Raw genomic sequence first — 49586 nt, forward strand, 5'->3', positions numbered from 1 at the left:
GGGACTGAGGAAACATGGACCGCAAGGTTGCGTGCGCCTCAGTCCTACTCGACCCCGAAATTATTTCTGCAAAAGTTCTTTCGGATTTCCGTTTTCGCGCTTCGGACGTATTCCATCCTGTCCATCCCGTTCATCCTGTCTTTCGATTTCGCGGTTTTAGCAAAGGGGTTGACACTCAGAAATACATAAAATTTGTACCACCTTGGCAAATCCAGTAGAAGACCCGCCAGGAGTGGAAAACCTGCTCGCTTGGAATTTGTGCGTGGATCGGCCAGCCGGTATTCCTGCCTCAACAAAAGCGACCGAGGCAGGCTACCGACGCAGGACAGGTTCCAGCCACAAGCCCCAGGTACCGTTGAGATTGGTGGTCGCGGCTTGCGATTTCAGTTCCAATTGGTTCACGTCTGCCACGGCGATGGAAAACGATTTACTGGTCATCGGCTTGAGGGGGCCGGAGCGCCAGAGTTCGCGACCGTCGCCAACGATGGTAAATTCCATTTGTCCAGTTTTTTCCGCGCCCGCACCGGTGGTTTTCCAAGCGTGTGGAAAGAGAATAGTCAAACTCCCAAAAAGGAGAAAAAGACGTTGTTTCATATCCAGTTTCGTTGTTGTGTGAGTTGCTCAGGGCGTTTGCAGTCTTAGGGCGCGAAGTTGGCAGGGGTAGAGGGAGAGTTTCAAAATTCCATTTGGCGCGGACACGGTATCGCCAGTCACGGCGTCGGTGAGGCGGCCGTTCGGTGGAAGCCTGATAGTGAGGTTGGATTTTTCCGCGAAGCCGGTGTTCACGATGGCGAGGTAGGTGCCGTGTTGGGGTGTGGGGATGGAGCGGACGGTAATTTCAGCGTCCGCACAGGCATCCTTCAGGCGCGAGGAGGGCAGCGCGGGCAGGGAGAGAAAGGCGGTATTGAAGGCGCGCACGTATTCCGGGAAGCCGCGGTTAAAAGTGCGCCCCACCAGGTAGCCGAGGAAGCGCGGGTCGCCATTGGCCATGGCGCGGGCCTCGGCCAGGAGGCAATAGGGGCCAGCACGTTCGATGTCGGCGGCAAAGTAACCCAGTTTTTCGTGATCTTCGCGGTCGAAGGCCATGTTTTCGTTGAGGGTGTAGTGGCGCACGAGGGCCAGGCCGCTGAGCGTGCGGAAGGCGTCAAAGGTCCTGGCGTCGCCCACAGTGTAGCTGCGGTTGAATGCGTGAGTCAGCAGCACGCCCTCAGTGTTTTGATAGCGTTTGGGATCGGCGGGCGGGTTGCCGTGATCGGGTTCCCAACCACCCCAGCGCAATGGGCCGGTCTGCATGGCTTGCAGGTAGAGGTTCTGGGCGTACACGTCTTCCGGGGTGATGGCTTTGCCGGGTTTTTCCTTACCGGGCGGTTGCTTTAACCATTCCAGCCAGCCAGCAGGGTTGTCGGTGACAAGATGGCGATCCCAAGAGGGCAGGGAGACTCCGGGCTCGGAGGCGTCGGTGGTGTAGAGCATGAAAGCGTTGGAATTCACACCGGATTGGCGCAGGTGATCGCGCATGGCCAGGAGGAACTCGCGGCGTTTGCCGTACCACCAGTCGTAATAGGCGTCGAGCAACGGCTTGCTGGCTTGGAGTTCTTCCCGCGTGACGGCTTTCCCGTGATTGGCTTCGGTGGCAAAGCGTTGGCGGGTGGCATCGCCAAAGCCAATTGGCAGTTGCGAGCGTGGACGCATCCAGGCACCGAGGAATTGCGCGGAGTCTTTGAACCGCACCATGGTCACATCGAGCATTTTCTGAAAGTCAGCGCGGGTATCCGGATCGGTGAGATCGGCGTTGGCGGATTCAATCCACTTGATGTGGGTGTAGGCATCGTTGCGGGTCAGGGGCTTGGCGCGGCGTTGCGGCCCCAGACCTTTGGAGCCTTTGCTGCCCGAGTATTCATAGTAGGGTAGCACAGAAAACCCGCGTTCGCCCATGAGTTTGACGATGTCGCTCCAGAGATTTTTGTGCGCGTTATTGAAGTACACCCATTCATTGCCGCCGCCGGGGGTGGAATCCCAGTGTTGGCACGCGCCGAATTCAAGCAGGTCCTTGGTATAGGTGTTAATAGCAAGGAACTGCATCACCTCAGCCTTGTAACGGTACCAATCCAGTGGGTTCTTCAGGCCGCGCTCCTCTTCCTTGGTGGCGTCAATCACGCCATCCGCCATTTCCTCACGCCAGAAGATGTGGCGGCGCGGCAACCCGGCGGGGGGCGCGGTGTAGCGGGCTTGCAGGCGGGCGGGGTCCGGCACTTCAAACAGGCGGATGCGCCGTACGGCGGCTCCGTGCGATGGCGGATCATTTTCGGCGGAGAATTGAACGATGGTTACATCAAAGCCATCTTCAGGCATCAGGGATCGCACCCCTTTGCCGCGTGGAAACGAACGGTCCGGAAAGCGGTCGTGCAAATTGAAGAGCATTTTCCAGGTCTCATAGCGCCCGGATAGGGGAACGCGCAGGGACTCGGAGTTGTTATTGACGTATTTGGGGTACAACGCATCGCCCACGGTTGGCCCGGTATGAAAGCCGCGGCAGGTTTCGTTACCGCTGTTCAACACCATCATGGAGCGGGGGGCGTCCTCGGGATACTCCACGGTGAGCAAATACGCTTTGCCCGGGGTGAGCAGTTTGTAACGGCCGAGCCGGTACGAAAAATAGGCGGCTTCGCCAGGCACTGGTGGCAGGACCCGGCACGGAGTGCCGAGGAGACGTTCAACCTTGCTGGCATTGGCCGGGCTTTCCACGAGTGTCCGGGTGGGGGCAGTTTGTGCGCAATCCACTTCATCCACCAGCGGCAGCGAACCAAAGAGAGGCCCGCAATCCACGAGCGGACGGTTGGCGACTTCCTTTTGAGCTGCCGCCAACGCGGTCTCCCGCTCCGCTTTGGCTTTGGCGGCAGCAACTTTGCTTGCTTGTAAAGCCTGGAAGGTTTCTGGCGAGTACTCGTAGAGGACCGCTTCCCCCACTTGCGCACCACCCGTCTGCCGAGTGAACCGCACGTAACGCGTGGTGACCTCTAGCGGCACTTGCGCCCATTTCTTGAACGCCACCGTTTCGTAGGTCGCCACTTTCTGCCACTTACCCGGTTCGCCGATGGAAATATCAATGAAGCCCACGTTGAAAAGATCGTATAACCAGAGTGTGGATAGATGGCGCGCGTGCCCCAGATCCAAGTATGCGCTGACCGGGTATTCGTTTTTGAATTGGGCACCCACCTGCCAGATGGTTTGCGGTGCCCCAGTGGGAGGATCATTCGCAATTTCCTGCTCGTCCACCAGCGCCTCGGGGTTGCCATGCGTGGCCTCGTTTACCACCATTTTGGGGTTGAGGGGGACGCGGGTTTCACCGGGACTGCGGGCTGGGGCTGGAGCGGCATTGGCGCAAGGCAGGCAATGGCCCAATGATAGGAGCAGCAGAGGAAGGAGGAGGGGAACCTTAACTCCGAAATCCGAAATTCGAATACCGAAAGAAGTCCGAAATCCGAATGCTGAAACGGTGGTTTGGTGATCTGTATGGCAGTGTTCTGTTACATGTAATTTCTTATCGCTCATGTCACGGTGTCCCTGTTTCGGGTTTCGATTTTTGGATTTCTTTCGGTATTCGGTATTCGGGTTTTCCAGTTTCCACTAGAAACGCGAGGTCTGAAAAAAGCAAGACGCGCCCGAGGGCGCGTCTTGACGTTTTACATGGAGGATGACATCAGTGGGGGATTGCCATTGCGAGCAAAAACTCGATGTTGCTGCGCGTTTTCTTTAGTTTTCCCAGCAACAGTTCCATGGCTTCCACAGGCGGCACACCGGTGAGGGCGCGGCGCAGAATGACCACCCGGGAATATTCGTCGGGATGATAGAGCAGCTCTTCCTTGCGGGTTCCAGAGAGTTCAACGTTGATCGAGGGGAAGATGCGGCGATCCACCAAGTGGCGGTCCAAGTGTACTTCCATGTTGCCGGTGCCTTTAAACTCTTCAAAGATGACTTCATCCATGCGGGAGCCGGTATCCACCAACGCCGTGGCCATGATGGTCAGTGACCCACCTTCCTCAATGTTACGCGCGGCACCGAAGAAACGCTTCGGTTTGTGCAGCGCATTGGCGTCCACACCGCCGGAGAGAATCTTGCCCGAGTGAGGCTGCACGGTGTTGTACGCACGAGCCAGGCGGGTGATGGAATCCAACAGGATGACCACGTCCTTTTTGTGTTCGACCATGCGCTTGGCTTTTTCGATCACCATCTCGGCGACGGCGACGTGCCGTTCCGGCGGTTCATCGAAGGTGGAACTGATGACTTCCGCGCCTTTGCAAGTGCGCTCCATATCCGTGACTTCCTCGGGGCGCTCGTCAATCAGGAGAATGAAGAGATAGGACTCGGGGTTGTTCTTTAGAATGGCGTTGGCCAACTTCTGCATTAATACGGTTTTGCCGGTACGCGGCGGCGCGACAATGATGCCACGAGTGCCTTTACCGATGGGGCAGACCAAGTCCAGCACGCGCGTGGACAATTCATCTGCGGCGTTTTCCAGAATGAAACGCTTTTCCGGGAACAACGGCGTGAGGTTGTCAAAGTGCGTTTTATCCTTGGCCTTGTCCGGCTCTTCGCCGTCCACCGCCTCGACTTTCAGCAGCGCAAAAAACTTTTCCTTTTCCTTGGGCGGGCGAATCTGGCCGGCGACCAAGTTGCCGGTTTGCAGATTGAACCGGCGGATTTGCGACGGGGAAACGTAGATATCCTCAGGGCAAGGCAGGTAGTTGAAGCTCTTTGAGCGCAAGAAACCGAAGCCTTCCGGCAGGATTTCCAGCACGCCCTCGGAGAACATCACGCCGCTGCGTTCCGCGTTCTTTTGCAAGACGTGAAAGATGACCTCATGCTTGCGCATGGTGCCGAAATTTTCGATGCCTATCTCCTTGGCCATGCGGTTCAGCGCGACCATGCTCATGGCTTGAAGATCGGCAATGTTCAAGGAGGTGGCAATCTTGTCGCGGCTTATCGGGGCGACGTCATCCATGCCTTCTTTGGTTTCAATGGCATGCTTGGGCGGTTGCAGTTCCGCCGCTTCGTGAATCCGCACCGCTTCGCGCATCACGGCTTCCAGGATGGGATTTTTGCCGGTGTCACGCGGTGGACGAGCCCCCTTCGGTTGACGGGGTCGGCGCAGACCGGTTTCCGGCGTAGCCGGCTCGGGAACCGGGGCCGGCGCGGCAGGTTCCGGAGTCGGGACTTCAGCCACCGGAGTCGGCTCAGGTTCAGGCGATGGTGGGGCGGGCGGGGGCGGCGGCACGGACACAACCGGTTCAGGCTCTGGCGCCGAGACGGAGGCTGGCGTTTCGATGGACAACGTCGCCTGAGCCTCAACGGCAACTTTGGCCGCCTTCTTTTTTGCGACCTTGGGTTTCGCTATTCTTGGCATAAATTTTTTCGTTAAAATTAATTATTTTCGCGGTGGGAACATAGCCAACCAGGAAGCCAATCCGAAGATCGCTCCCGTGAAGCGCCAGTCTAACACGCGGGTTATCAAATGCACCAGTCGCCCATAGGACGCTGGGAACACCTAATGCATAGCCTAAGTTGGTCAGTACGGCAAGGGAAATTTTGCCGTTAATTCGCGGACACGTTCGCGGACCTTGTGGGCCGCCTCGATATTCTTCAGATCGAGCAGGACTTCCGAGATCATATCCGCGATGGCCGCCATTTCGGTCTCCTTCATTCCGCGGGTGGTGACGGCAGGGGTGCCGACGCGGACGCCACTGGCTTGGAAGGGGGATCGGGTTTCAAATGGAATGGTGTTTTTGTTGACCGTGATACCCGCTTCATCAAGGGCGATCTGGCAATCTTTACCGGTCAGGTTGCGTGCGCCCACATCCATCAACATCAGGTGGTTGTCCGTGCCACCGCTGACCAGCCGGAAGCCGTTCCGCTTAAGTCCCTCCGCCATCGCTTTGGCGTTCTTGACGATTTGTTCCTGATACGTTTTGAAACCAGGTTGCAAGGCCTCTTGGAAGCAAACCGCTTTGGCGGCGATCACGTGCATTAATGGCCCGCCCTGAATGCCGGGGAACACCATGGAATCAATTTCCTTGGCGTACTTTTCTTTGCACAGAATTAAACCGCCACGCGGGCCGCGTAACGTTTTATGGGTGGTAGTGGTGACAAAATCCGCGTGAGGCACCGGGCTGGGATGCTGACCCGTCGCAACCAAACCGGCAATATGCGCAATGTCGGCCAGCAGCAGCGCGCCGACTTCCCGTGCGATTTCGCCTAAACGTGCAAAATCAATAATGCGCGGATACGCGCTGGCGCCCACAGTAATCATTTTGGGTTTGTGCAGACGGGCGAGGTCGGCCAGTTGATTATAATCAATCCGTTCGTCGTCCTTGCGCACACCGTAATGGATGATCTCAAAGAATTTACCCGAGAAATTGGCCTTGTTGCCGTGGGTCAGATGCCCGCCGTGCGAGAGATCCATGGTAAGCATGCGGTCCCCCGGTTTGAGCACCGCAAAATAGACGCCCATGTTGGCACCACTGCCGGAGTGGGGTTGCACATTGGCGTGATCCGCTCCGAACAATTTCTTGGCGCGGTCAATCGCCAGTTGTTCCGCCACGTCCACGTTTTCGCAGCCGCCATACCACCGTTTCTTCGGATACCCTTCGGCGTACTTGTTCGTTAGCACCGAGCCTTGGGCCTCCATGACCGCTGGACTGGTGAAGTTTTCACTGGCGATCAGTTCGATGTTCTGCTGCTGGCGTTGGCGCTCATGCGCGATCACCTCGGCAATTTCCGGGTCCACCGCGCTCACGCGCAATTCCGGCGCGGAGACGCACCATTCCATTTTATGAACGCGGCGCTCATGGCGTCCGCCACCGTCAAAGGGGGTGTTGAGAAACGCGTCAACCATCTGGCAAGCAAGGTCTGCCGGGGTGCTCTTGGCGCCGAGGCAGAGAACGTTCGCGTCGTTGTGAGTGCGGGAGATGGCCGCCATGTCGGCGTTGCACGCTAGCGCGGCACGCACGCCGGCCACCTTATTGGCGGCAATGCTCATGCCGATGCCGGAGGTGCAGACCAGGACGCCAAACCGGGCCTGGCCACCGGCGACTGCTTTGGCTACCGCGTGCGCAAAATCGGGATAATCAGTGGACGCATCAGATTGAGTGCCGAAATCGCGGCAGGCAATGCCTTTGCGCTGAAGGTATTCCACTAGGGACTGTTTGAGGATGAAGCCGCCGTGGTCGGCGCCAATTGCAATCGTGGTTGTCGAATTCAAGTTCGTTTCCATGGGTTTGGAGGTTTGTTCAATGAATTTTAAAACACTCAGGATGCCCTGCTCAATCTCGTCGCGGCAATAGGCATACACATTGAAGGGCATGCCGATCGGGTCCCGGATTTCTTTCTCGTAGCCCTGCAAGGCATCGTCAAATTCGCGGAGCAGGAAGGTTTTTTCTGCCGCCTGGGGGTAAATCAGCATGATGGCGTCCACGTGGCTCATCGTCATGCCGAAGATATAGTCGGCCTGGTTGACCAACTCGGCGGTCAGCGCCCGGCTGCGTTGCGCGGAGATATCAATGCCGATTTCTTTCAACGCCCGGACGGAGTGGTCACTGGGCGGTTGACCGTCGTAGGCACCCACGCCGGCGGAAAGCACGCGGAATTCGCCGCGCCCCTTTAATAGGCGGCGGCAAATTCCCTCAGCCATGGGGCTGCGGCAGATATTGCCAGTGCATACAAATAAGATTGTCTTCATACCAGCGTAAGACTGGGAAAGACCTTGTGACGGCCCGGCCAAAACGTCAACGGGAAATCCTGAAAATTTCGCATTTATGGTTTGGTTGGTTGCACGATGGCCAGCCCTTTCAAAAGGTCCAGTGCGCGCGCCAGCACGGGGTCGCGCACCAGCTTGGCGGGGTTGGCGATTTTGGTTGCCGCGCTGTCTTCCTGATCCGGGTCCTTGCCTTCCCGGCGCATCCGCACCAGTTCGGCCTCGTTAATACGGGCGCGAGCGGTCCGGTTGGTGGACGTGTTGCCGACTGCTGCCAGCGGTTGATTGGGCAGGCGAAATTCATCTTGGAAAAAGGCGATTTCCTCTTCCGGGCTGATTCTCACCAAAATGTCGGGCCGGACGCCTCGCGTTTCCAAGGGTTGGCCTTCACCTACCTGGACCAGCGCGCTGGCAATGCGGATCGTTTGTCCGTTGGCCAGTTTGAACTCTTGTAACACGGCAGCCTGTCCGGCGGTGTTGGTGCCCAGGATCAGGCCGGTCCGGTTTTCGCGCAATGCCGCTGCGAGCGCCTCCGGAGCGCCCATGGTTCCCTGGTTTACCAGAATCATCACGGGTCCCTTGATCGCGTTGGTTTTGGCATGGGAACGCGCGTTTTCTCCCGCCCAGGAGAGCAGGGAACGTTCGTCGGAGAAAAATAAATCTGCTACCGCGCCTGCGGCGGCAAAGTCCGTGCCGCGCGCAAACCGGAGATCAAGCACCAGCCCTTTCAGGCGGTTGGTGGTGGCGAGGTTTTCCCAAGCCTTGATAACAGTTTCCGCCGCGCCAGCCTCGACGCGGTTGAGGCGGAGGTAGGCATAACTGCTATCATACACTGTCGCTTTAGGAAGCACTGGTGCATTGGTGTCGGTGGGGGCGGTTGTTCCCAGAATGACCCGGCCTTTGAAGCGTTCCAGCAGTCCGGCCAAGGCGGCTTGATCCAACTGCTGCTCCGTGACGCCTTTAAGTTGGGTGCGCAGCAAGTCATAGACTTCCCGGAAGGAAGGTTCGGCCGCCGCGTGCGCGCTCAGGCTGGCGCTCAGCAGGAACGCAAACATGTTCATCAATTTCATATCATACCCCTTTCATGGCCTTCGACGCGATGTCGCGACGAAATTGTGCCCCTTCAAACTGGATGGTTTCCACCGCTGCATAGGCTGCCGACTGGGCGCTTCGCAGGTCTTTCGCCCAGGCGGTCACGCCAAGGACGCGTCCGCCTTGGGTGACGATTTGATCGCCCGCCCGTCCGGTGCCGGCATGGAATACTTTCGTGTTTGGCAGCCGGGCGGCGGTGTCCAAACCGGCAATTGGTTTGCCTTTGGCGTAGCTGCCGGGGTAACCGCCGGAGGCCATCACCACGCACACGGCCGACATGGGGCTCCATTTAAGCTCGATTTTGCGCAAGGTGCCGTCCAGGCAGGCTTCCATTAGTTCTACCAAGTCATTTTCCAGGCGCGGCAGGTACACTTGGGTTTCTGGATCGCCAAAGCGGGCGTTGTATTCGAGCACTTTGGGGCCGTCAGCAGTCAGCATTAGCCCTGGATACAGGATACCACGATAATCAATGCCTTCCGCCTGGCAACCTTTGAGCCATGGCTCCATGATTTTTTTGGCGACCTTGATTAGATCTCCCGGTCCCAGGAACGGGGTAGGGGAATATGTGCCCATCCCGCCAGTATTCAGCCCTTGGTCGCCATCCAGTGCGCGCTTATGGTCTTGCGCGGTTGGGAACAATTGCGCGCATTGGCCGTCGCAGAGGGCGTGCAGGGAGACCTCGATACCGGTCAAAAACTCTTGAATGACCACTTGGCGTCCGGCGGTGCCGAAGGTTTGTTTGACCAAGATTTCCTCGATGGCTTGATCGGCTTGCGCCATATCTTTACAGATCAACACGCCTTTTCCCAGCGCGAGGCCGTCGGCTTTGACGGCGCACTTGCCGCCCAGTTCAGCGGCGAACCGCGATGCCTCAAGCGGGTCGGTGAATGTGCCGGCGCGGGCGGTGGGAATGCCGTGGCGCTGCATGAACTCCTGGGAAAACACCTTGGATGACTCGAATTGGGCGGCTTTTTGGTTGGGACCCCAGATGCGCAAACCATGTTGCTGGAAGAGGTCCACGATCCCCATGGCCAACGGGTTATCCGGCCCGACGACGGTGAGCGCCACGTGTTTTTCCTGGGCGAACGCCAGCAGCCGTGGCAAATCCTCAGCGCTTAACGGCACGCATTCCACCAGCGACTGGTTGCCGGCCAGGCGTTCCTGCCCAATACCGGCATTTCCGGGCGCACACCACAGTTGCGTGGGGTGCGGCGACCGGGCCAGTTTCCAAACCAACGCGTGTTCGCGTCCGCCAGAGCCGATGACCAATATCTTCATGCGCGGCGCTATTCAACCCAAACCCGGGACATAAGACAATCATTTCGTGAGGTTGAATATTTTTGAACAATTATTGCCGGCGGCGTTCAAATGCGGTGTATCGTTGCCAGATTATGAGGTTGATTAAAAGTAAGTTGATGATTGGGACCTTGGTTACGGGTGGGTTGTTGTCCATCCTGACGCCGGCGGTGTCGGCCAAGGAGAATTCTTCTGCGGCGCTGGATTTGGCGCGGCAGTTAAACCAGGCGTTCATTGAGGTGGCGGATAAAGTTTCGCCCTCGGTGGTCGTGGTCAAGGTGGCGCTTAAATCGCCGCATTCGTGGATGGATGACGAGGAGAATCCGCTCTGGGAGATGGTGCCCAAGGAATGGCGCAAACGCTATGAAGATCGTCGCGCCCGCCCGCGTGCCAATCAGGAACCGATCTTCGACGGCCAGGGTTCCGGTATTATTATTCGCAAGGAAGGGTATATCCTGACGAATCGCCACGTGGTGGATGGCGCGAGCAAGATTCGTGTGCGTCTGAAGGATGGGCGTGAGTTTGACGCGGAGGTCAAGGGGATGGACGCCCAATCGGATATCGCGGTGATTCGTTTGCTCGATAAGAGCCTCAAGGATTTGCCCGAGGCCAAGCTGGCGGATTCCAGTCTGGTGCGGGTGGGTGAGTTTGCCATCGCCATCGGCGCACCGTTTGACCTGGATTATAGCGTGACGTTCGGCCATGTCAGCGCGAAGGGGCGCACGCATGTCATTCCCGATCCGGCGATGGATCAGGATTTCATCCAGACGGACGCGAACATCAACCCCGGCAACAGCGGCGGCCCGTTGGTGAACATTAACAGCGAAGTGATTGGCATTAATACCCTGATCAATGGTCTTCACACCGGGATTGGTTTCGCCATCCCCTCCAGTCTGGCCAAGGAAGTGGCCGACCAATTAATCAGCGACGGCAAATTCACGCGCAGTTGGCTGGGCATCTCCATCGCCGCCCTGCGCGAGGATGTCGAATACCGCAAACTGGTCACCGGCATCACGGATGGCGTCATCGTCAAGGAAATCATGCCGGACGGCCCGGCGGCCAAATCGGAATTAAAGCCTTCCGACATCATCACCTCGGTGGATGGTCATGCGGTGGCCACGCCCCAGCAGTTAAAGAATGAGATTCGCAGTAAAAAAGTGGGGAGCGATGTGGCCCTCAAAGTATATCGCAAGGATAAGTTGATTGATGTGAAGGTGCAGCCCGAGGCATGGCCGGATGACAGCGAAACCAAACTGGCTGCCCGGGGGAACCCGCGTGGCGAGTCGGCATTGAACAAAACCATGGGGCTCACGGTCCAAACCCTGACGAAAGAGTTGAATAAGAAGTATGGGACGGAGGTGACGGAGGGAGTAATCGTCACGGATGTGGTGGTGGGCAGCCCGGCGGAAAGCAAAGGCATCCGAATCGGGGACGTGATTACCGAGGTGGATCGGAAACCAACCGTGAATGTGAAAGATTTCCGCGAGGCCATGAAGGCGGCGGACAGTAAGAAGGGTGTCATTATCAATCTGAACAGTCAGGGCACCGGAAAATTTGTGGTTCTCAAGGATAGCGGCCAATAACCCTCCCTTTGGCCCTTCCAAGAGTCGCGCCAACCCAAAAGGTTGGCGCGCTTCCTTTCCGGGGGGCGTGGTTTGGGCGGCGGGGCGGCTATTTCTGCGGTCCGGCGGGTTCGACGATGGTAAAACCTGGCTCGATGGGGGCCTTGAATATATCGGGCGGGAACACACTGTTTATTTCGGCGTTAAAGAAATCATTGCGCATGGAGGAACCATCCGCGGATTTGATTTCGGTGGCGGTTAACGCGCTGTCGTTCGTGCGGATGGTGGTCTTGATTTCCGGGAGCATCCGGCGCATGGTCGCGCTGGTGGGCTGCATCGTCAGGCACATCAGGTCGTTGGTCGGGACCATGGATAGAATTTTGAAATGCTTGTCCACATCCGCCCGGCTTTTGGGAAAGCCCGCTTCGATGAGCGTCAAGACATCCTTCCACGGGCCCGCTTTCTGTGTGTCGAGCGGATATTTTTCCACGCGCTTCAGCTTGGGATAAATTAACAGCATCTGATCGGGCAGGCGCAGGGCAATGATTTGCGGCGGCTGGCCAAGTTCAAAGCGGAACTGGTTGGGCCGCGCCACCCAAACCCGCCCGGTGGCCATCAGCGGCTGCGTCATGGTTTTGAGGGAGCGGGTCTGGATCAATTCCGCCTTCCAAGTGTTCATGTTGGTCTGCGCGGCAATCCAGTTATCCAGCCGGGCATCGTCGTTGGCGGCGAGAAGTGCCAGTGGCAGGATTAGGGCGAGCAGGCCGAAAGCCAAGCCCAACGAATGCGGATTGCGGAATGCGGATTGCGGAATACGGAACGCCGGGTTCTTGCGTTTAAATGAATTGGAAGGGGGAATCATAGTAATATATTTAGGGGGATTGTCCTGGAGTGGGCGGCGGCTGGATGGGCGGGGCTGCGGGTTTGATGGGCGCGCTGCCGGTTGGTGCTGGTTCTGCCGCCGGCCAGACGGGCACAAAGTGATACCATTGATCCGGATACTGCCGAATCTCCGGCTCGAACGTGTGCATGATGCGCTGCGTCAACGTCCGGCGGGCCTCGCGGTTGCCCAAGGCGCGCCGGTCATATTCCAGTTCCGGATAGACATGCACCCGGTAGCGATCCCCCTCGCGGATGATCACCACCGGCAGCAGCGCGCAACCCGAGGCCCGCGCCAGCTCAGCGGGGGCCAGCGCCGCGCGATACGGCCGCCCAAAAAAGTCCACCGCCTCAATATTCGCGCCCACCGGGCGGTCCACCAACATCGCCACAATCGCCCCCGCTTGCAGCCGCTTGATGATCTCGACAAACGCAAACGCGTCATTCCCCACCACAATCGTCTCCACGCCCCAGCGCGAGCGGGAACCTTTGCGCAGCTCCGTGAGATTGCTGCCCGGCTCCGCCTGCGTGAGCACCGCGAGTTGGAACCCTTCCAGCGAGAGCAACGGCGCGCCCACCTCCCAGTTCCCCAAGTGCGGCGTCAGCAACAACACGCCCCGGCCCTTGGCCACCACGGCGCGCAACGCGTCCCAATCCTTCGGATTCAACTTCCACTCAGAAATCGCCTCCCCGCCTTCGAGCCGCAGCAAGTCCGCCAGCTTCAGCGCAAACTGCCGAAACATGCTCCGCGCCGCCCGCTCAGCCGCGCCGCGTTCCCCATTGAAAATCGGCAGCAAATTATCCGTCACCACCCGCACCCGCTCGGGGCGCAGCCGCGCATAACTTTGAAACACCGCCACACACAAGCCATTAAACACCGGCTTCGGGATCACCCGCGCCAGCCACAAGCCGAACTGCCACACCCGCGCTTGATAAAACGAGGAGGGCGCGGCGGCCGGAGGCGCGGACCCGCCCTGGCTGCGGGCGGACGTGGCCGGCTGACCCCGGCGCCACACGCGCACCCCGATCAGCGCGCTCGCCAGCATCAAACCACCGCCAAGCCAAAGCGTGTTCATGGTAATAAATAGCCCTCGATCAGTTCACCGATGGCCGGATTTTCCAACCGCCACGTGCCATTCGTGCCGGCCGCGAAGCGGAGCGGCGCGGGGAGCGGGCGGCTGGCCAACGCGGCGGGCAAATGCAACCATAACAACCGCACGGGCGGCGTCCCCCGGCCACTCCAGGATTGCCGGTTCGGGGGGAACTCCACATGCCACCCCTCGCCCTCCCGGAACGCCGACATCATCGTCATCATCGGCTTGGAAAACTCCACATACGCCGTCCCCTCCGCATTCGTGGCCAGCAAAACCTCCCCGGCCAGCTCCGGTTTATCCCGTCCGATATGCCAGACCGCCTGCCCCTGCCGGATACCCCAATCGGGGCCAATCGGTCGGCTCAACCGCGACGGGCCGAGCAGACTGCAACCCGCAACTCCCATCAATCCGCCCGCCAAAACCAGCCAAACCAGCCGCGCACCCCAAGCGTTGCAACCGCGCTGAAGCGCCCCCGGCACACCCTCGCGTGCCTGGGCGAAACAACCGAATACGATTCGCGCAAGACCATTCATTTAGGGGCTACTATCCGGCCAGCACCGGGGGGGTTGTCAAACCCGAATAATGAAGCCCTTTAGATCGCCACTCCGACGGTGAAAGGAAAGCTTCGGCGTCCCGCCTTCAGGCGGCCTGACTTCCAAACTGCCGCGAGCACCAGGGCTACCGAGCCCGCCAGCTAAAGTTCATGGGCGTCAACCCAAGGAGCGCGGGCCTCCGGCCCGCGTGGTTTTGGCTGCTTGAGCCGCACGCACCGCGGAGTGAATCACCGGGGCTACTCCCACGCCCCCAGCGGACCGGAGGTCCGCGCTCCATACGTATCGCCTCCCTAGGCTGATTGGCATCTTCATGCATACACGCTGCCGCCGCCCTACAAATCCGTAAGTTTCCTTACAAATATACCCCATTCCTGTCAGTTCCACCCGTTTTCCTGTCATTCCGACGCCAATTCCTTTCAGGCACTCGCCCATTCCTGTCAAGTTTACCCGATTTCCTGTCATTCGGACGCCCATTCTTGATTGGCGGAGGCCAATTCTTGAAAGGAATACCCCTATTCTTTTCAAGAAACCACCCGTTTCTGTCAGGAAAAGGCGATTTCCTGAAAGGAATTCACCCATTCCGGTCAAGAACGCGCGACTTCCGGTCAAGAATTCGCCAATTCCTGATCGTCGGAGGCCCATTCCTGAAAGGAATAGGGGCATTCCTGTCAAGAATACCCCTATTCTTTTCGGGAAAACGGCGGTTTCCGACGAGAATTCAGATTAGCTGTCGTAATTATATCCATTTCAAATCGTGAAATCGTATTAAAATTGTAGAATCTCAGTTGACAGCACCAGACTACATGAGTAAACTCATCATGAACATATAAAAATAGAGCTTATGGCACAAATACTACGATATGATTCTGGAATGAGGTGCGATTCTGGAGCGATCTATGCTGGGAGCTCTTTTATAACAAAAAGGATCCCCATGAAACTGATCACTACCGGTCAATACACCAAAATGGTGCAACTCGAACTGTTCTCGAACTCCAGGGAAATCGCCAACGCCGTGAAGGCGACCCCCAAGTTTGCCAGCCTGGGTACCCAGGCCGATGCCATTCTGGCCAAGGCCACCCTTGCGGAGACCCAGCACGCCGAGCGCAAGAAAATGGAAGACGACCTGAAGAAACTGATCCTGCGCGATATTACCAATCACGAGGAACTTCAAGGCATGATCGAGGAACTCGCGGTGGATGCCGAGGCCATCTCCCTCGATCCCCAGGACCTCATCGGCCTGCACTTCACCCTGCAAAAGACGCCCGAGCCCGTCGGTCAGCTTGGCAAGGTGCTGGACGTGCGTCTGGAGCCCGGCGACGACGCGGGCACGGGCAAAATCCGTTGGAAATCCATGAAGGGCGCGCAACTCTACCAAGTGCAGATGACGGACGGCGACCCGAACGGAAACACCTGGAAGCTGCTCACCGCGGACAAGAAGTGCAAGCTCCTGCTCGAAGGCCTGACCTCCGGGAAGAACAACTGGGTGCGCGTGCGCGCCAAAGGCGCCGCCGGTTGGGGCCCCTGGAGCGACCCCGCCAAAGCCATGATCCCCTAAACCACCCCGCCGCCAGATCAGCGCGGTGCGCCGGCTTACCGGCGCGCCGCAAATCCTTTTTAGGTGGCTTGACTCCTGGCGTGTTAGGTTTAGCATCGCCAAAGAAATTCTTAACAAATGATGAAGTGAGTCTGGATGAATAACTGTTGAACACTATCACCCATCATGAAAACAAACATGGGCACTTTGGCATTACGACTTCTCACGATCATTCCAGCGATTATTGCGCTGATTGCTTTAATGATTGCTGGAGCGTGCGCAGGACTTGCGATGCGTTATTCCTTATGGGCTCTGCTACTTAGCATTTTACTCGTTATCTTTGCAATACTTCCAATCCGTTGCTGTTATTTTGCATGGCGCAAACCATCGCCAGCCACTGTGCGAGAGCTTTGTGGCTGGACCGGGCTTGCAATTGTGGTGCTAGGCCGCGCGATTATAAATCATAATAACCGATTTGAAAACGCATGGGTGGAATGGGGTGGCTTTATCCTGTTATTGTTCGTAGCTAATGCTGCGTATGAGTGGTTGACCCAATATATGTTACGAAAAATGTTTGGCCCGGACAGGTTGAAATGAAAATGAGTTTGGCATAAACAACCATAGGATGAAAATAAGCTCATGACCATGCGCACAAAATTATATCTGATTCTGGGGGTGGCATTTATCACCTATGGCTTGGCGCGCGGGCAGATTCTTTCCAGCGTATTATCGAAGCAGGAGAGTTGTCTCGAAGAGTATTGCAAGGTGCAGGCCAAGGAATTTTATGCGTCTCATGCCAACGACTCTTCGCACCCTACAAATTGGTGCATGCCACCCGAGTTAAATCGGCTGCGCAAAGGAATACTGCTTGCTGGAGGTACGTATCCCGGATGGCCACAAGCTATCTTTCCATGTGCTGCCGGTCTGATGTTACTGGCGACGAGTTATTATTTCGGACAGAAGAAGACTGTGTCAAAGGATGAGTCGAACACCTAACGAGTGCGCTCTCGCGTTTGGTGAGTTGTTGAAATGTTCTCATTTCCCATCCAGTCGTTCTATTTTTCTGCCAATCAATTTTTCTGCAAGATCCCACCTTCCCCATTTCCTCTTCGCTTGACTTTTCGGGCGGTAAAGCCTGAACATGTGTCACCTTAATCTATGATGAATATTGTGCATACAACGAGTCGGATGGTGCGGCAGGCGTGCTGGGTCAGCCTGGGTTGCGCTGTGCTGCAACTGTTGCCCGCCTTCGCCGCCGAGACCGGGCGCGGCAAGGCCGAGCATGTGGTGGTGCTGGTCTGGGACGGCATGCGGCGCGACTTCATCACCCCGCAATATACGCCGAATTTGTGCGCGCTGGCGCGGCAAGGGGTGTTTTTCAACAATCATCACCCGGTGTTCCCCACGTCCACGGAGGTGAACGGCGTGGCGCTGGCCACGGGCGTCTATCCGAACCGCAGCGGCATGATGGCGAACAATGATTATCGCCCGGAGTTGAACTTTCTCGGCAGTATTGCCACCGAGGGCATGGATAACGTGCGCCGGGGCGACTTGCTGACCGGCGGTCGTTATTTGCAGTACGCCACGCTGCCGGAGATTTTGCAGCAGGCGGGCCATTCCACGATTGTTTCCGGCTCGAAGCCGGTGGCGATGTTGTGGGACCGCGCGGCGAAGCGCATTTCCGCCGCCCAATCGAACTCGCCGGTGCTCTTCGCCGGCCAATCCATCCCCAAGTCGTTGATGAAGCAGGTGGAGCGGATGTTGGATGGCAAGAAGTTCCCCAGTACCAACTCGGTGCCGAACTCGGAGAAGGACGCGTGGACCGCGAACGCCGTGATCAAGGGACTCTGGGACGACGGCGTGCCGAAATTCACGCTGATCTGGCTGTATGACCCGGACGCCACGCAACATGCCGAGGGCGTCGGTTCGGATCAGGCGCTCGCCAGCATCGCGCACTCGGATAAATGCCTGGCGGACGTGTTGAAAGCGCTGGATGAACAGGAAATCCGCGATAAAACGGATGTGATCGTGATCTCGGATCACGGGTTCTCGAATGTCAAGCGCGGGCCGGATGTGGTGGAGGCGCTGAAGCGGGCGAAGTTCAAGGCCGTCCGCAAGTTTGACGATCCGGAACCGGAGGAAATCCTGGTGGTCGGTCATGGCGGCGCGGTTTCCTTCTACGTGGTGGATCATAATGAGAAGGTAACGCGCAAGTTGGTGGAGTTCCTGCAAGGGACGGATTTTGCGGGGACGATTTTCTCGCGGGTGGCGGTGGAAGGCGCGTTTTCCCTGGAGACGGTGCGCATCAACACGACGAATGTGACGCCGGATGTGGTGATGTCCATGCGGTGGGTGGATGAAGCCAATGAGAATGGGGTTTCGGGCATGTTTTATGGCGATGGCGGCGCACGGGGGAAAGGGTCGCACGCCTCGTTGAGCAAATATGATCTCAAGAATACGCTGGTGGCCGCCGGGCCGGACTTCAAGAAGGGCATGGTGGACGCGTTGCCGAGCGGGAATGTGGACCTGACGCCCACGATCTTGTGGATTCTGGGGATTGCGCCGCCGCAACCGTTGGATGGGCGCGTGCTGCATGAAGCGCTGGTCAATGGGGATACCAAGGCCCCCAGCAAAGCCACCACGAAAACGCTGGAGGCGGATCATGATTACGGCTGGTTCCGCTGGCATCAATATCTGAAGGTCAGCCAGGTGGGCAATACGGTCTATTTCGATGAAGGAAATGGCGGCATGGAAGCCAAATAGGTTGGTTCCATAACCGATGTCCGATGTATTTCCACGCTGGACGAATCGCTTGCCGCTGTATGCGGTGATTGTTGGTCTGCTTTTGGGTGGCGGGGCGGTCGCGGGGTTGTGGTATTACTTCACTCCGAAATATACCCGCGTGGGTTATCAGCCGATCCAGCCGGTTTCGTTCTCCCATGCCACGCACGCGGGGAAACTGGCGATGGATTGCCGGTATTGCCACACCGGCGTGGAGAAATCGTGGTACGCCGGATTGCCCTCGGCGAAGTCCTGCATGAATTGCCACAATCAGGTGCTGAAAGATGATCCGCGCCTGGAGTTGGTGCGCACGAGTTCGCAAACTGGGGAGGGGATTCGGTGGGTGCAGATTCATAAGTTGCCGGATTACGTCTATTTCAATCATGCGGTGCATGTGACTCGGGGAGTAAGCTGCGTTTCCTGTCACGGCGAGGTGCAGAAGATGGTGGAAACGTATCACGCCCAGCCGATGAGCATGACATTCTGCCTGGATTGCCACCGGAATCCCACGCCCAACCTGCGCCCCTTGGATAAAGTGACCGATCTCGCGTGGGATCCCCAGCGCAATTTGCCGCCCGGCTGGTTCGCCGAGGCGCGCCGCCACGGGAACATCAATCCCTCGGACCAGTGTTCCTCCTGCCACCGATGAAATCACCCGCCGACATGCCATCCCGTGCCGGAAGCGGCCCCGCCTATTGGCGCAGCCTGGATGAGTTGGCGGAGAAGCCGGAGTTTCGCGAGTGGGTGGAGCGGGAATTCCCCGCCGGCGCGAGCGAATGGACCGACCCCGCGACCCGCCGTCACTTCGTCAAAATCATGTCGGCGTCCTTTCTGCTCGCCGGGCTGGGTTTGACCGGGTGCCGACGTCCGGAGGAGAATATCGTGCCGTTTTCCCAGACGCCCGAACGGTATATCCATGGCGTGCCGCTGTATTTTGCGACGGCTTATCCGACCCGCGCCAGTGCGATTCCGCTGGTGGTGAAATCACACGAGGGCCGCCCCACGAAGATCGAAGGGAACGCCCGGCATCCCGATTCCAACGGCGGCACGGATGTTTTTGCGCAGGCGTCGTTGCTGAGCCTGTACGATCCGGATCGCTCGGTGCGTTTCCTGGAGAAAGGTCAGCCGCGCACGGCGGAACAGGCGCAGGTCATGCTCGCGGAGCTGGCCCGCCGGTTTGCCGGGACCGGCGGCGAGGGACTTTGTGTGCTGATGGAGCGCAGTAGCTCGCCTTCCCGCGCAAGAATGCTCGCCCACCTGACGAGAAAGCTGCCGGGCGTGCAATGTTTCATCCATGAACCGGTGGATTTTGACCGGCACCGGGAAGCCGCCAGCCGCGTCTTTCAGCAACCCGTCGCGCCTTATCTGAAGTTGGATCAGGCCAAAGTGATTGTCGCGCTGGATCACGATTTCCTGGCCGGGGAAGAGGACGCGTACTTGCATACCCGCCAGTTTGCCCGGGGCCGTTGGGTGAAAACTGCGGGCGACGGGATGAACCGGCTGTATGTCGTCGAGGCGCTGTACAGTCTCACCGGAGCGAACGCCGATCATCGGCTGAGATGCCCCGCCAGCCAAGTGCCCGCCGCCGCCGCATTCTTGGCGGTGGAGGTGCTGAAACAGACTGGGGCGATGCCCGAACTGGTTGCCGCGTTGCAATCGCTGGCCGCCACGGTATCCGCCGCGCAGGGCCAATGGCTGGCCATTTGCGCGCAGGATTTGATCGCGCAGGGCCGGGCAGGGGTCGTGCTGGCGGGTTATCGTCAACCGCTGGTGGTGCATGCGTGCGCGCACGTCATCAATTCAGCGCTGCACAGTCTGGGCCAGACAATTTATTTCAAATATGCGCCAGTTCCCACCGAACAACCGATCGCCGAGTTGGCGGCGCGGCTGAACCAGGGGAAGGTGGACACGTTATTGGTGCTGGGCGGGAATCCGGCCTACCACGCGCCTGCGTCTTGCGACTGGCGGCACGCGCAATCCCGGGCGCGCAGCGTGATTCGGCTCGGTTATTACGAGGACGAAACCTCTGCCGGATGCGACTGGCACCTGCCGTTGCTGCATTTCCTGGAATCCTGGGGCGATGCGCGCACCGCCGATGGAACATTGGTGCCGGTGCAACCGTTGGTCCGCCCGTTGTTCGGCGGATTGACCGAGAACGAAGTGCTCGCCCGCCTCGGCGGATTGGAACCGGCCTCCGCGCATCAGATTGTGCGGGAAACCTTTCAGGAATTGGCGAAAACCAATCAGGACGACGCTTGGAAACAGTTCTTGCACGACGGTTTTCTGCTGAACAGCGCGGCGGCCGCCGTGCCGGTGAACCTGGCTGTCGAGTCGGTCCTTGAACTCGTTAGAACTTTCAAACTATCGCCCAGTCCGGCGCGGGACCGGTTGGAAATCCTGTTCCACCGGGACAGCAGCCTCGACGACGGACGATTCAATAACAACGGCTGGTTGCAGGAAACCCCAGATCCGATCACCAAACTCACCTGGGACAACGCCGCGCTCATCAGTCCGCTGACCGCGCGCGAATTCGGGGTAGCCGCGAACCAATCCGCGCCAGTCATGGAACTGCAATTGGAAGGGCGGACGCTGCGCGTGCCAGTCTGGATTCAGCCTGGGCTGGCGGATTACGTTGTCGCGCTGGCATTGGGCTATGGCCGCGAGAAATCCGGGCGGGTTGGCAACGGCGTCGGGTTTAACGCGTATGCCATAAAGCCGCAAAGCGAAGCGATCGTCGTGGGCGGCACGCTGCGCGGGTTGCCCGGTCAAACCCATCTGCTCGCCACCACGCAACAGCACGGTTCCATGGAGGGACGGCCTTTGGTGCGTGAGACGACGCTGAAGGAACTTAAACATTTCGCCGGTGCGCCTGCGGCGCTGCCGCCGAAAGCGATGTATCGCCAACCGCCGCTCGATGGACCGCATCAATGGGGCATGGTCATTGACCTTTCCGCCTGTGTGGGCTGCACCGCCTGCATGGTCGCCTGCCAGAGCGAAAACAACATCCCCATCGTCGGCAAAGAACAGGTGGCCACCGGGCGGGAAATGTCCTGGATTCGTCTGGATCGCTACTTTACCGGCAGCGAAAACAACCCGCGCCTGGCGTTCCAGCCCGTCTATTGTTTGCACTGCGAGAACGCGCCATGCGAAACCGTTTGTCCCGCGAATGCCACGGTCCACGACGGCGAAGGCCTGAACGTGATGGTGTACAATCGCTGCATTGGCACGCGCTATTGTGCCAATAACTGTCCGTTCAAGGTGCGCCGGTTCAATTTCTTCGACTATAATCGCCGTCCCGCCAGTGAGTTTTATCGGAGCCCGTTCGGGTTTAACCGGGATGGCTCCTGGGAACTCAGCCGCTGGTTCAAGAATCCCGATCAAGGCACCCTTCCTCCTGAGGAGTGGGACTTGCTTCAACTGGCGCGCAACCCGGACGTTACGGTACGCATGCGCGGCGTCATGGAAAAGTGTACCTACTGCGTGCAACGCATCGAGGGCGCGCGCATTGCCAGGAAAATCAAAGCGGGCGCCTCGGGCGATGTGCGGTTGCGCGAGCAAGATGCCACCATCCCGAAAACCGCCTGTCAGCAAGCCTGCCCGGCGGAGGCGATCACCTTCGGTGATCTGAAGGACGCGACCAGTACCGTCTCCCAACTCAAGAAGGCCTCTCATAACTACGAGTTGCTTGGCTGGCTGGGTGTCCGCCCCCGCACGACCTACCTGGCGCGCATCCGCAATCCCAATCCAGAACTGCTGAAGCTCGAGTCCGCATCTTAAATTCTCATTTTATGATTGCGTCCTTGTATGAATGGCCGTATGGCTAAGGCATACCCTTAAGGGAAGCATGTTTATGATGAATATGACGCGACGCAAGTTTGTCAAAGGCGCATTGATAACCTCCGCCGGGCTGGCCTGTGCACCCGATAACTTTGGCCAAGATCAAAAGGCTCCGGAGCCTTCCGTGCCCGCTCCGCCGCCCCGCGCCAAGATCGGCAACTTGGAAATCAGTCGGGTGGTATTGGGCGGCAATCTGCTCACCCACTACACGCATAGCCGGGACTTGAAATACGTCTATAACCTTGCCGCGCATTATAACACGGACGAGAAAATCATGGAAACGCTGGCGGCGGCAGAGGCCAACGGGATCAATACCGTTTCGATGCATAATCCGCCCCATCCCATGTCGTTGCTCAAGAAGTATCGCAAAGAGCGTGGCGGAAAAATCCAATGGATCATCTGTCCGACGGCTCCGGTGGAGCCGGATATGGCCAAGTATCGCGCGCACGTGGAGGATTTGATCAGCGCCGGGTGCGAAGCGATTTACCTATGGGGAGTACATGCAGATTCGCTGGTGTCGCAAGGCAAAATTGACCTCGTAGCCAAAGCGGTGGAGCTGGCGAAGGAATATAAGGTGCCTTCCGGCGTGGGCGGCCACTCGCTGGAGGTGGTCAAGGCGTGCGAGCAGCATGGCATCAAGGCGGATTTTTACATCAAGACCTTCCATAGTCATAACTATCCCTCCGCTCCCAAGCCGGAGCAGATCAAGGGCGCATATAACGAATATCCCGGCTACTGGTGCGCCAACCCGCAGGAAACCGCGGAGTTCATGCGCAGCGTCGAGACGCCATGGATCGCCTTCAAGATCATGGCGGCTGGCGCCATCCCGCCCAAACAGGCGTTCCGTTATGCCTTTTTAAACGGGGCTGACTGTGTACTGGCCGGCATGTTCGATTACGAAATTGCCGACGACATGAAACTCGCCAAAGAAGCGATGACGAATCTCCGGGAGCGTTCCCGCCCCTGGCGCGCCTGATCCCGAACCAAACCTATCCACCTTATGACTCCCTCTATGATACAAATCCGAAAACTCTGCCTCGCACTCGCGCTGTTGGCTATCAACGTTCAGGCGGCCACGGAACACTGGACGCCCAAGCTATACACCTATTGCATGGACATGGCCGACGCCCGCAAACGCACGGTGCCAGAACAGGCCCAGCTCCTGAAAGAATTGGGCTTTGACGGAGCCGGGTTCGGCCTGTGGCTGGATGCCAAGTGCGAGCAGAACCTGAAGATCTTTGATGACGCCGGCTTGCAGGTGTTCATGTTCCACACGTTTATCAAGTACGGCACCAATGGATTCACTCTGGACCCTCGTATGCCTGATACGATCCGCAAACTCAAAGGCCGTCCGGTGACCCTCTGCACGTTGCTCTCCGGTTTGAAGCCGGGTGACCCGAAAGGCATGGATTCCGCCGTGAAACTCCTGCGCGAGATGGGCGATCTGGCCCAGGCTTCGGGCATTCGTATTTCGGTGTATCATCACCTGAATGACTGGACGGAGACGCTGCCATTTGCCATTGAGGTGATGAAGCAAGTCAATCATCCGGCGGTGGGCTTTAACTTCAATCTCTACCACTGGCTGCGCGTCACCGGCACGGAGGAATATAAGACCCTGCTCAAGGAAAACGCCGCCAAGCTGTTTGGAGTGGTGATTTGCGGCGCCCAGGTCGGCACCAAAACCTGGACCAACGGTTTGATTCAACCGCTGGATCAGGGGGACTTCGATAATCGCAAGCTGGTGGACTACCTTAATGAAATCGGTTACCGAGGTCCAGTGGGGTTGATGTGCTTTGGTATTCCCGGCGACGCCCGTCCACATTTGGAACGATCCATGAAGGTGTGGAAGTCCTGGCAGTAAACCCGGACCACAACCAAAGGCTAACGCTTCCAATCGTATCTGCAGCTCACTGAGCAATGTGACTGTAAGTAATGGAACCATTTGAAGTTGGGCCATCCGACCCCATCTGGCAGGGGGGCGTTGACCAACCCCCTCATCCATTTCATTCGACGTTAGCCGATGTTGGCTGTAAATTTTTCGTTGCCGTCTAATCGCAATAATTACCTCAAACGCTATTAGTTTGGGATTATTTTTTAGTCTTCCACAACCTATTGTGGTTCTAGTGGAAATAACTGAAAATTATGGTTGTTTCGATCTGCCCCAAGGCGTACACTTTTTGGGATGGCTTTTGCCGGTATCTGAATGGCAGTTTTAACCACTATTCGAGGTATCGGAATGCGGTGATTGAATATATATTTTATGTCCACGGCGCCTGAAGTTGTTGAGAGTTATAATGCGTCAAAAATTGACAAGCTGGAAGGCTTGGAAGCGGTACGCAAACGTCCGGGTATGTACATTGGTGACCCGGATGAAAACGGCCTGCACCATTGCGTGTTCGAGGTGCTCGACAATTCCATTGACGAACATCTGGCTGGGTATTGTAACCTGATTGAAGTGGCCATCCACATGGATGGATCGGTGTCCATCCGCGATGATGGCCGCGGCATTCCCGTGGACATGCATCCCAAGTGGAACATGCCTGCCGTGGAACTGGTGCTCACCAACCTCCACGCCGGTGGCAAGTTTGGGCAGGGCGCGTACAAATATTCCGGTGGGCTGCACGGCGTCGGCGCCAAGTGCGTCAATGCGCTTTCAGATTGGTTTAAGGTGGAAGTTTCCCGCGATGGCAAGGTCTATCACATGGCGTTCGAGCGCGGCAAAACCATGCGCAAACTCGAGGTCATCGGCAAGTCCAAGCACACCGGCACGCTGATTACGTTCAAGCCGGACCCGACGATTTTCACCATTACCACCGAATTCAAGTTTGATCGCCTTGCCAACCGTCTGCGCGAGTTGGCGTTTTTGAACCCTGGTGTCGTCATTGTGCTGGTGGACGAGCGCCTGGATAACAAACGCGAAACCTTTATTTACAAGGATGGCATCGAGGAATTCGTGCGGCAATTGTCCAAGAATAAGAACCCGCTGCACGCCAAGCCGATCTCATTCGTCGGCAAACGACCGATCAAGGTGGAGAATCAGGATGAAGATGCGTTCGTGGATTGTGTGATGCAGTACACCGATTCATACACCGATCAAATCCTGTGCTTTGCCAATTCGATCCCGAACCCCGATGGCGGCACGCACCTGACCGGGCTGCGATCCGCGCTGACACGCGGTATTAACCAGTACGCCAAGCAAAATAATATACTAAAGGAAAAGGATCCCGCCATCTCGGGTGACGATGTGCGAGAGGGGCTGGTCTGCGTGCTGAGCGTCAAGCTCCCTAACCCGCGTTTTGAATCGCAAACCAAGGTCAAACTGGTCAATACGGAAATTGACGGCATCGTGTCCTCGATCATCTACGAGGGGATGATGACCTTTTTTGACGCCAATCCTGCGGTGGCTAAGAAAGTCATTGAGAAGAGCCTGCTGGCGGCGCGCGCGCGTGAGGCGGCCCGCAAGGCCCGCGAAACGGTGCGCAAAAGCGCCATGACCGGCGGCGGGCTCCCCGGCAAGCTGGCGGATTGCTCGGATCGTGATCCGACCAATTGCGAACTGTACATCGTCGAAGGTGACTCTGCCGGTGGCTCTGCCAAACAGGGCCGGGACCGCCGTTTTCAAGCGATTCTGCCGATTCGCGGTAAACTGATCAACGTGGAGAAAGCGCGTCTGGATAAGGTGCTGCAAAACGCGGAAATCCGCACCATGATCACCGCCGTGGGTACCGGTATTGGAGATGGCGAGGGAGAAGGTTCGTTTAATCTCGAAAAGCTGCGCTATCACAAGGTCATCATTATGACTGATGCCGATGTGGACGGATCACACATCCGCACGCTGCTGTTGACGTTTTTCTATCGGCAGATGCCGGAGTTGATCAAACGCGGTTTCATCTATATCGCCCAACCGCCCCTTTATCAGATTGCCCGTAAAAAGCGCGTCGAATACGTGGATGACGATGCCCGGTTAAACAAGATTCTCATCCAGCTCGGCACCGAGGAAGTGCGCTTGCGCAACCTCACCAACGGCAGCGAACTCAGCCAAAAACAGGTCGCGGAAATTCTGGACCTGCTCGAAACGCTGGACAAATACGCCCAGGCGTTGCGCCGTCACGGCGGCGACTTTGCCGATTACCTGGAACACCGGCATCCCACGAGTGAAGAGTTGCCCAATCACCTGGTCAAAGTGCGCGAAGGTAATCGTGAAAGTGTGCATTACTTTGTGCGCGAATCGGAGTTCGCCAAGTATGCCGAAGAAAATCCGGATTTAAAACTGTTCGGCGACGAAGAACCAGAGACGGTCAATGGCAACGGGCACACCGAAGAAGCTGGAAACGGCACCAATGTGCATGTCGAAAAAGCCAAACCGACCGGACCCACGCGGCGCGCCACGCATGTCGAGTTGCATGAGAGCAAGTCGGTGGCGGAGTTGCTCGGCAAAATTTCCCGCAAAGGATTAAGCGTGGAACATTACTCCGCGCAAGACAAACCGCTCTTTGAGTTGATCGAGGGCGAAGGCGAGCGCGAGGTGGTCAAGCCGCTGTTTTCCATCGCTGAAATTCTCAGTTCCATCAAGGAAGTCGGACGTCGCGGCCTCCAGATCAAGCGGTTCAAGGGCTTGGGTGAAATGAATCCCAAGGAACTGTTTGAAACGACCATGAACCCGGAAAACCGCAAGCTGTTGCGGATTGATCTGTCCGATGCCATCGAGGCCGAGGACATGTTCACCAAGCTGATGGGCGACGAAGTCGAGCCCCGCCGCCAGTTCATTGAAGATAACGCGCTCAACGTCCGGAATCTGGATATTTAATTTACCATGTCCGACCAACCCATTCCCACCCCGAACGAAGGCCAACCGCCTCAACCAGCCCAACCAGTTGGCGCTAGGCCGCTGTTTGCCGCCAACGAGAAAATCACCAAGATCAACGTCGCCGATGAGATCAAGAACTCGTTTCTTGATTATTCGATGTCGGTGATCATCTCGCGGGCGCTGCCTGATGTGCGCGATGGTCTCAAACCTTCCCAGCGCCGCATTCTGTATGCCATGAATGACCTTGGCGTGCAGCCTAATCGCAAGCATGTCAAGTGCGCCAAAATCGTCGGCGAAACCATGGGTAATTACCATCCGCACGGCGACCAGGCCATTTACCCGACGCTGGTACACATGGCCCAACCGTGGGCGATGCGTGATCGTCTCATTGAAGGACAGGGGAATTTCGGTTCCGTGGACGGCGACCCCCCGGCGTCCATGCGGTACACTGAGGCAAGGCTGGCGCACCTCGGGGCGGTCCTCATGGTGGACATGCAGAAGGATACGGTGGATTTTGTTCCGAATTACGACGAAACCCGCACTGAACCGACGGTTTTTCCGGCAGCATTTCCAAACCTGCTGGTCAATGGCGGTACCGGTATCGCTGTCGGCATGGCCACCAATATCCCGCCGCATAATCTCGGCGAGGTGATTGACGGCGTTTGCGCCCAGATTGATAATCCAGCCATCACGATCCCGCAGTTGATGAAGTTCATCAAAGGGCCGGATTTCCCCACCGGTTGCACAGTGTGTGGGCTGGATGCCATTAAGCAATACTTCACCACTGGACGCGGCAGCATCAAGGCGCGCGGGCGGGTGGTGATCGAGCAACTCAAGGGTAACAAGGAGCAGATTGTCATCACGGAAATCCCGTACAACGTCAACCGCGCCGGGCTGGTGGAGCGCCTAGCGGAAATGGTGAATGAAAAGACCCCGGGATTGACTGATATTTCCGCCATTCGTGACGAATCGGATGAAAACACCCGCGTGGTCATTGAGTTAAAGCGGGACGGGATACCCAAGGTGGTTGTCAACAACCTGTATCAGTTGACGCAGTTGGAAACCAGCTTCTCGGTGAACATGCTGGCCATTGATCATGGCCGGCCCAAGACGCTGAACCTGAAGGAACTCATCAACTGCTACATCGAACACCGTCGCGAGGTCATCCTGCGCCGCACCCGGTTCGAGTTGCGTCAGGCCGAGGAACGCGCCGAACTGCTCGAAGGCTACTTGATCGCGCTCGCCAACCTGGACGAGTTCATCCACATCATTCGCAGCTCCAGCACGCGTGAAGAAGCCAAGATCAAGCTGCTCGCGTTTGAGTGGTCGCGCGCGCAAGTCGAGACTCTGGGTATCTTGATACGCAGTGAGGCGCGACTTATCAGTGGACGCTACTCGCTCAGCGAGCACCAGGTGAATGCCATTCTCGAGTTACGACTGTATCAGTTGACTGGCTTGGAAATTGACAAGGTGGAGGCCGAGTACAAAAAGCTTATCGAACTCATTAAGGACTTGCTCGACATCCTGGCGCGGGAGGAACGCGTCTTTGCCATCATCAAGGACGAGTTGCGCGGCGTGAAAGAAAAATACGCCACTCCGCGCCTCACCGAATTGATGCCGGATGAAGGTGAGATGGCCATTGAAGATTTGATTGCCAACGAGGGCGTCATCATCACCATCACTCACAACAGCCTGATCAAACGCACCAACATTTCTAATTACCGCGCCCAGCGGCGCGGTGGCAAGGGTGTGATTGGCATGGCCACCAAGGAGGGCGTAGTAGTTGAGGGTGAGGAGAAGGATTTTATTGAACACCTATTTACCGCCAACACTCACGATTACCTGATGTTCTTCACGAGTACGGGCCGCATCTATGTGGAACGGGTGTATGAGGTGCCGGATATGGGGCGTGCCGCCAAGGGCCGCAGCATCGCCAACTTGCTCGAGATGCAGGCCAATGAAAAAGTGGCGGCCATGATGTGCATCAATTCCAAGACCGGTCCGACCAAGGATGACCTTACTTGGCAGCAGCCGGGCTGCCTGTTCTTTGCCACTCAAAAAGGTACCGTCAAGAAGACGGCGTTGGAGGAATTCGCCAATGTGCGCAAAGGCGGCATTATCGCCATTAATATCGAGCCAGGCGATACCCTGATTGATGTCAAGATGACCACCGGCCAGAGCGAAGTGGTGCTCATCACTCATGAAGGTATGAGCATCCGGTTCTCGGAAGAGGATGTGCGCTCCATGGGCCGCGCCACAACGGGCGTGCGCGGCATTGATCTGGATGAAAAAGACGTGGTCGTGGCTCTAGCCATCATTGTACCGGATGCCACCCTCTTGGTAGCGGGTGAGAACGGCATTGGCAAACGCACTGCGTTTGATGAATACCGCCTGCAAACTCGCGGCGGCAAAGGCATCATTACCATGAAAACTACCGACAAGACTGGCGGCATTGCCGGAGCCTTGACGGTGCGCGACAGCGAAGAAATCATGCTTATCACCTCCGGTGGTCAAATGGTGCGCACGTTCGTGAAAGATGTTCGCGAAGCAGGCCGCAATACCATGGGAGTCAAGCTTATCAACTTGGAGCAGGGCGATAAACTGCAAGCCATTGCCCCGGTCATCTCCGAGCGGGATGAGGAAGAATCGCCTGCTCCGCCCGCACCAACCGAGCCAATTGCGCCAGCGGCAAGTTAAAACCGAATCGAGTCTAATGAATAGCTAAACGCTCACCGCTCACTCGCGGGAGGCGTCAGTCATTTGCTGCCGTGTGTTGGATCTTGCACGTTCAGCCGGGCGTTTATCAAGACGCAATCGTTCCCAGCCAGCGCCAGACGCGCAGGGTTTCCGTGACGCCCCAGGCTTGGGCGTCGCAACCGCGGGCTTGATGCGGCGCGTCGCCGTCCAGAATTTCCGGGATTTGGCCGAGGCAGTTGCGCGACATGGATTGCGCCATGCCGCCCAGGTAGGCGCGCGCGGCGGCGATGGCTTCCGGCTGGCGCTCGTACGCGCGCACCAGCGCCTCGCAGAACACCGGCAAGGTCCACGTCCAGGCCGTGCCGTTATGATAAGCCGGTTTGCGGCGCGTGTCTTCGTCGCCCTCGTAGCGTCCCCAGTACGGTTCGGCCGGGTTGTTCAGCAGGCGGCCATCGGCGGCGTGAATCGGATACGGCGGTTGGGCGGGCAACGGCGCGAGGGAGCGCACCGCGCCGGGCACCAGCAGGTATTGGCGCGCGGCTTCCACGCAGCGGCGGGCCGGTTCCCCCTTGAGCAGGCCCAGGCTGACGGCCAGCAGCGCGTTGCTGCGCAGCGCGTGATCCACCACGGCGTTCGCGGCGGACACGCCGGGTTTGGCCAGCAGGACATCGGCGAGCCAGCCCGGTTGCTCCAGCCAGAAGCGGGTGGTAAAGGAATGTTCCGCGCGCGCGGCCAATTCGGCGTAGGTGAGGCCGTCGCGGGTCTCGCCCAGTCGGTGGAGCTGGCGCAGGAGGCGAATCCACAGCGCCTGAATTTCCACCGGGTAACCTTCGCGCGGTGTGCCGGCGGGGAAGTTGGTGTCCATCCACGTGAAGTGCGAGGGGCTCCAGACGAGGCCGGACTCAAGGTCCACGCGGATGCCGTTGGGGGTGCCCGCGAGGTAATGCTCCGCAATGGATTTCAGGACCTGCCGCACAGTGCGCCCTTGATCATCCACCGGGAGCGCATAGAACGCCTTGGGATTGAACTTGGGATCGGTCTCGGCGAAGTCTTCGCACAGGACGCCGAACCACAGCGGCGCGTCGGTGGTGTCGCGGTTCGTGGCGTTGTCGCCATGGATGGAGTTGGGCAGCGTGCCGTTTTGCTCGAAGCGGGCAAAGGTGCGCAGAATTTCCAGCACTTCGGTGCGCCACTCGGCCGCGAGCAGCCCGCGCGCGCAAATCAGCGTGTCGCGGCCCCAATCAAGGAACCAGGGGTAACCGGCGATGACGGTCTTGCCCTGGCCGCGCCGGACCAGGAAAGCGCGGGCGGCGACGAGCAGACGGTCGTCGAGCGGATCCGTCCCCGCCGGTTTGCGGGGCGCGACGGCGCTCTGAACCTCCGGCGCGGGCAGCGCGTGGGGTTCGGCGGAAAGAATCAGGGTCGTGGCGTCGCCTTTGCGCAGCGGGAGATCAAACCAGCCCGGGCTGTAGCCATCGCCGCTGCCCGGCATGCCGCGGCTCTGTTCGACGGGATGCGGCAGGTTGTCCGACCATTCCGATTGATGATGATAGAAGCCGTGATCGGCCGAGACCGTCAGTTGCCGGTCTGCCGCCGGGCGAAACGCGAACCCGGCGCATTCCTGCAAGAGGTGGGTGTGGGATTGAAAGTGATATTCCGCGCCGCCGTTGTGATGCGTTTCCCAATGGAAGTTGCGGTCTTCGATATCCACCCGCACGGTCAGGCGCACGTTACACGCGGCAGGCAAATCCCTGCCGAGCGGCGGCGGCGTCGGGGGCCGCAGGATTTTCAGGACGGTGGCGTTGCGCCCTTCCACCATGCCGGCGTGCATCTGGATTTCCACGCTGCGGCCATCCCCGGCGTTGGCGACAAAGCGCCAGACCGCCGGCGGGCCGGGCTCGAACGCGACCAGATTGTCGGCGTTGAGCGGCGTGATGAAACCATCGGCATTCACCCAGATGCGGATACGCTTGGCGAAGACGTGGCGATCCACGGGGAACTCCGGATTCAGATTGGCTCCCAGCACGCAATCGTACTTGGAGGTGGTGCGGCCCAGGTCCACGCAGAGCCGGGCCATGCCGCCCAGGCCGTTGGTGAGCAAAACCAGCGGCAGATTCAGCGGCGAATCGGGCGTGCGCACCGCGGCCATCTCCAGAACGCGCAGATCGGGTGTCGCCGGGAGAAATTCCAGTCGCGCCTGCCAGCCGGGCTCGGTGGCGTGGTTGCGATCCAGTTGCAGTTCTGCCATCCCGAGCGGCTGCCCCGGCGGGATCGCGACGAAATGCCCATCCTGCGCGGGGAACGATTGCAGGTTCAAGGCGCGGCTGCCAGCGCCGGACTTCAGTGTGGCGCGGAACGAAACCGTGTCCCGCACCAGCAGCCAGTGCGCGGGCGGTACCGGCGTGATGCGGAGGACATCGAGTTGAGTGATCAGCAGGACGCTGCCATAGCGCGGCGCGCGCGCGGACTCCGCCAACGCGCCGAGCACGTCCGGCAGGCGTTGGGTGGCATCCAGGCCGGTGAGCGCTTCAAGAAACGCCTTGGGCGAGGTTTCAACGAGGGCAGCTAGCTTCCGCCAGTCAATCGCGCCGATATACTCAAGCGGCAACGCGCACCCCAGCGCGGCGACGGCCCAGGCGGCTTGCGCGCGCGCGCGGCGATACGCCTCGCCCGCCAAACCGTGCGGCTTTTCCGTGGCGGCGAGGCAATACGCGGCGCCGGGTTCCAGTTGAAACTGAATTTTATGGTCCGCATGCCCCCGGTGGGGCATGTGTTGATGCAGCAGGTCCACCTTCAGTTTTTCAAACGGCAGCGCCGTGGGCGCGAACTCCACCGTGTGCGCGTGCTCAACATCGGTGTTGACGAGGATCAGGACCTGGTCCGCGCCTTCCTCGGAGACGCGGCTCAGCGCGAGTACCGGCGACTCCGGCGCGCTGAGGCGGGTGATGGCGGCGCCATCAAAGAAACAGGGATGTTCCGCCAGCAGCAGATTCAGGCGGCTGAGCTGCGGCACCAGGTTCTCCGCCGCTTCCCACGCGAGCCCGGTGCAGCCGTGCACATTGATCTTCTCGGCGGCCAGCCATTCCACCCCGCATGTAAAACCATACCCGCCGGAAACGCTGGCCAGCGCGCAAAGCCGGTTGCGCAGCAGCGACCAGGCTTGACCCTTCGCCGCTAGGCGCGCGTTGTCGTGCGTCTCGCTGTAATGCACATAGAGTCCGGTGCGCCGGCATTGGCCCAAGGCGTAGTCCAGGTACTTTGAAACCTCCGCGCCCGAGTAGTTTTGAAATAATTCGGAGTACGCCCACTGCATGCCGCCCTCGTGTAGCAATGTGTCCGTCGCTTCCCACGCTCCGCCGAGGCCTTCGAGTAAAAAGATCGTCTCCGGATATTCCTGTCGCACTCGGGCAATGATATGCTGCCAGACGACCACGGGAATTTTGTAGCCGGCATCGCAACGGAAGCCATCCACCCCCCGTCGGCACCAGGTGAGGAAAACCTCGGCCAGCTCGGCCCACAACGCCGGGAACCGCTGGTCCAGTTCCACCAGGTCCCGCCAGATGTTCCCCCACGCGCCGGGGCTTTCAAATTCGCCGTTCGGCAGGCGCCGGTACCATTCCGGATGATTCTCCCACAGCGGTGCCCCCCAGCCGGTATGATTGATCACCAGGTCCAGAAACAATTTCCCCTCGTGCCGGTGTACGCCGCGCACTAATTCCTGGAATTGATCAAGCCCGGTGGTTCGGCAGTCAAATTCCACGAGCGCGGGATCAATGGCCGTCAAGTCCTGCACCGCGTACGGGCTGCCATAACGCCCGAAGCGCGCAAAGACCGTGGGTGTGGGATTCACGGGCAACAGATGCAGAATGCGGCAGCCCAGCTTCCCGAAGATGTGGGGCAACTGCCGCGTCAGATCGCGCAGTTTGCCCGACGGCGGGATGACCGTGAAATCCTGTTCGTCCAATTGCTGCATGGCAGGCTCCAAAGCCTTGTCATTGGCGGTTTGCCGCTCGCGGGTATCGCCAAACAAACGGGGAAACGCGCAGTAAATCAAATTCGCGGTGCGCGTGTCATTCGGGTTCACGGATACACCGAAGTCCGGTCCCCACGGCCAGTGCTGAAAACCATCGGGATCGAGCAAATACGCTTTGGCGCTGAAAAAGCCGACTTCGGAAAGCGGCAGCACCAGTTCCCAGCCGGATGCTCCGGCGACCATCGGGACATCGCGCCAGGAAGCGCCGGCCAGCGGAGCCTTTTGGAAATGGGCTTGCACGACTTCATTGCGCAACAGCTCCGCGCGCCCCAGATTGGTGCGCAAAAACGCGCGCCAGCCTGGCGCGCCTGCCCCGCCAGTGCGGTCTTGCAGGGTGAAACGCAGTTGATCCCCGACGAACTTCGCCAAGCGTTCGCCGCAGCCGGGCGTCATGTGCAAGTCTGGCATATTATATTAGTGTGCGCTCAAATCATCGCGCTCGTGAGCGCGTCAGATTCAGTACCAAAACCCCCGGTCAAACGCCATCATGAATTTCGCAAACTAACCGGCGCTTCTTTCCAGTTGGCGAAACTGGCTTTAAAGGATTAGTATTCTCCCAGCATGATTGTGCCGCATCACCATCAGAGTTCAGGTGTCGCCGGCGAGACGCCGACCGTCTCGCGGGAATGTCTTGGCATAATGGTGCGGCATTTGTCTTATTCATTCGACGGGTCAACCCTCAGCCTTGTTTCCCATGTCGCTGCCTGAATTGATCGAAATCGTTCCGCTGACCCATCCGGTCCAGGCGAACCTCACCGTCCCGGGATCGAAGAGCATTACGAACCGCGCGCTGGTGCTCGCGGCGTTGGGCGAGGGTCCCTACCAGCTCAATGGGGCCTTGTGGAGTGAGGATACGCAAGTGATGGTGGATTGCCTTCGCAAACTCGGGTTTGCCGTTCACGTTCACCCTGATGCTGCGGAATTCGCCAACCGCCAACTGGTGATCCAGGGTTTGGGCGGAAAGATACCGCTGGGCGGGACGGAAGAAAAGCCGTTGGAATTATTTGTCGGGAACGCGGGCACGGCGGCGCGTTTTCTTGCGGCCATGGTCTGTCTGGGCCACGGTGTCTATCGGTTGCACGGAGTGCCGCGGATGCACGAGCGCCCGCAGGCCGCGCTCTTTGACGCCCTGCGCGCGTTGGGTTATCGCGTGGATGCGCCCGGCGGCAAGGTGCCTGCCGTCATCCACGGCTCCGGCCCGCGCCGGGGCTCGTGTCAGGTGAGCCTTGCGGAGAGTTCGCAGTTCGCCTCCGCGCTGCTCCTGGGTGCCGGTGTCGGCGGTTGGCACGTCACGATCGCCGGCGATAACGAAGAGGAATCACCCTACGTGGAAATGACGCGCCAGTTATGCGACGTATTCCCGCCCACCGGCGGCGCGTTCACGGTTGAACCGGATGCCTCTGGCGGCAGTTATTTCTGGGGCGTCAACGCCCTGCCGTCCCCGGCGGGGGGCGGAAAGCATCGTGTCAGCGTGGCGCGCTGGCCGGATTCCGGCTGGCAGATTGACGCGGCGTTTCCGCAATATCTGCCCTTGCCCAACACGCTTTCCCGGAGTCGTCACCTGGGTGATAGCATCATGACGGCCATTGTGCTTGCCCCATTCGCTGCTGCGCCCACCCGCTTCACGGATCTGGGCCGCCTGCGCGTGCAGGAATGCGAGCGCGTCAAGGCGCTGCAAACCGAATTAACCAAGTGTGGCGCGAACGTTGTGGAAGCGGGCGATACCCTGGAAATCACTCCCTCCCTGTTGCACGGCGCGGAAATTGAGACGTATCATGATCATCGCATGGCGATGTGTTTTGCAATTCTGGGATTGCATGTTCCCGGTATTAAAATCAAGAATCCCGCCTGCGTGAACAAAACGTTTCCGAACTTTTTTGCGAAATTGGCCGCGCCAACCCCTGCCGGGTTGGGTGCGACCATCCGGGACGCAGCCACCGGACGCGTATTGAGCGGTGGCGATTTGACGACCATTTAAATTGACTGAAACAGATTATTTGAAGCATGAGCGGCACCAAACAAAACATCGTTGTGGCGATTGATGGCACCAGCGCCAGTGGCAAAAGCACCAATGCCCGACTGATCACCCGCAAACTCGGCTACGTGTATGTGGATACCGGCGCCATGTACCGGACCCTCGCCTGGTACTGCCTGCGCAAGGGGCTCGATATCCATGACGCCAAGGCTGTGGGCAACGCCTGCCGCCGTTGGAAAACCGAGCTGAAATGCGAGCTCACCGGGGATATTCGATCTGTGCGCCTCTACGTGGAGGGGTACTACCCGGAAAAAGAAATCCGCACCGCCGAAACCAGCGCCGCCGTGCCGCACGTTGCCGCCGTGCCCAAGGTGCGTGATTGGATGAAAAACGCCCAGCGCAGTTGCATCCAGTTCGGCGACCTAGTGATGGAGGGACGCGATATTGGCACTAATGTGTTCCCCGAGACGGATTATAAATTTTACCTGGATGCCAGCCTGGCAGAGCGTACCCGCCGACGGGAAGCCGACGGGGTCAACGAGAATCTCGCCGCCCGCGACCAGCGGGACAGCCAGCGCGCCGCTGCGCCGTTGATGATTCCCCTCGGCGCCGTGGTGATTAATAATTCCGGCGATACGCCGGAGCAAACCTCCAACCGCATCATTGCCGAAGTGCAAAAACGACTTGAAAGCCACCTATAAATTTGCCCAGTTGTTGTTCGGGGCGATCAGCCGTTACTATTTCGGCCAGGATATTTATCACGCCGAGCGGGTACCGTCGGAAGGACCAGTCATTCTCGCTAGCAATCACGCCAGCTTTTATGACCCGTTCCTGGTCGGGTCCTCACTGGATCGGGAAGTGTACTACCTTGCCCGACAAAGCGCCTTTTTCTTCCCGTTGGGACCGGTGATACGGGCCTGGAACGCGGTCCCTGTTGACCGCGAAGGAGGCGGCCCGAAAGGAATGATAGCCATCATCGAACGCTTGAAGAAAGGAAATGCCATCGTGCTTTTTCCCGAGGGCACGCGCACGTTTGATGGCCAGTTGCAAAAGGTAAAGTCCGGCCTGGGTTTGATCGTCGTCAAATCCCGCGCTCCAGTGGTGCCGGTGCGCGTCTTCGGCACGTATGAGGCGTGGAATCGCAAAATGATTTTCCCGCGTCCGCGCCATCGCATGGCAACCACCTTTGGGCAGCCCATGTATTTTAAAGAATTGCGGGCCGAAGCGGACCATTGCACCAAGGAACGTCTGCGCGAGATTTACCAGATAATTTCGGATGATATCATATCAGGAATTGCCGCCTTAAAACCAAGCCAAGAGTCTTGAGTCATGAAACACCAGCTTGCCGCCCGTTTCACCGTATCCCTGCCGCCTCAGTTATTGAAGGGGCTGGATATTATGGTGAAAGCCAAGGGTTTTGCCAATCGTTCCCAAGCGGTGGCGGAGATGATCCGGGATCGCCTGGTGGATCAATTTCAAGACACGGACGACAAGGAAATCGCCGGTACCGTGACGCTGGTTTATGATCATCATAAACCGAATTTGCAAGCGGAGTTGACCGACGCGCAACATGATCATCATGCTGCCATTATCTCCACGCTGCATGTCCACCTGGACCACCATAACTGTCTTGAAGTCTTGGTGCTGCGCGGACGCACCGCTGCGGTAAAACATCTGGCTGAACGCCTGCTTTCCGTAAAAGGCATCAAGCACGGCAAGTTGACCATTACCTCCACCGGCAAGGATTTACCGGGTTGAATTAGTTTAAGTTCAAGCCGTGGGAACGTCCGCTGCCAATGGGCGGACCAATTCAAAATTGCACAAGCGCAGCTCTGGTTTTCCAAACGTATCGAGTACCAACTGTTTTTTTGCATCGAAGGCGATTAGCAAATGCTCGGGCTCCAGGTTGAGATCTTCAAAACCGAATCGGGCTAAACGAAGGCGGGCGTGCTCCAATAGTCCCACCACCTCGGTTGCCGAGAGCAACTTCATTTCCTGGGCTTGGTGCAGGTTTAAACTGCGGTAATGCCCTGTATCATGGTCGGCGAGCTGTTGGTCGGGGCCATTCCACCAACCCCAGATAGTGATGTAATCATGATCCTGACGCAGCACCGGATGGCCATCGGGCGTCCGTAGATCCGCCAGCGGCGTGTAGTGCCGCAGATCTACCAGTTGGGTCTCCGTTTTGTGCCCCGTCATGTAAATGGCTCGCGGATAGGTAGTGCGCCCGCCGCGTCGGGCAATTTCCATGGCATACGAAAACGCCTCGAACGGGTTGTTGAAGCCATGCTCAAGGATGGCACGGGAATTCGAGCTATCATCGGGTACTTCGGGACGCAACCCCAAACGGGAGATTTTCCACACCAAGTTGACATTGTCCTTGGTGCGTGTGTGCGCCGCCTGAGAATGGTCTGCCAGCGGGTTTTTGGGCGTGCGCCGCCAGCGTTCCGGCAGGAAGAAATTAAACAGCTCAGGATCTTTGCCCACCACCCACATCAGCCCCCCAGTGCTTTCGGCATGGCCGTAAATATAATCCACGCCGAGAATATTGACTGCTTTGAGATGTGATGGCAGTGGATTACTGGCGTTATCCTCAAAACGGCGCGCCATGTGGCTGAGGTAATACTGGCGGTTGGCGCTGCGAACCGCCTGCTCGTGTTCTTCCGTTCGTAACATCAGTTCATAATCAATCAACGCATAGACGATCTGGCGATGACGATCTCGCATCAGGGAAAAATCCGGCTGGGGACGCACGATCACATGGGCGGGCTTCATATCCACCACCCGGTAGCCTTTTTGTTCCAATTCGTGGATGACCAGACTGGTCATGCCAGCTAGCATTTGATTTCGCGCCGTCCCTTCGAGTTGGAATAAATCCGCAGTTTCCACCAAGTCCAGCCCCTTGACCCAGCCATAAATTACCACGTATTGCCGTAGGATATCCAATTCCACCCCCGGACTACGCGCCAGCTTCGCAGCCATTTTGTCTTCCGAGCGTCCGGTTTGCCAGAATTGCAGGCGCTCAGAGGGCACATAGATGGCGAGCGGTTTTTGAGTGCGGATACGAATATCAGGCGGACCATACTCTCCTTTGCGTAATTCCATGAGCAAGGAGAACTCCTCGAACGGACTGTTGAATTCGGCATGAATAAATTTATTCATGGTCAGGGTATCCACGGGAATCACCTCGCCGACGCGGGACCATTTGACTACCAGGTGGAGACTGACGCCGCCCACCTCCTTCGTGGGTAAACGATACACAGTGCTGGTGCCCAAGAGCCGTTCCCGCTTGGTTTCAAACCAATCCCGGGCGTACCAATTATGCGGCTGCAGATGTTCCCAGAACGGGCAGCCGTACTGGGTTAGGAATAGATCGCCACCATCCTCCGTTTTCAGGTGGAAATACTCCACCCCCAACAGATTCATGCGCACTGCTGTCGTGGGCAGAGACGCGCGCACAGGCAGTGCCGGCTTACGGCCGTCAGTCTTCGTTTTGACCGTGTGCGCCATGGCGTTCCCGCACAGTTCCGATTATTTGCCGCCGAAAATCAGGCTCAACCGCTGGCTATTCTCTTCCAGTGTGCATTGCCCGCCTTCGATGGTCAGGAAACCAGTATAACCAACTTTCTCCAGCGCTTGCCGCACCAGCGGCCAATTGACGTCGCCCTCGCGAATATTTACAAACTTGCCACCACTCTTGGCGGCACGATCCACTTTGAAATCCTTCGCGTGTAACTTCACAATCAGTCCGCCGAGCGTGGTGATCCATTCCTCGGATGGCGCATACTTCACGTGATTGCCGATGTCGAAATAAGCACGAATCCACGGGCTCCCGAACGATTCCACAAACTGTTTGAAGACCGCCGGTTTCACCCACAGGTTGTTCCACACGTTTTCCAGCGCGACCTTCACGTTGGTTTTCTCGGCGATTGGGATTAACTTGCTGACCCATTCGCGCGATGTGTCCACCGCGTGATCGTGTGCCTTGATATACTCGGCATAAGGTGCGTTATCCCCTTTGACCACACGTTTCAAATGTCCCGTTTGCGCGTCAAATTCAATGTCGAAGTCCCACGGATCCGGCGTCTTCACGCCACCGATGCGGCACGGCACCAGCAATACGGCATCCGCGCCAAACGCCTGGGCGGTTTCCAGCGCCAGCACGGTTTTATCGAATGTGGCCTGCGCCTTGGCCTTATCCGGGCTGTTAAATTCCGCCCACCCACGGATGACCGAATGAATCCGCAGGCCAACCTTATCGGCCAGCACCCGGCACTTGGCCGCCTCTTCCGGGCCAATGACCCCTCCTTCCACCCCATCGTAACCGGCAGCCTTTAGTTTCTCCAGTGCTGCCTCTGTGTTTTTTTCAGCGATGACCGCCTTAAATAGTTTGGTCTTGAAGGTGGTTTCTTGTGCCTGGCTGGTCAATACTTGGGAACCAATCGCCACACCCGCTGCCATGGTGGTGGCTGAGGCCAGGAACTCCCGTCGGTGATGCAAGTGCTTCATGGCCGTAACTATGATCGGATCCAACCAAAATACAAGTTCAGGTTATCGGATTGAATAAGGCACGCCAAGTATTCCTGCCCTCTCGACAAGCCCATGTATTCCTGGTTAGGCTTGGCGCATGAACCAAGCGCCACAGGTGAAGGCGGAAATACAGAGTGCGCTGGCAGCGGTGGCCAGTCGCATGTTGCCGCGCATTCTCACGGCGATCTGCCGCGATCCCAACAGCCCGTGCTACGGCGCGGCCGACCGCGACTGGTGGCATTACAAGATCCGGGATTTCCCTTCGTTGATTCTCCAGCAGGGCGGCTACGCGCTTTGGCAGGCGGCTGCGCTGGAGGCGTGGCGCGAGGACGCTCCGGCGTTGCGCGCTTTGGCAGCCGCTTCGTGCCGCTTTTGGAATCAGCGGGCCATCAAGTTCCGCGCCTTCGAAGAGTATTATCCCTGGGAGGAAGGCTATCCTCCCCTGGCATTCTCCACGCTGGCGGTGGCCAAACTGGTGGCGGAACAGGCGCTACCGGTGGGGGACGTGCTGCCCGGCTTGCGGGTGGCCGCCCGGCAATTGCAGATTCGCTTTGAATCCGAAGCCGCCAATCAGCAGGTTGCCGGGCTGGCCGCGCTAGCCTGGGTTCGCAAGGTGGCGCCCGAACTGGTCGCGGCGGCGCGCTTTGAGGAATGGATCACCCGCAGTTTGGCGTTACAACACGACGAGGGTTGGTTTCGTGAATATGGCGGGCCGGATTTGGGCTATCTCGCGGTCACGCTGGATTGCCTGTTTGATTTGCTGGACGCCACCGGGGATGCCCGGTTCGCCAGGGCGATTCAGCGTGCGCTTGCGTTCATTGTCACGGTGACCGATTCGGGGCGCGTGGCCGTGGGCCTGCATAACGCCCGTAACACCGATTACCTGGTGCCGTACGGGTTGGTGCGCGCCTCGCTAGATGCCAGTTTCGCCAATCCCGGTTTGACCGCCACTGTCGAACGCCTTTTCGGCAACGCCGCTGATCCCAGCCATTTCTTTGCTGCCGTGGATGACCGGTATTGCTGCCATTACATCGGGCAATCCGTCGTGCGCGTCCTAGCCTGGATTTCACGTCAGACGGGTGATGCGCCTGCGAAAGATCAAACGCCGACTATCAGTCCAGTGGCAGCAACGTTTCCGTCCAACCAAATGCTGCCCGGTGCGGGATATTGGCTCGTTCGCGAGAACGTTCAGGCGGGTGGTTGGCATGGTCTGGTGGCTCTGCGTAAAGGCGGTATCATCACCGCGGCTCGTGGCGCATCCGTGCTGGCGGATTTTGGTTGGATTTATTTCGCCTCGGATGGCCAGCATATCTCGCATTGGTGGAGCGATGATTGGAAATTTTCCTGCCAGAATCAAACCGCTGCCGTGGAAGGCTCCCTGTATGTGCATCGCGAGACCGCCAGCAGTCCATTTTCCCATATCGCGCTGCGCGGACTCAGTCTGGTATTCGGACGTCAGATCATCCAGATGCTGAAACGCCTGCTGATTTTCAAAAAACCGCAGTCGCCCGTCCGTTTCTGCCGCCAGATTGAGTTCAGCAAGGATGAGGTGCGGGTGACGGACCGATTCACGGGACTACCCGCCAACCCGGATTTGCGGCGCGCCCCGCGCACATCCAAACGGCATGTGGCCAGCGCGGATTCTTTCCACGCAGAGGATTTGCGCCTTCTACGCGGTGTTCAGTACACCGAGGAGCGGCGTGAGGCGGCGGGGGTGCTAACGGTGGTGACAATTTACCGGCTAGGATAATATGAAAATACTGCTGGCTGTCATTTTTGGGGTCTGCTTGATATCTTGTTCGCCCAAGCCGCAGGCAACCATCGTCGGCAAGTGGCAACAGGCGTCCGGGCCATCGAGTGCCTTTGGCCTGACGCAAGCGCAAAAGTCTGGACCGGGCGTGATGACTTTCGATTTCCGTCCGGACGGGACGCTGATCACCCAAGGGGGCGTCGAGGTGAGCGCCAAAACGGTTGGCGGTAAAGAGCTGAGTCAGGGTGGTAGCCAGCCCGTGACCAATCGCTATTCCCTCGTGAATGAGCATTCGCTCAAAATTACCTTTGCTGAAGGATTGCGCTTCCAAGGGCGCGTGGTGACGCTCAGAGTTTCCATCGCGGGAGACAGGCTCGTGCTGACTGAAATCACACCGTCCGGACTGGACTTGGCGGATGCACGAGGAAATTGGATATTGCAACGGGTGCCATGACGTGAACAAAATCCATTTATGCAACTATTCCGCATCCTGATCGTTCTGGTGTTGGCGGCCAATGTGCTGCTGGGAATCCAGCCCAAGGCGGACCGCCTCACTTGGGCGCTGGAGAATGCGCCGGTCTGGCTGGGAGTGGGGCTGCTGCTTTTTACGCACCGGCGTTTCCCGCTCACGCCGCTGGTGTATTATCTGCTGGCCGCGCACGCCTTGATCCTGATGGTGGGCGGGCATTACACGTATGCCAAGGTTCCGCTGGGGGATTGGGTCAAGGACCTGTTCGGTTTGGCGCGCAACCATTACGACCGGCTCGGGCATCTCGCGCAAGGATTCGTTCCGGCCCTGGTCATGCGCGAGATTCTGATCCGCGTGGTGCGCGTGCCGCGCGGTGGCTGGCTGTTTTTCCTGTGCGTTTGCGTATGCCTGGCTGGCAGTGCCTTTTATGAGCTGATCGAATGGTGGGTGGCCGTGGCCACCGGGGATGCCGCCAACGACTTTCTCGGCACGCAGGGCGATCCCTGGGACACCCAGTGGGACATGTTCATGTGCCTGATCGGGTCCGTTCTTTCACTGGCGACGCTGGGCAACTTTCAAGACCGGCAAATGGAAAAGCTCGGAACTGCTGGCGCAGCGCAGCGGTGAATGACGCTTTTCCGGTGGCCGCCCGGCCTATTTGGTTTTGGTCTTATCCACGCGCCCCTCAAAGAATAGCGCGTTCTTGCCGGTCCAAATCCCCTCCGCGTCGTGGAAAGCTGCCGAATCCCCGATCAGCGGGGTATTAATGCGTCCGCCGAAAACCAACTCCACGACGGCTTGGGTGGCGGGCGACCAATCCTGCGGCCGATCATAGGAAGCGCCGCTGAGAAAGGTGTTCCACTCGTAGCTGGTTTGCTCGACGGGAAAGACCGTCTGGTCGGCGGGACATTGAAAGACGCTTTTGGAATTCAGGTTTGGGTTGAGCAGGGTGACCAGCGACGGCAGGTTGGTGTTCAGGCTCGGCATCTGGGCGCAGACGGGCAGGTGGCTGTCGTTGTCCTGCACGTAGAGGTCCAGCGCCAGGCCAATCTGGTGCAGATTGCTCAGGCAGGCGACGCTGCGCGCGCTGCGCTTGGCTTTCCCCAGGGACGGCAGCAGCAGCCCCGCCAGAATGGCGATGATGGCGATGACTACCAGCAATTCAATCAGGGTGAAACCCCGCGCGCCCCAGCTCCGGTATATGTGGGCCGGGCGGCTGGGAATTGCGGTTGGGGCAGGGGGCGGTTGCATGGGGTTGGCTCAGGGTTGCTGGATGGCGGTGAGAGTGGTCATGAGTTCCCGCACCACGACTGCGCTGTCCGAGCGGTAGCGCACATCCTGCGAAAGGTATTGGGCGGTGGCCTGTTTGATTTTTACGCGCCCGGCCTCGGAATTCAGCTTGTTCCGGAGCGCCTCTTTCTCGTCGGGCGAAAGCGTCCGCCGGTATTCGGCGATCCACCGGGCCATGGCGGCGATGCTCTTTTCCTTTGCCGCCGGTTTCAGATGGCTGACGACGATGCGCAGCCCCTCGACGTGCCCCACCTCGAAGAAGTCCAGGAAAGCCTCCTCGCGGTTGGCAGCCTCCGTCATCGCCCCGTAACGTTTCTGCATGAATTGCTCCACGCTTTTCGAGCCGGTGGCCGCGCGGATGTCTTTCATGGCGACCGCCGGCGTGTAATCGTGAAAGCGATGCACCCAGAAGCCGATGCCGAGCCCAATGAGGAGAAGCACCACGACGCCCGCCCAAGCGAGCTTTCGGCCGCGGCTTATTGGCTGGCGGCGTGGCGCGGTTGGCTGCGGTGTGCTTTTCATGCCGCCACTCTACCGCTGCTTGCCTGCAAAGTCATGCGCAACTTTCGGGGAATTCAGAGGGCCTTACGGCGCGCCCGCCGCAGCCGCGCGCTGGTGCCCGGCCCAATACAGGAGCACGCCCAAGAGTGCAAAGGGCAGCAGGGAAAGTGCGTCGGAATACGCGCCATTGTAGAACGGGTTGCCCATCGCCCAATGCTCCATCGTGGTATTAAATCCGCTCAGTGCCACGGCGCAGAACGCGATGACGATGCCCGCAATGGCGCCGCCGGCAATGTACCCTGAGGCCATTAGCACGCCCGGGCTTTTGTCGCCTTCCGCCACCAGTTGCTCCTCGGTGAGGTCGTGATCCTTGAGTCTCCGGCGCAGATGCCGATCCACCAGCCAGCGGATCAGCCCGCCAACAAAGATCGGCGTGGAGGAGGACAGCGGCAGGTACACGCCCACCGCGAACGCAAGCGAGGAAATCCCGCACAGCTCCAGCGTCACCGCGATCATCACGCCAAGAATCACCAGCGCCCAGGGAAGCCGGCGGTCCAGAATGCCTTTGATGATGTACGACATCAGCGTCGCCTTGGGCGCGACGAACTTCTGCACCTCGCTGCCATCCGGGCGGAACTTATGCGTGCCGTTGATGCCGGGGTCCGAAAGGCAGACGGGCGCACCCTGGGCATTGATCAGGTAACAACCGGCGGGGCCGCCGGTGTCGTCGGTTTTGTACCAGACGTCATACGTCCCGGCGGGCACTCCGGCGGTGGCCGCGATGGTTTTCTGCCTGGTGATCTGCGCCGGGTTGGCTTGCAGCGTGGCCGGGTAATTTTCCACGCGGCGGTAAATGGCTTTGCCCGCCGCCTCCACGGCGTAGCAGCCGGGCGTCAGGTTGGTGAACACGGCGGCGTTTTCGCCGGTCACGAGCAGTTCGCGGTAATCGCCGGGTTGTGGCGGCGCGGGCTGGGCGGTCCAGGGTTTCAAGGACGCGAGCTGCCGGGCGTCGAGCCGCAGCGCGGATTCCGGCTCCAGCGTGACGCGCGGTACATAGACAGTGGCGGCGTCATTCAGCCGCAGCAGAATCGGGCCCAGCACCAGGGCCGAGGCCAGCGCGCCAAGCAGGATCGCGATCTGTTGCAGACGCGGCGTGGCGCCCACAAGGAAGCCGGTCTTCAAATCCTGGGACGTCGTGCCGCCGTTGGAAGCCGCAATGCACACGATACCGCCCACCGAGAGCGCGGTGACAAAGTAGCCCGGCCCCGTCCAGCCGAGCACGAGGAAGATCAGGCAGGTCAGCAGCAGCGTGGCGACCGTCATGCCGGAGATGGGGTTCGAGCTGGAGCCGATCTCGCCCGTCAGCCGCGAGGAAACTGTCACAAAGAGGAACCCGAACACCACAATGAGCACCGCACCGAGCAGGTTCATGTGCAGGGTGGAGGCCGCGAGGATGGCCGCGAGCAGCACGACGATCCCGCCGATCACAAACTTCATGGAAAGATCCGTCTCCGTGCGCGTGCCGCTAGTCTGGCCCGCCCGCGCCGCCTGGAAATCCGCCAGGCCGGCCTTCAGCCCGTGCAGCAGGGTCGGCAGGGAGCGGAACAGGCTGATGATGCCCCCCGCCGCCACCGCCCCCGCGCCGATATATAATATATAGGCGCCGCGAATTTCATCCGGCCCCATGTTCTTGATCAAGTCGCGCCCCGGCGGCAACGCCTCGGTCAGGTTATCGCCGAAGAACTTGATCATGGGAATCAGCACCAGGTACGACAGCACGCCCCCGGCGCACATAATGGACGCAATGCGCGGGCCAATGATGTACCCCACGCCCAGCAGCTCCGGGGAAATCTCCGCCGAAACCGAGCCCGACTTAAAGACCCCGCCAAAAATCTTCTCAGGCACTTCCTTCCAGCCCTTAAAGACCAGCATCACCGTCTTATAAGCCAGTCCGATGCCGAACCCGGCGAAAATGGTCCGCGCGCTGATTTCCCCGGCCTGGATGGATTTCTTTGCGGAGGCAGAAGCGTTGGCCTTGGACTCGGCGGAAGCCCCCGCCTTCAGCACCTCGGCGCAAGCGGTGCCCTCGGGATATTTCAACTGCCCATGCTGCTGCACAATGAGCGCCCGCCGCAGCGGGATCATCATCAGAATGCCCAGCAGCCCGCCCAACACCGCCACCAGCATCACCCGCGAAATCTCCAGGTCAAACCCCAGGATCATAATGGCCGGCATGGTGACGCCAATGCCGAACGCAATGGACTCGCCCGCCGACCCGGCGGTCTGCACGATGTTGTTTTCCAGGATTGTGGCGTCCTTGACGCCCAGTTTGGACGCCAGCCGGAACAGCGCCACCGAGATCACCGCCACCGGGATGGACGCACTGACCGTCAGGCCCACCTTAAGGACCAGATACAGCGAACTCGCACCGAACACGATCCCCAGAATCGTCCCCAGGATCAGCGCGCGGACGGTAAACTCCGGCAGGCGGACCGACGCGGGGATGTACGGCTCAAACGCCGGGGGCGGGGCCGGGCGGCTGGCCGGTGGTTCTGGGTTTTGCATGGCGTCAGGGCGGGGCGTGTTTTACGGCTTTTTGCCGAGCAGCTCCGCAGCCAGCGGCGCGGCATCATAAACCTTCGTCAGCGCCTCGATAATCGCGCTTGAATGCACCGAGACGGCGCGGCCCTGCTCATCGGTGTACTGGATATCCGCGATCAACGATTGCAGGTTGCCATCAAAAATGATCCCCACGAATTCGCCTTGGCGGTTGACCACCGGGCTGCCCGAATTGCCGCCCACAATGTCCGCCGTGCACACGAAATTATACGGCGTGTCCAGGTTCAACTTCGCGCGGCGCGCGGCCCACTTGGGCGGCAGGTCAAAGGGCGGCTCGTTATGATGCTCGGCGGCGCGCGCGTACAGCCCGGCGAGGGTTGTCTGGTGCGGAATCTTCCGCCCATCCTCCTCATAGCCCTTCACCAGGCCAAAGGCCAGGCGCAGCGTGAACGTGGCGTCCGGGTACGCGCTGTCGCCCTCGACCGCGTACCGCGCCTTGGCGATTTGCGCGTGCGCCTGCTGCTGGATCTCCCGCTGCACATCCACGACCTTGCGCGCCGCCCGCGCCTCGGCGTCCACCAGGCGTGCCAGCTCGATCATGGAATCCTTCGCCGCATTCAGGGCAGGCAGCCCGCCCTCGTAAATTTTCTTGCGGACCGCCGCATCGCCCAGCTTCGTCCCGCGGATCAGCTCGCTGGCCCGCTCGCGCGGCGATTTGCCCGCCAAAACCTTTTGCACCAGCGGATGCCCGTAGCCCAGCTCGACGGCGAGCTGCGCAAACCCGTCCGCCAGCTTCAGCGTCTCCACATCGGCGTAAATCGGCTGCTCGGCAAACAAGTCATACTCGAACGATTCCCGGCTGGAATCGCTGTACTCCTCCAACCGCTCGCCGTTGGGCTTCTGCCGCTCCTCGGCGGCGCGCAATAACTGCCGGCCGTAACTGAACAACTCGCTGTGGAACCCGTGCGCGTGCTCCAGCAAATTATACTTCAGCGCGTTCGTGCCGATCACCTGCTGCGCCTGCGCGATGCGGTCCCACGCCCCGGCGCACGGCGCCAGCGCGGGGTTCGCCGCCACGGCGGCGCGGAGCTTCTGCTCGGCGGCACGTTTGCGCTCCAGCACCGTGGGATCCTGCAACCCTTCCAGCACCCCGTCATCCGCCTTGCGCACATTCTTCAGGCCGAACAACTCCGGCTTGGCGCGGCGCGCATTCTCGGCGCTGCGCTCGCTGAAGACCCCCAGCAACACCTCCAGCCGCTTCACCCGCAGCAACTCGCGCGGCAACCGCACATCCCGCTGATACTCCAGCTCCACGACCGTCCGCGAGCGGTCCGTATGCCCCGGATGCCCGCTGACGAACACCAGCTCACCCTCCGCCGCGCCCGCCGCGCTCCACTTCAAATAATGCTTCAGCCGTACCGGCTTGCCGCCCTCATACACGCGGAACAGGCAGATATCCAAATCAAAGCGCGGATACTCGAAATTATCCGGGTCCCCGCCAAAGAACGCCGCCTGCTCCTCCGGCGCGAACACCAGCCGCACATCCGTGTATTTTTTGAAGCGATACAAATGATACTGCCCGCCCTGATACAGCGTCACCACATCGCTGCGCAGCCCCGTCTTCTCCAGCGACTCCTTCTCAATCGCCGCAATCACGCCCCGCCGCGCCGCGAACGCCGCCTCATCCGCCATGCCGGGCGGAATCGCCGCGTTCACCCGCGCCGTGACATCCTCAATGCTCTCCAGCACATTCAACTCCAAGCCGGGGCACGGCTTCTCCTCCGCGCGCGTCCGCGCATAAAAGCCGTCGTGCAGATAATCATGCTCCTTGGAACTGAGCCGCTGCAGCGAATCCGAGCCCACGTGGTGATTGGACAGCACCAGGCCATCCGGCGAGACGAACTCCCCCGATCCGCCGCTGCTGAACCGCACCGACGCCCGCTGCAAATTCTCCAGCCACGCCTCCGACGGCTCAAAGCCATGGCGCTCGCGCAACAACTGGCGCGGCGGATGATTATACAGCCACATACCCTCATCGGCGCCGGTCGGCTGGCCGGCCAAAACAATTCCCATGCTTAACATAACCGTGTACGGCTTCACATGATCGCTCAATTTCATAAATGCACGGCAGGGGAATTCCCCCGGCCACGCCTGCGCAAGATAAATCCCCCGCCGCCAACCTGCAATCGGTAATTCCAACTCTGCGTTGCTGTAGAGGCAAGGCGATGGACCCCGTGCCGCAACCGTTTTCAGGATTGCCGATCCAAAGTGCGCTGGTTGCAAACGCTCAATGCGAACCACCCCCTCACCCCGCCTGCGGCCACAGTAGGAGCTGACGTAAGGAAGCTCTAACTTCTTCCGCGCAACGCGGTGGTTACGCGGCAAGTTTGAGTCTCGTTACCTCGCCTGCTACTTGTTAATTGCCATCCGGGTTGCGGTGCGCGATGACACGCGGTTTCATCCCGTGAGGGATGACATATAGTAGCCGGTCGGTCGCGAGGGGCACGGGGCGCGACCACCGGTGCGCACCAGAAAACCGACGCATCCTGAAGGGATGAATGTATTAACTGCATTTTACCGCATTTTTTTAGGTTTA

General features: G+C 59.0%; 34 protein-coding genes. 18 read left to right on the forward strand and 16 right to left on the reverse strand.

All coding sequences use genetic code 11. From position 1 onward, the window contains the following. Window positions 1-312 precede the first annotated feature (312 nt). The 6 genes from WCO56_07465 to purD all read right to left on the reverse strand — a co-directional run bounded on the left by WCO56_07465 (window position 313) and on the right by purD (window position 10120). Window positions 313-594, reverse strand: a complete 282-nt coding sequence (locus WCO56_07465) for an NPCBM/NEW2 domain-containing protein (GenBank protein ID MEI7729394.1) — start codon at window positions 592-594, stop codon at window positions 313-315. Between the two features lie 27 nt (window positions 595-621). After that, a complete protein-coding gene (locus WCO56_07470; GenBank protein ID MEI7729395.1) occupies window positions 622-3318 on the reverse strand; it encodes a hypothetical protein in 2697 nt (898 codons plus the stop codon). 382 nt (window positions 3319-3700) lie between these two features. Further along, window positions 3701-5002 carry a transcription termination factor Rho gene (rho, locus tag WCO56_07475; protein ID MEI7729396.1) on the reverse strand — a complete coding sequence of 434 codons (1302 nt, stop codon included), beginning with the start codon at window positions 5000-5002 and terminating at the stop codon, window positions 3701-3703. 564 nt (window positions 5003-5566) lie between these two features. Then, window positions 5567-7735: a ribose 5-phosphate isomerase B gene (gene rpiB / locus WCO56_07480; GenBank protein ID MEI7729397.1), complete on the reverse strand. Its 2169-nt coding sequence runs from the start codon at window positions 7733-7735 to the stop codon at window positions 5567-5569. A 74-nt stretch (window positions 7736-7809) separates the two neighbouring features. Continuing rightward, window positions 7810-8820, reverse strand: coding sequence for a S41 family peptidase (locus tag WCO56_07485; GenBank protein ID MEI7729398.1), 1011 nt, complete (start codon window positions 8818-8820; stop codon window positions 7810-7812). Between the two features lies 1 nt (window position 8821). Continuing rightward, entirely contained in the window at window positions 8822-10120 is a 1299-nt protein-coding gene (gene purD, locus WCO56_07490) for a phosphoribosylamine--glycine ligase (GenBank protein ID MEI7729399.1), read from the reverse strand. A gap of 113 nt (window positions 10121-10233) precedes the next feature. Here purD and WCO56_07495 point away from each other — a divergent pair, with 113 nt between their 5' ends. Further along, window positions 10234-11721, forward strand: coding sequence for a trypsin-like peptidase domain-containing protein (locus WCO56_07495; GenBank protein ID MEI7729400.1), 1488 nt, complete (start codon window positions 10234-10236; stop codon window positions 11719-11721). An 88-nt stretch (window positions 11722-11809) separates the two neighbouring features. Here WCO56_07495 and WCO56_07500 read toward each other — a convergent pair whose 3' ends face one another. Genes WCO56_07500 through WCO56_07510 form a run of 3 tightly spaced genes read right to left on the reverse strand, consistent with a single transcriptional unit; the run spans window position 11810 to window position 14206 of the window. Next, window positions 11810-12562, reverse strand: coding sequence for an outer membrane lipoprotein carrier protein LolA (locus tag WCO56_07500; protein MEI7729401.1), 753 nt, complete (start codon window positions 12560-12562; stop codon window positions 11810-11812). Window positions 12563-12572: 10 nt separating this feature from the next. Continuing rightward, complete coding sequence (locus WCO56_07505) at window positions 12573-13655, reverse strand: lysophospholipid acyltransferase family protein (protein ID MEI7729402.1); 1083 nt, start codon at window positions 13653-13655, stop codon at window positions 12573-12575. Next, window positions 13652-14206 carry a hypothetical protein gene (locus WCO56_07510; protein ID MEI7729403.1) on the reverse strand — a complete coding sequence of 185 codons (555 nt, stop codon included), beginning with the start codon at window positions 14204-14206 and terminating at the stop codon, window positions 13652-13654. The genes WCO56_07505 and WCO56_07510 overlap by 4 nt, the downstream gene beginning before the upstream one ends. Window positions 14207-15158: 952 nt before the next feature. On the opposite strand from WCO56_07510, the gene WCO56_07515 reads away from it, so the two are divergent. The 10 genes from WCO56_07515 to gyrA all read left to right on the forward strand — a co-directional run bounded on the left by WCO56_07515 (window position 15159) and on the right by gyrA (window position 29883). After that, on the forward strand, window positions 15159-15782 hold the full coding sequence (locus WCO56_07515; GenBank protein ID MEI7729404.1) for a fibronectin type III domain-containing protein: 624 nt from the start codon (window positions 15159-15161) through the stop codon (window positions 15780-15782). Window positions 15783-15947: 165 nt separating this feature from the next. After that, window positions 15948-16358 (forward strand): hypothetical protein, encoded by a 411-nt coding sequence (locus tag WCO56_07520; GenBank protein ID MEI7729405.1) that lies wholly within the window; start codon window positions 15948-15950, stop codon window positions 16356-16358. 48 nt (window positions 16359-16406) lie between these two features. Further along, window positions 16407-16757 (forward strand): hypothetical protein, encoded by a 351-nt coding sequence (locus WCO56_07525; GenBank protein ID MEI7729406.1) that lies wholly within the window; start codon window positions 16407-16409, stop codon window positions 16755-16757. A gap of 174 nt (window positions 16758-16931) precedes the next feature. Beyond that, a complete protein-coding gene (locus WCO56_07530; protein MEI7729407.1) occupies window positions 16932-18524 on the forward strand; it encodes an alkaline phosphatase family protein in 1593 nt (530 codons plus the stop codon). A gap of 16 nt (window positions 18525-18540) precedes the next feature. After that, complete coding sequence (locus WCO56_07535; protein ID MEI7729408.1) at window positions 18541-19191, forward strand: cytochrome c3 family protein; 651 nt, start codon at window positions 18541-18543, stop codon at window positions 19189-19191. 14 nt (window positions 19192-19205) lie between these two features. Next, window positions 19206-22319 carry a TAT-variant-translocated molybdopterin oxidoreductase gene (locus WCO56_07540; protein MEI7729409.1) on the forward strand — a complete coding sequence of 1038 codons (3114 nt, stop codon included), beginning with the start codon at window positions 19206-19208 and terminating at the stop codon, window positions 22317-22319. 73 nt (window positions 22320-22392) lie between these two features. Next, entirely contained in the window at window positions 22393-23355 is a 963-nt protein-coding gene (locus WCO56_07545) for a hypothetical protein (protein ID MEI7729410.1), read from the forward strand. A gap of 36 nt (window positions 23356-23391) precedes the next feature. Continuing rightward, window positions 23392-24240 (forward strand): TIM barrel protein, encoded by an 849-nt coding sequence (locus tag WCO56_07550; GenBank protein ID MEI7729411.1) that lies wholly within the window; start codon window positions 23392-23394, stop codon window positions 24238-24240. A 399-nt stretch (window positions 24241-24639) separates the two neighbouring features. Further along, window positions 24640-27186, forward strand: coding sequence for a DNA topoisomerase (ATP-hydrolyzing) subunit B (gyrB, locus tag WCO56_07555; protein MEI7729412.1), 2547 nt, complete (start codon window positions 24640-24642; stop codon window positions 27184-27186). Between the two features lie 6 nt (window positions 27187-27192). After that, window positions 27193-29883: a DNA gyrase subunit A gene (gene gyrA / locus WCO56_07560; GenBank protein ID MEI7729413.1), complete on the forward strand. Its 2691-nt coding sequence runs from the start codon at window positions 27193-27195 to the stop codon at window positions 29881-29883. 106 nt (window positions 29884-29989) lie between these two features. Here the strand turns inward: gyrA and WCO56_07565 are convergent, their stop codons facing one another. Next, complete coding sequence (locus WCO56_07565; GenBank protein ID MEI7729414.1) at window positions 29990-34324, reverse strand: amylo-alpha-1,6-glucosidase; 4335 nt, start codon at window positions 34322-34324, stop codon at window positions 29990-29992. Window positions 34325-34610: 286 nt separating this feature from the next. Here WCO56_07565 and WCO56_07570 point away from each other — a divergent pair, with 286 nt between their 5' ends. Genes WCO56_07570 through nikR form a run of 4 tightly spaced genes read left to right on the forward strand, consistent with a single transcriptional unit; the run spans window position 34611 to window position 37649 of the window. Continuing rightward, complete coding sequence (locus tag WCO56_07570; protein ID MEI7729415.1) at window positions 34611-35894, forward strand: 3-phosphoshikimate 1-carboxyvinyltransferase; 1284 nt, start codon at window positions 34611-34613, stop codon at window positions 35892-35894. Window positions 35895-35920: 26 nt separating this feature from the next. Then, window positions 35921-36592, forward strand: coding sequence for a (d)CMP kinase (cmk, locus tag WCO56_07575; protein MEI7729416.1), 672 nt, complete (start codon window positions 35921-35923; stop codon window positions 36590-36592). Further along, entirely contained in the window at window positions 36576-37217 is a 642-nt protein-coding gene (locus WCO56_07580) for a lysophospholipid acyltransferase family protein (protein MEI7729417.1), read from the forward strand. Before cmk ends, WCO56_07580 begins: the two co-directional genes overlap by 17 nt. Before the next feature lie 3 nt (window positions 37218-37220). Beyond that, on the forward strand, window positions 37221-37649 hold the full coding sequence (nikR, locus tag WCO56_07585) for a nickel-responsive transcriptional regulator NikR (protein ID MEI7729418.1): 429 nt from the start codon (window positions 37221-37223) through the stop codon (window positions 37647-37649). A gap of 12 nt (window positions 37650-37661) precedes the next feature. On the opposite strand, the gene WCO56_07590 is transcribed toward nikR, so the two are convergent. Together WCO56_07590 and WCO56_07595 are read right to left on the reverse strand one after the other, a co-directional pair. Further along, complete coding sequence (locus WCO56_07590) at window positions 37662-39401, reverse strand: hypothetical protein (protein ID MEI7729419.1); 1740 nt, start codon at window positions 39399-39401, stop codon at window positions 37662-37664. 21 nt (window positions 39402-39422) lie between these two features. After that, window positions 39423-40400, reverse strand: coding sequence for a sugar phosphate isomerase/epimerase family protein (locus WCO56_07595; protein MEI7729420.1), 978 nt, complete (start codon window positions 40398-40400; stop codon window positions 39423-39425). Window positions 40401-40518: 118 nt separating this feature from the next. Here WCO56_07595 and WCO56_07600 point away from each other — a divergent pair, with 118 nt between their 5' ends. The 3 genes from WCO56_07600 to WCO56_07610 are packed head-to-tail and all read left to right on the forward strand — an operon-like array spanning window position 40519 to window position 43267. Then, on the forward strand, window positions 40519-42171 hold the full coding sequence (locus WCO56_07600) for a hypothetical protein (GenBank protein MEI7729421.1): 1653 nt from the start codon (window positions 40519-40521) through the stop codon (window positions 42169-42171). A gap of 1 nt (window position 42172) precedes the next feature. Next, window positions 42173-42625, forward strand: a complete 453-nt coding sequence (locus WCO56_07605; GenBank protein ID MEI7729422.1) for a hypothetical protein — start codon at window positions 42173-42175, stop codon at window positions 42623-42625. An 18-nt stretch (window positions 42626-42643) separates the two neighbouring features. Continuing rightward, window positions 42644-43267 carry a DUF2238 domain-containing protein gene (locus WCO56_07610; protein ID MEI7729423.1) on the forward strand — a complete coding sequence of 208 codons (624 nt, stop codon included), beginning with the start codon at window positions 42644-42646 and terminating at the stop codon, window positions 43265-43267. A gap of 27 nt (window positions 43268-43294) precedes the next feature. On the opposite strand, the gene WCO56_07615 is transcribed toward WCO56_07610, so the two are convergent. The 4 genes from WCO56_07615 to WCO56_07630 form a co-directional block, all read right to left on the reverse strand. After that, a complete protein-coding gene (locus WCO56_07615; GenBank protein ID MEI7729424.1) occupies window positions 43295-43891 on the reverse strand; it encodes a type II secretion system protein in 597 nt (198 codons plus the stop codon). Window positions 43892-43900: 9 nt separating this feature from the next. Further along, entirely contained in the window at window positions 43901-44452 is a 552-nt protein-coding gene (locus WCO56_07620) for a hypothetical protein (protein MEI7729425.1), read from the reverse strand. 63 nt (window positions 44453-44515) lie between these two features. Continuing rightward, on the reverse strand, window positions 44516-46996 hold the full coding sequence (locus tag WCO56_07625) for an oligopeptide transporter, OPT family (GenBank protein MEI7729426.1): 2481 nt from the start codon (window positions 46994-46996) through the stop codon (window positions 44516-44518). 21 nt (window positions 46997-47017) lie between these two features. Next, a complete protein-coding gene (locus WCO56_07630) occupies window positions 47018-49108 on the reverse strand; it encodes a S46 family peptidase (protein MEI7729427.1) in 2091 nt (696 codons plus the stop codon). Between the last annotated feature and the right edge of the window lie 478 nt (window positions 49109-49586).

The organism is Verrucomicrobiota bacterium (genome assembly GCA_037139415.1).
Taxonomy (GTDB): Bacteria; Verrucomicrobiota; Verrucomicrobiia; order Limisphaerales; family Fontisphaeraceae; genus JBAXGN01.

What these genes read in the sequence shown, in the direction of transcription:
- WCO56_07465 (MEI7729394.1), bottom strand. Translation starts at nt 594, where the DNA reads ATGAAACAACGTCTTTTTCTCCTTTTTGGGAGTTTGACTATTCTCTTT.
- WCO56_07470 (MEI7729395.1), bottom strand. Translation starts at nt 3,318, where the DNA reads ATGGTGGTAAACGAGGCCACGCATGGCAACCCCGAGGCGCTGGTGGAC.
- rho (MEI7729396.1), bottom strand. Translation starts at nt 5,002, where the DNA reads ATGGATGACGTCGCCCCGATAAGCCGCGACAAGATTGCCACCTCCTTG.
- rpiB (MEI7729397.1), bottom strand. Translation starts at nt 7,735, where the DNA reads ATGAAGACAATCTTATTTGTATGCACTGGCAATATCTGCCGCAGCCCC.
- WCO56_07485 (MEI7729398.1), bottom strand. Translation starts at nt 8,820, where the DNA reads ATGAAATTGATGAACATGTTTGCGTTCCTGCTGAGCGCCAGCCTGAGC.
- purD (MEI7729399.1), bottom strand. Translation starts at nt 10,120, where the DNA reads ATGAAGATATTGGTCATCGGCTCTGGCGGACGCGAACACGCGTTGGTT.
- WCO56_07495 (MEI7729400.1), top strand. Translation starts at nt 10,234, where the DNA reads ATGAGGTTGATTAAAAGTAAGTTGATGATTGGGACCTTGGTTACGGGT.
- WCO56_07500 (MEI7729401.1), bottom strand. Translation starts at nt 12,562, where the DNA reads ATGATTCCCCCTTCCAATTCATTTAAACGCAAGAACCCGGCGTTCCGT.
- WCO56_07505 (MEI7729402.1), bottom strand. Translation starts at nt 13,655, where the DNA reads ATGAACACGCTTTGGCTTGGCGGTGGTTTGATGCTGGCGAGCGCGCTG.
- WCO56_07510 (MEI7729403.1), bottom strand. Translation starts at nt 14,206, where the DNA reads ATGAATGGTCTTGCGCGAATCGTATTCGGTTGTTTCGCCCAGGCACGC.
- WCO56_07515 (MEI7729404.1), top strand. Translation starts at nt 15,159, where the DNA reads ATGAAACTGATCACTACCGGTCAATACACCAAAATGGTGCAACTCGAA.
- WCO56_07520 (MEI7729405.1), top strand. Translation starts at nt 15,948, where the DNA reads ATGAAAACAAACATGGGCACTTTGGCATTACGACTTCTCACGATCATT.
- WCO56_07525 (MEI7729406.1), top strand. Translation starts at nt 16,407, where the DNA reads ATGCGCACAAAATTATATCTGATTCTGGGGGTGGCATTTATCACCTAT.
- WCO56_07535 (MEI7729408.1), top strand. Translation starts at nt 18,541, where the DNA reads ATGTCCGATGTATTTCCACGCTGGACGAATCGCTTGCCGCTGTATGCG.
- WCO56_07540 (MEI7729409.1), top strand. Translation starts at nt 19,206, where the DNA reads ATGCCATCCCGTGCCGGAAGCGGCCCCGCCTATTGGCGCAGCCTGGAT.
- WCO56_07545 (MEI7729410.1), top strand. Translation starts at nt 22,393, where the DNA reads ATGATGAATATGACGCGACGCAAGTTTGTCAAAGGCGCATTGATAACC.
- WCO56_07550 (MEI7729411.1), top strand. Translation starts at nt 23,392, where the DNA reads ATGATACAAATCCGAAAACTCTGCCTCGCACTCGCGCTGTTGGCTATC.
- gyrB (MEI7729412.1), top strand. Translation starts at nt 24,640, where the DNA reads ATGTCCACGGCGCCTGAAGTTGTTGAGAGTTATAATGCGTCAAAAATT.
- gyrA (MEI7729413.1), top strand. Translation starts at nt 27,193, where the DNA reads ATGTCCGACCAACCCATTCCCACCCCGAACGAAGGCCAACCGCCTCAA.
- WCO56_07565 (MEI7729414.1), bottom strand. Translation starts at nt 34,324, where the DNA reads ATGCCAGACTTGCACATGACGCCCGGCTGCGGCGAACGCTTGGCGAAG.
- WCO56_07570 (MEI7729415.1), top strand. Translation starts at nt 34,611, where the DNA reads ATGTCGCTGCCTGAATTGATCGAAATCGTTCCGCTGACCCATCCGGTC.
- cmk (MEI7729416.1), top strand. Translation starts at nt 35,921, where the DNA reads ATGAGCGGCACCAAACAAAACATCGTTGTGGCGATTGATGGCACCAGC.
- nikR (MEI7729418.1), top strand. Translation starts at nt 37,221, where the DNA reads ATGAAACACCAGCTTGCCGCCCGTTTCACCGTATCCCTGCCGCCTCAG.
- WCO56_07590 (MEI7729419.1), bottom strand. Translation starts at nt 39,401, where the DNA reads ATGGCGCACACGGTCAAAACGAAGACTGACGGCCGTAAGCCGGCACTG.
- WCO56_07595 (MEI7729420.1), bottom strand. Translation starts at nt 40,400, where the DNA reads ATGAAGCACTTGCATCACCGACGGGAGTTCCTGGCCTCAGCCACCACC.
- WCO56_07600 (MEI7729421.1), top strand. Translation starts at nt 40,519, where the DNA reads ATGAACCAAGCGCCACAGGTGAAGGCGGAAATACAGAGTGCGCTGGCA.
- WCO56_07605 (MEI7729422.1), top strand. Translation starts at nt 42,173, where the DNA reads ATGAAAATACTGCTGGCTGTCATTTTTGGGGTCTGCTTGATATCTTGT.
- WCO56_07610 (MEI7729423.1), top strand. Translation starts at nt 42,644, where the DNA reads ATGCAACTATTCCGCATCCTGATCGTTCTGGTGTTGGCGGCCAATGTG.
- WCO56_07615 (MEI7729424.1), bottom strand. Translation starts at nt 43,891, where the DNA reads ATGCAACCGCCCCCTGCCCCAACCGCAATTCCCAGCCGCCCGGCCCAC.
- WCO56_07620 (MEI7729425.1), bottom strand. Translation starts at nt 44,452, where the DNA reads ATGAAAAGCACACCGCAGCCAACCGCGCCACGCCGCCAGCCAATAAGC.
- WCO56_07625 (MEI7729426.1), bottom strand. Translation starts at nt 46,996, where the DNA reads ATGCAAAACCCAGAACCACCGGCCAGCCGCCCGGCCCCGCCCCCGGCG.
- WCO56_07630 (MEI7729427.1), bottom strand. Translation starts at nt 49,108, where the DNA reads ATGAAATTGAGCGATCATGTGAAGCCGTACACGGTTATGTTAAGCATG.